The organism is Leuconostoc carnosum, from assembly GCF_007954525.1.
Taxonomy (GTDB): Bacteria; Bacillota; Bacilli; order Lactobacillales; family Lactobacillaceae; genus Leuconostoc; species Leuconostoc carnosum.
In genome coordinates this window covers 57,672-115,342 of sequence record NZ_CP042374.1, presented here as the reverse complement: position 1 = coordinate 115,342, position 57,671 = coordinate 57,672, and the positions used below count along the sequence as shown (strand labels likewise).

At 37.7% G+C, this 57,671-nt stretch carries 55 protein-coding genes and 1 riboswitch (2 of these 56 cut by a window edge); of the genes, 9 read left to right on the top strand and 46 right to left on the bottom strand.

Going from position 1 to position 57,671, the window contains the following annotated elements:
* A protein-coding gene (locus tag FGL89_RS00500; RefSeq protein ID WP_014974407.1) for an ABC-F family ATP-binding cassette domain-containing protein crosses the window boundary here: on the bottom strand, nucleotides 1–1,857 show its 5' portion. The gene continues 30 nt to the left of window position 1, outside the view; 1,857 of the gene's 1,887 nt are visible here — the first part of the coding sequence; it begins with the start codon at nucleotides 1,855–1,857; its stop codon lies off the left edge, out of view.
* A gap of 123 nt (nucleotides 1,858–1,980) precedes the next feature.
* On the opposite strand from FGL89_RS00500, the gene FGL89_RS00495 reads away from it, so the two are divergent.
* A complete protein-coding gene (locus FGL89_RS00495; RefSeq protein WP_014974408.1) occupies nucleotides 1,981–2,916 on the top strand; it encodes a dihydroorotate oxidase in 936 nt (311 codons plus the stop codon).
* Nucleotides 2,917–3,010: 94 nt separating this feature from the next.
* Here the strand turns inward: FGL89_RS00495 and lepB are convergent, their stop codons facing one another.
* Together lepB and FGL89_RS00485 are read right to left on the bottom strand one after the other, a co-directional pair.
* Complete coding sequence (gene lepB, locus FGL89_RS00490) at nucleotides 3,011–3,628, bottom strand: signal peptidase I (RefSeq protein ID WP_014974409.1); 618 nt, start codon at nucleotides 3,626–3,628, stop codon at nucleotides 3,011–3,013.
* A 102-nt stretch (nucleotides 3,629–3,730) separates the two neighbouring features.
* Nucleotides 3,731–4,978: an acetate/propionate family kinase gene (locus FGL89_RS00485; protein WP_014974410.1), complete on the bottom strand. Its 1,248-nt coding sequence runs from the start codon at nucleotides 4,976–4,978 to the stop codon at nucleotides 3,731–3,733.
* Nucleotides 4,979–5,126: 148 nt separating this feature from the next.
* Between FGL89_RS00485 and FGL89_RS00480 the strand changes: the two genes are divergently transcribed.
* Complete coding sequence (locus tag FGL89_RS00480) at nucleotides 5,127–6,029, top strand: N-acetylmuramoyl-L-alanine amidase family protein (protein WP_014974411.1); 903 nt, start codon at nucleotides 5,127–5,129, stop codon at nucleotides 6,027–6,029.
* Nucleotides 6,029–6,328: a hypothetical protein gene (locus FGL89_RS00475; protein WP_014974412.1), complete on the top strand. Its 300-nt coding sequence runs from the start codon at nucleotides 6,029–6,031 to the stop codon at nucleotides 6,326–6,328. The genes FGL89_RS00480 and FGL89_RS00475 overlap by 1 nt, the downstream gene beginning before the upstream one ends.
* 69 nt (nucleotides 6,329–6,397) lie before the next feature.
* Here the strand turns inward: FGL89_RS00475 and FGL89_RS00470 are convergent, their stop codons facing one another.
* The 3 genes from FGL89_RS00470 to thrC form a co-directional block, all read right to left on the bottom strand.
* A complete protein-coding gene (locus tag FGL89_RS00470; RefSeq protein ID WP_014974413.1) occupies nucleotides 6,398–7,384 on the bottom strand; it encodes a 5-formyltetrahydrofolate cyclo-ligase in 987 nt (328 codons plus the stop codon).
* 33 nt (nucleotides 7,385–7,417) lie between these two features.
* Complete coding sequence (gene glyA / locus FGL89_RS00465; protein ID WP_014974414.1) at nucleotides 7,418–8,650, bottom strand: serine hydroxymethyltransferase; 1,233 nt, start codon at nucleotides 8,648–8,650, stop codon at nucleotides 7,418–7,420.
* Between the two features lie 113 nt (nucleotides 8,651–8,763).
* The gene (thrC, locus tag FGL89_RS00460) at nucleotides 8,764–10,224 is read right to left on the bottom strand and encodes a threonine synthase (protein ID WP_014974415.1); all 1,461 of its coding nucleotides are present in this window, start codon (nucleotides 10,222–10,224) and stop codon (nucleotides 8,764–8,766) included.
* Between the two features lie 107 nt (nucleotides 10,225–10,331).
* Between thrC and FGL89_RS00455 the strand changes: the two genes are divergently transcribed.
* From FGL89_RS00455 to FGL89_RS00445, 3 genes are read left to right on the top strand one after another with little or no spacing between them, the layout of a single operon-like run.
* The gene (locus FGL89_RS00455) at nucleotides 10,332–11,618 is read left to right on the top strand and encodes a homoserine dehydrogenase (RefSeq protein WP_014974416.1); all 1,287 of its coding nucleotides are present in this window, start codon (nucleotides 10,332–10,334) and stop codon (nucleotides 11,616–11,618) included.
* Complete coding sequence (gene thrB / locus FGL89_RS00450) at nucleotides 11,615–12,499, top strand: homoserine kinase (RefSeq protein WP_014974417.1); 885 nt, start codon at nucleotides 11,615–11,617, stop codon at nucleotides 12,497–12,499. The genes FGL89_RS00455 and thrB overlap by 4 nt, the downstream gene beginning before the upstream one ends.
* Nucleotides 12,500–12,501: 2 nt before the next feature.
* Nucleotides 12,502–13,863, top strand: a complete 1,362-nt coding sequence (locus tag FGL89_RS00445) for an aspartate kinase (RefSeq protein WP_014974418.1) — start codon at nucleotides 12,502–12,504, stop codon at nucleotides 13,861–13,863.
* Nucleotides 13,864–13,917: 54 nt separating this feature from the next.
* Here FGL89_RS00445 and FGL89_RS00440 read toward each other — a convergent pair whose 3' ends face one another.
* The 9 genes from FGL89_RS00440 to FGL89_RS00400 all read right to left on the bottom strand — a co-directional run bounded on the left by FGL89_RS00440 (nucleotide 13,918) and on the right by FGL89_RS00400 (nucleotide 25,180).
* On the bottom strand, nucleotides 13,918–14,886 hold the full coding sequence (locus tag FGL89_RS00440; RefSeq protein WP_014974419.1) for an asparaginase: 969 nt from the start codon (nucleotides 14,884–14,886) through the stop codon (nucleotides 13,918–13,920).
* On the bottom strand, nucleotides 14,876–15,673 hold the full coding sequence (gene recO / locus FGL89_RS00435; protein ID WP_014974420.1) for a DNA repair protein RecO: 798 nt from the start codon (nucleotides 15,671–15,673) through the stop codon (nucleotides 14,876–14,878). The genes FGL89_RS00440 and recO overlap by 11 nt, the downstream gene beginning before the upstream one ends.
* Before the next feature lie 327 nt (nucleotides 15,674–16,000).
* On the bottom strand, nucleotides 16,001–16,912 hold the full coding sequence (gene era, locus FGL89_RS00430) for a GTPase Era (RefSeq protein ID WP_014974422.1): 912 nt from the start codon (nucleotides 16,910–16,912) through the stop codon (nucleotides 16,001–16,003).
* Nucleotides 16,913–16,967: 55 nt separating this feature from the next.
* Nucleotides 16,968–17,444 (bottom strand): diacylglycerol kinase family protein, encoded by a 477-nt coding sequence (locus FGL89_RS00425; protein ID WP_041773218.1) that lies wholly within the window; start codon nucleotides 17,442–17,444, stop codon nucleotides 16,968–16,970.
* A complete protein-coding gene (gene ybeY / locus FGL89_RS00420) occupies nucleotides 17,428–17,910 on the bottom strand; it encodes an rRNA maturation RNase YbeY (RefSeq protein WP_014974424.1) in 483 nt (160 codons plus the stop codon). Before ybeY ends, FGL89_RS00425 begins: the two co-directional genes overlap by 17 nt.
* On the bottom strand, nucleotides 17,910–18,902 hold the full coding sequence (locus FGL89_RS00415) for a PhoH family protein (RefSeq protein WP_014974425.1): 993 nt from the start codon (nucleotides 18,900–18,902) through the stop codon (nucleotides 17,910–17,912). The genes ybeY and FGL89_RS00415 overlap by 1 nt, the downstream gene beginning before the upstream one ends.
* A 62-nt stretch (nucleotides 18,903–18,964) precedes the next feature.
* Nucleotides 18,965–20,161, bottom strand: a complete 1,197-nt coding sequence (locus tag FGL89_RS00410) for an ammonium transporter (protein WP_147000254.1) — start codon at nucleotides 20,159–20,161, stop codon at nucleotides 18,965–18,967.
* 154 nt (nucleotides 20,162–20,315) lie between these two features.
* A complete protein-coding gene (gene pyk, locus FGL89_RS00405; RefSeq protein ID WP_014974427.1) occupies nucleotides 20,316–21,737 on the bottom strand; it encodes a pyruvate kinase in 1,422 nt (473 codons plus the stop codon).
* 95 nt (nucleotides 21,738–21,832) lie between these two features.
* Nucleotides 21,833–25,180 (bottom strand): DNA polymerase III subunit alpha, encoded by a 3,348-nt coding sequence (locus FGL89_RS00400; protein WP_014974428.1) that lies wholly within the window; start codon nucleotides 25,178–25,180, stop codon nucleotides 21,833–21,835.
* A 124-nt stretch (nucleotides 25,181–25,304) separates the two neighbouring features.
* On the opposite strand from FGL89_RS00400, the gene FGL89_RS00395 reads away from it, so the two are divergent.
* The gene (locus FGL89_RS00395) at nucleotides 25,305–25,505 is read left to right on the top strand and encodes a YjzD family protein (RefSeq protein ID WP_014974429.1); all 201 of its coding nucleotides are present in this window, start codon (nucleotides 25,305–25,307) and stop codon (nucleotides 25,503–25,505) included.
* A gap of 30 nt (nucleotides 25,506–25,535) precedes the next feature.
* Here the strand turns inward: FGL89_RS00395 and aroD are convergent, their stop codons facing one another.
* From aroD to FGL89_RS00240, 31 genes are all read right to left on the bottom strand, one after another.
* A complete protein-coding gene (aroD, locus tag FGL89_RS00390) occupies nucleotides 25,536–26,420 on the bottom strand; it encodes a type I 3-dehydroquinate dehydratase (RefSeq protein WP_014974430.1) in 885 nt (294 codons plus the stop codon).
* Complete coding sequence (locus FGL89_RS00385; protein WP_014974431.1) at nucleotides 26,417–26,971, bottom strand: hypothetical protein; 555 nt, start codon at nucleotides 26,969–26,971, stop codon at nucleotides 26,417–26,419. Before FGL89_RS00385 ends, aroD begins: the two co-directional genes overlap by 4 nt.
* Nucleotides 26,968–27,768 carry a shikimate kinase gene (locus FGL89_RS00380; RefSeq protein WP_014974432.1) on the bottom strand — a complete coding sequence of 267 codons (801 nt, stop codon included), beginning with the start codon at nucleotides 27,766–27,768 and terminating at the stop codon, nucleotides 26,968–26,970. Before FGL89_RS00380 ends, FGL89_RS00385 begins: the two co-directional genes overlap by 4 nt.
* Entirely contained in the window at nucleotides 27,761–28,621 is an 861-nt protein-coding gene (locus tag FGL89_RS00375; protein ID WP_014974433.1) for a prephenate dehydrogenase, read from the bottom strand. The genes FGL89_RS00380 and FGL89_RS00375 overlap by 8 nt, the downstream gene beginning before the upstream one ends.
* Nucleotides 28,618–29,913, bottom strand: coding sequence for a 3-phosphoshikimate 1-carboxyvinyltransferase (aroA, locus tag FGL89_RS00370; RefSeq protein WP_014974434.1), 1,296 nt, complete (start codon nucleotides 29,911–29,913; stop codon nucleotides 28,618–28,620). Before aroA ends, FGL89_RS00375 begins: the two co-directional genes overlap by 4 nt.
* Before the next feature lie 17 nt (nucleotides 29,914–29,930).
* Entirely contained in the window at nucleotides 29,931–31,109 is a 1,179-nt protein-coding gene (gene aroC / locus FGL89_RS00365) for a chorismate synthase (RefSeq protein WP_014974435.1), read from the bottom strand.
* A 51-nt stretch (nucleotides 31,110–31,160) separates the two neighbouring features.
* Nucleotides 31,161–32,228, bottom strand: coding sequence for a 3-dehydroquinate synthase (gene aroB / locus FGL89_RS00360; protein WP_014974436.1), 1,068 nt, complete (start codon nucleotides 32,226–32,228; stop codon nucleotides 31,161–31,163).
* A 47-nt stretch (nucleotides 32,229–32,275) separates the two neighbouring features.
* On the bottom strand, nucleotides 32,276–33,268 hold the full coding sequence (gene aroF / locus FGL89_RS00355) for a 3-deoxy-7-phosphoheptulonate synthase (RefSeq protein ID WP_014974437.1): 993 nt from the start codon (nucleotides 33,266–33,268) through the stop codon (nucleotides 32,276–32,278).
* Between the two features lie 3 nt (nucleotides 33,269–33,271).
* Nucleotides 33,272–34,099, bottom strand: a complete 828-nt coding sequence (aroE, locus tag FGL89_RS00350; RefSeq protein ID WP_014974438.1) for a shikimate dehydrogenase — start codon at nucleotides 34,097–34,099, stop codon at nucleotides 33,272–33,274.
* Nucleotide 34,100: 1 nt separating this feature from the next.
* Entirely contained in the window at nucleotides 34,101–36,038 is a 1,938-nt protein-coding gene (locus FGL89_RS00345; RefSeq protein WP_014974439.1) for a transketolase family protein, read from the bottom strand.
* A gap of 481 nt (nucleotides 36,039–36,519) precedes the next feature.
* Nucleotides 36,520–37,371, bottom strand: coding sequence for a DegV family protein (locus FGL89_RS00340; RefSeq protein WP_014974440.1), 852 nt, complete (start codon nucleotides 37,369–37,371; stop codon nucleotides 36,520–36,522).
* A 6-nt stretch (nucleotides 37,372–37,377) separates the two neighbouring features.
* A complete protein-coding gene (locus FGL89_RS00335; protein WP_014974441.1) occupies nucleotides 37,378–37,878 on the bottom strand; it encodes a dihydrofolate reductase in 501 nt (166 codons plus the stop codon).
* Nucleotides 37,865–39,076 (bottom strand): CCA tRNA nucleotidyltransferase, encoded by a 1,212-nt coding sequence (locus FGL89_RS00330; protein WP_014974442.1) that lies wholly within the window; start codon nucleotides 39,074–39,076, stop codon nucleotides 37,865–37,867. Before FGL89_RS00330 ends, FGL89_RS00335 begins: the two co-directional genes overlap by 14 nt.
* Nucleotides 39,077–39,147: 71 nt before the next feature.
* A complete protein-coding gene (locus FGL89_RS00325) occupies nucleotides 39,148–40,413 on the bottom strand; it encodes a tetratricopeptide repeat protein (protein WP_014974443.1) in 1,266 nt (421 codons plus the stop codon).
* A gap of 207 nt (nucleotides 40,414–40,620) precedes the next feature.
* Nucleotides 40,621–40,896 (bottom strand): non-specific DNA-binding protein Hbs, encoded by a 276-nt coding sequence (locus FGL89_RS00320; protein ID WP_014974444.1) that lies wholly within the window; start codon nucleotides 40,894–40,896, stop codon nucleotides 40,621–40,623.
* Nucleotides 40,897–41,101: 205 nt separating this feature from the next.
* Nucleotides 41,102–42,415 carry a ribosome biogenesis GTPase Der gene (gene der / locus FGL89_RS00315; protein WP_014974445.1) on the bottom strand — a complete coding sequence of 438 codons (1,314 nt, stop codon included), beginning with the start codon at nucleotides 42,413–42,415 and terminating at the stop codon, nucleotides 41,102–41,104.
* Nucleotides 42,416–42,511: 96 nt separating this feature from the next.
* Complete coding sequence (rpsA, locus tag FGL89_RS00310; RefSeq protein ID WP_014974446.1) at nucleotides 42,512–43,702, bottom strand: 30S ribosomal protein S1; 1,191 nt, start codon at nucleotides 43,700–43,702, stop codon at nucleotides 42,512–42,514.
* Between the two features lie 95 nt (nucleotides 43,703–43,797).
* Entirely contained in the window at nucleotides 43,798–44,475 is a 678-nt protein-coding gene (cmk, locus tag FGL89_RS00305) for a (d)CMP kinase (protein ID WP_014974447.1), read from the bottom strand.
* A 13-nt stretch (nucleotides 44,476–44,488) separates the two neighbouring features.
* Nucleotides 44,489–45,052 carry a hypothetical protein gene (locus FGL89_RS00300; RefSeq protein WP_014974448.1) on the bottom strand — a complete coding sequence of 188 codons (564 nt, stop codon included), beginning with the start codon at nucleotides 45,050–45,052 and terminating at the stop codon, nucleotides 44,489–44,491.
* A 77-nt stretch (nucleotides 45,053–45,129) separates the two neighbouring features.
* Entirely contained in the window at nucleotides 45,130–45,717 is a 588-nt protein-coding gene (locus tag FGL89_RS00295; RefSeq protein WP_014974449.1) for an ECF transporter S component, read from the bottom strand.
* Between the two features lie 64 nt (nucleotides 45,718–45,781).
* Nucleotides 45,782–45,917: riboswitch (FMN riboswitch) on the bottom strand.
* 47 nt (nucleotides 45,918–45,964) lie between these two features.
* Nucleotides 45,965–46,714 (bottom strand): pseudouridine synthase, encoded by a 750-nt coding sequence (locus FGL89_RS00290; protein WP_014974450.1) that lies wholly within the window; start codon nucleotides 46,712–46,714, stop codon nucleotides 45,965–45,967.
* Complete coding sequence (gene scpB, locus FGL89_RS00285) at nucleotides 46,707–47,309, bottom strand: SMC-Scp complex subunit ScpB (protein ID WP_135197500.1); 603 nt, start codon at nucleotides 47,307–47,309, stop codon at nucleotides 46,707–46,709. The genes FGL89_RS00290 and scpB overlap by 8 nt, the downstream gene beginning before the upstream one ends.
* Nucleotides 47,302–48,078 carry a segregation/condensation protein A gene (locus FGL89_RS00280; RefSeq protein WP_135197501.1) on the bottom strand — a complete coding sequence of 259 codons (777 nt, stop codon included), beginning with the start codon at nucleotides 48,076–48,078 and terminating at the stop codon, nucleotides 47,302–47,304. Before FGL89_RS00280 ends, scpB begins: the two co-directional genes overlap by 8 nt.
* On the bottom strand, nucleotides 48,054–48,413 hold the full coding sequence (locus FGL89_RS00275) for a hypothetical protein (protein WP_014974453.1): 360 nt from the start codon (nucleotides 48,411–48,413) through the stop codon (nucleotides 48,054–48,056). The genes FGL89_RS00280 and FGL89_RS00275 overlap by 25 nt, the downstream gene beginning before the upstream one ends.
* A 55-nt stretch (nucleotides 48,414–48,468) precedes the next feature.
* Nucleotides 48,469–49,365 carry a site-specific tyrosine recombinase XerD gene (gene xerD / locus FGL89_RS00270; RefSeq protein WP_041773154.1) on the bottom strand — a complete coding sequence of 299 codons (897 nt, stop codon included), beginning with the start codon at nucleotides 49,363–49,365 and terminating at the stop codon, nucleotides 48,469–48,471.
* Nucleotides 49,365–50,231 carry a CvfB family protein gene (locus tag FGL89_RS00265; RefSeq protein WP_014974455.1) on the bottom strand — a complete coding sequence of 289 codons (867 nt, stop codon included), beginning with the start codon at nucleotides 50,229–50,231 and terminating at the stop codon, nucleotides 49,365–49,367. Before FGL89_RS00265 ends, xerD begins: the two co-directional genes overlap by 1 nt.
* 104 nt (nucleotides 50,232–50,335) lie before the next feature.
* Nucleotides 50,336–50,779: a GatB/YqeY domain-containing protein gene (locus tag FGL89_RS00260; protein WP_014974456.1), complete on the bottom strand. Its 444-nt coding sequence runs from the start codon at nucleotides 50,777–50,779 to the stop codon at nucleotides 50,336–50,338.
* A gap of 86 nt (nucleotides 50,780–50,865) precedes the next feature.
* Entirely contained in the window at nucleotides 50,866–51,051 is a 186-nt protein-coding gene (gene rpsU / locus FGL89_RS00255) for a 30S ribosomal protein S21 (protein ID WP_004899901.1), read from the bottom strand.
* Between the two features lie 216 nt (nucleotides 51,052–51,267).
* Nucleotides 51,268–51,900, bottom strand: a complete 633-nt coding sequence (locus tag FGL89_RS00250; protein ID WP_014974457.1) for an SAP domain-containing protein — start codon at nucleotides 51,898–51,900, stop codon at nucleotides 51,268–51,270.
* Nucleotides 51,901–51,921: 21 nt separating this feature from the next.
* Nucleotides 51,922–53,418: a carboxypeptidase M32 gene (locus tag FGL89_RS00245; protein ID WP_014974458.1), complete on the bottom strand. Its 1,497-nt coding sequence runs from the start codon at nucleotides 53,416–53,418 to the stop codon at nucleotides 51,922–51,924.
* A 44-nt stretch (nucleotides 53,419–53,462) separates the two neighbouring features.
* Nucleotides 53,463–54,728 (bottom strand): MFS transporter, encoded by a 1,266-nt coding sequence (locus FGL89_RS00240; RefSeq protein ID WP_041773219.1) that lies wholly within the window; start codon nucleotides 54,726–54,728, stop codon nucleotides 53,463–53,465.
* Between the two features lie 154 nt (nucleotides 54,729–54,882).
* Here FGL89_RS00240 and FGL89_RS00235 point away from each other — a divergent pair, with 154 nt between their 5' ends.
* Together FGL89_RS00235 and FGL89_RS00230 are read left to right on the top strand one after the other, a co-directional pair.
* Nucleotides 54,883–56,430: a PucR family transcriptional regulator gene (locus tag FGL89_RS00235; RefSeq protein WP_014974460.1), complete on the top strand. Its 1,548-nt coding sequence runs from the start codon at nucleotides 54,883–54,885 to the stop codon at nucleotides 56,428–56,430.
* Between the two features lie 101 nt (nucleotides 56,431–56,531).
* Nucleotides 56,532–57,671 carry the 5' portion of an amino acid permease gene (locus tag FGL89_RS00230; protein ID WP_014974461.1) on the top strand. The gene runs 273 nt beyond the window's last position, so the window shows 1,140 of its 1,413 coding nt (coding positions 1–1,140); it begins with the start codon at nucleotides 56,532–56,534; its stop codon lies beyond the right edge, outside the window.

Here is a 57,671-nt window from a genome sequence, read left to right as displayed (position 1 = left end):
TTCCCATCGGTTCATTTTTTCATCCAGCTTAGCTTCAATATCATCTTTTTCTTTTTGTAAGTCACCTAATTTAATATAATCCGTGCCATATTTGGTCATCTCATCAGGAATTTCATCCAATCGATTTTCAAGTTTGGCAATGTCGTCTTCAATCGTTTCCCATTCCTTCTTTTCGTTATAACTCAATTTCTTTTTTTCGGTTACAATAGGCTTTTTCTTTGCTACAAGTTCTTTATTGTCTATTATATTCTCTTTAACGTCAGTATGTGTCGCGAGGTACTGACTGAACAAACCGTCATAACGTTCAATCACACCGTTACCTTGGAACATATAAAGTTGATTAGCAACTTTATCCAAGAAATAACGGTCATGCGAAACAGTAATAACTGCGCCTGCAAACCCCGATAAGAAATCTTCTAACACAGTCAGTGTTCCAATATCAAGATCGTTTGTTGGCTCATCTAGCAATAACACATTTGGCTGTTGCAAAAGCAGTTTCAACAAATATAAGCGCTTTTTTTCGCCCCCTGATAATTGGCGAATTAACGTGCCATGCATGAATGGCGGAAACAAAAATTGTTCTAGCAATTCCGACACACTCACTAAATTGCCATTTTTATCAGTGACAGAACTTGCCACATCAGATAGATAAGCAATGACACGTTTATCATCTGGAATTTCTTCAGTAACTTGCGTGTAATAAGCTAATTTAACGGTTTCACCAATTTCAATCACACCACTGGTTAATGGCATTTTACCGGCAATAGCATTTAAAAATGTTGACTTTCCTGCGCCATTTTCACCAGTTATCCCAATCCGGTCTCCAGCTGATACGCGTAAGTCGAAGTGGTCTAAAATAGTTTTGTTATCAAATTTAATCGTAGCATTTTCAATAACAATGACTTTTTTCCCTAAACGTTGCTGACCAAGATTGACAGTCACATTATCATCTAATTGCAATGTTCCCATTTGTGATTCTAATTCGGCAAATGCATTTTCTCGTGCAGTTTGTTTTGTACTACGAGCACGTGCAGATTTACGCATCCAAGCTAGTTCCTGTTTATAAAGTTGCTGTTGCTTGTGTTCGGTTACCTTACCCTGTTCGACACGTTCAGCTTTACCTACCATATAGGCTTGATAATTACCTTTGTACTCGAATAAATCACCAAACGATAGTTCAAATATTCTCGTTGTAACAGCATCCAAGAAATAGCGATCGTGTGTTACGGTCAAAACAGCGCCCTTATAACTAGATAGATACTTTTCCAGCCAAGCAATTGAATCAAAATCCAAATGGTTCGTTGGTTCATCTAAAATCAACAAATCAGGTGCTTCAATTAATACTTGTGCCAGACCAACACGTTTGCGTTGCCCACCAGAGAGCTCACCAACTTTACGATACAAATCTGGCATATGCAACTGTGTTAAAATAGCTTTAACTTGCGCCTCTGTCGTCCAAGCTTCATCGCGATCCATGGCGTTTTGTGCATCCTCGAATTGCTGTGCAATTTTTTCATCAGTCGGATCGTCACTAAAACGCTTTAACGCATATGAATATTGTCGAATGGTTTGAAAAACTGGTTGGTTCCCTGAAAAGATGGCATCCATCACTAAAGCATCATCATCCAAAATAGGATTTTGCATTAAATAGCCGATAGTATAGTCATTAGGCTTCGTAATCGTACCAGAGTCAGCTGGATTTATGCCAGAAATCGCATTAAGTAATGATGTTTTACCAGAGCCATTAACACCAATTAATCCAATACGATCCCCTTCTGTAATCAAAAATGAGATGTTATTAAATAACACCTTCTCGCCATATGTACTTTTTAAGTTTTCTATTCTAAATTGTTTCATATTCTTATTATACTCAACATTCGTCCTTTTTATCCGGTTATTTTTTTGATATACTAAGATAAATCTTTTAGTAATATGATCTGAACCAATCGCACACCAATTAGTCATCATAGGAGACAAATTATGCAACTCACGGCTAACATACAAAATCACCACTTTGACCACATTCTACTAAACGCTGCTGGTGTCATGTGTCAGACAAATGAAGAGCTTAACACAGTGTTATCATCCTCATACACTGGTGCCGTAGTCACAAAATCAGCTACTGCTGATCATCGTCCAGGAAATCCAGCACCACGCTATTATGAACTGCCTAATCATCTTGGCACAATTAATTCCATGGGATTACCCAATGAAGGCTTTAACTACTATCTAGACTATGTGTCAACTAATCCTAGTCAAAAACCTATTTTTTTCTCAATAGCCGGTTTATCTAAACAAGAAAATTTAGATATGTTACATCAATTGCAAAATTCTGATTTTGATGGCTTAATTGAGTTGAATCTTTCTTGTCCTAATGTGCCAGGTAAACCACAAACTGCTTATGATTTTGAAGCGACTCAACAAATTTTAAGTGAAGCCTTTGCATTCTTTAAAAAACCGCTCGGCGTTAAGTTACCGCCATACTTCGATATTGTGCATTTCGATATGATCGCAGACATTCTAAATCAATTCCCTCTAGCATTTGTCAACACCATTAATTCTATTGGCAATGGCTTGGTAATTGATGAGGACTCAGATACGGTTGTCATCAAGCCCAAAGGCGGATTCGGTGGCATCGGTGGTACACTTGTTAAAGCAACTGCTCTCGCTAACGTACGGGCATTGAGACAACGTTTAAATGCTGATATTAAAATTATTGGTACAGGTGGTGTCACCACAGGTCGTGATGTTTATGATCATATTCTTTGCGGTGCTGATTTGGTAGAAGTTGGTTCGCAACTCGCTATTGAAGGTATTACTGTTTTTGATCGTTTAGAGCGTGAATTGACAGCTATTCTTGAAGAAAAAGGTTACCAATCACTTGAAGAAGTACGTGGTCAATTAAAGGTACTATAACAAAAAGGCTGAGTATATCAAACTCAGTCTTTTTGTTGTACATTTTTCCTAATGATTCTTAAGTACGCTTGAATTTAATTGTCATCTCAAAATACTAATTAACAAAAAATGATTTAGCTTGGTGATTAATATTTTTCTTAGCTTGTTTATTTTGTCGCCAAAATGGCACAATTGCTTTCCCTAAAATATGAGATTTATCTATAAAGCCATACGATCGGCTATCATTGGATAGCATACGATTGTCTCCAAGCACAAAATATGTCCCTTTTGGAACACGTGTTTGATTTTGATCTTTCTCTTGCCAAGCATGTCTTTTTGATAAATTAGATAACTGCCAGTTCAGTCCGGTTCCTTCTGACTGCTGGTAAAAATCAATGTAAGATTGGTTGACTTCTTTACCATTAACAAATAACTTTGAATTCCGTTGTTCAACAGTATCCCCACCGATGCCGATCACTCTTTTGACATAATATTTTTTCCCAGCTGAAATAGCTGGATCTTCATCGCGCGCATCAAAAACAACCACATCCCCGCGCTTGATAGTGGATAATTTACTCTCAATAACTTTTTCGTTATTAGACAAATTAGGCATCATTGAAAGACCGTCAACAGTTGCTCCAATAACTATAAATTTTTGTATTAATACCGCTATGGTTATACCAATAGCGATTGGCATAATCCAATTTTTAAAACATAATTTAAGAAACTTCATTTGCCCTCCCCCCCAAGGATAGACTGTCATTAGCTAATAAAAAAAGTGTAGCACCACTGCTACACTTTATGTAATATGAATTCATGACGATCAGAATAATTTTTATTTCAATGCTTCAACATCTCTTGCAATCATCAATTCTTCATTTGTTGGAATTAGCAAACCTGCAACTGATGAGTCTACAGTTGTTATCACGGTTTCTTTACCACGTACATTATTTGCAGCTGAATCCACTTTAACCCCGGCAAAAGCTAAAGCCTCTAATACTTTAGCGCGTGTCACTGCATCATTTTCACCAATACCCGCAGTAAAGATAAGCGCATCGACTCGCCCCAACTCAGCAAAATATTGTCCTGCATAACGAATAACACGATCATAGAACATATTTAAAGCTAAGTCTGCATGGAAATTAGTTTCTTGTACGCCTTCTAAATCACGCATATCACTAGAAATTGTTGATATACCTAATAAACCTGATTTCGTATTCAAGACTTGTAACATTTCAGCATTTGTCAAGCCTTCACGTTCTTGAATATAATAAATCAAAGATGGATCAACATCACCAGAGCGAGTAGCCATTGTCAAGCCAGCCAACGGCGTGAATCCCATTGATGTATCATAAGATTTACCATTTTTAATCGCAGTCACAGAAGCACCTGCACCCAAGTGGAAAGAAATCGCATTAAACTTTTCGAGTGGAATATCCAATATTTTGGCAGCTCGTTCCGTCACATAACGATGCGACGTACCGTGTGCACCATATTTACGTGCACCATAGCGCGTATAATATTCATAGGGAATACTATAAAGATAGTTCTTTTCTGGCATTGTTTGATGATATGAAGTATCAAAAACTGCTACGGATAAGGCATCAGGTAACAGTTTCTGAAAAGCACGAATACCCATGGCATTTGCTGGGTTATGCAGTGGCGCATAGTCGGCCAAGCGATCAATTTTACTCAACACATCATCATCGACGACAACCGATTGATTAAACCACTCACCACCAGCCACAACACGATGCCCAACACCTGAAATTTCACTAAAATCTTCAACAATTCCTAAATCTGTTAACTTTTGAAGTAAGAAATCAATCGCTTGATGATGATCCTTAATCATTGTTTCGTGCTCATACTTTTGGCCCCCATTCTTTGTGAGTGAAACATGACCATCTTCAGTACCTATCAAACGCTTTGGTTCAATATCTGCACCATACTTGATTGTAATCTCAGCGCTTTCTTGTCCAATACGTTCGATGATTCCTTGCATAAGTACTTTTTCTTCAGGCATTTCTAAAAGTTGAAATTTAAGTGAAGAACTACCGGCGTTTACTGCCATTGTTTTTGACATCGCGTCTACCTTTTAACCTTTAATTGTTTTCATAAATTATATTATACCCATATTGTAACATCTTTTGAAACTAAGAGAAATGCTTGTTTAAATTGAAATATGATACAATATTATCACACGGCAAAATTTGCTGAAGTAGGTAAAATTGATGATAAAGAAATGGCTTTTAAGCAATTTAATTGGTATTATAATAACAACCTTCGTTTTAATCATGACCTTTGGCTTAGTTTATTCTCTGGCCACTAAAAATAAAATAACAACACGCCCTGAAGGCGTTCAGTTCCGCAGTGGACCAGGTAGAAATTATCACGCACTTTCTGCTTTAAAGCGTGGATCTAGTTTAATTATTATGAAAAGAGCGCATGGCTGGTATCAAGTGCGCCGCACTGATAATGAAAAAGTTGGTTGGGTTGCTAGTTGGGTTGCCGAGTCTCGTACCCTAAATAAAGCGACCCCATTAAGTGAGGCTACGATTGTTTTGGATCCAGGGCATGGTGGTGATCCTAATAAAAAATACCAAGGCTTTCCTGGCGATACTGGCTCAATATCAACCGATGGTAAACATTTTGAAAAGACTTATACATTACGTACCGCTCGGCATATGAGAAAAGCGTTGGAACATACAGGTGCGCGTGTGCTCATGACACGTGATTCTGATACATTGATTCCTTTACTACATATCCCACGACTAGCCGAAAAGTACAAAGCAGATGCCCAAATTTCTATTCATTTTGATCATTCTAATAATGAAAACTCATCAACAACTGCTACTGGCATATCACAGTATTATTATCATAAAAATGGTCAGGCATTGACCAAATCGCTACACGATTCTTTAAACAGCTTACCTCTGAAAAATCGTGGTATGGATACTGCTCAATATGTTGTTTTAAACAACGTTACCAGACCAGCCACTTTACTTGAATTAGGCTATATCAATAATCATTCTGACTTCAAACATATTCGCACAGCACGTTATCAAAAAGAAATTGCCACCGCTATCGTTCGTGGTCTAACCACTTACACAAAAAATACGACAGAGATGAAATAATGACACTATTTAAAAAAACAAAAGCAGCCATAGAAAATAATATCGCTAATCAAACAAGCGAACGTGTTGATGAACATTTAGAGGGCATGATTGTCCAACCTTTTGCCTACAAAAAGTTACTCATCATTTATCGTGTTGAACAATATCCTAGTACGACTAATCGTATTGACAATCGTATTTTAGAATTTGACACAAAAGAAGCGCTATCCGAACGCCGGTATCATGAGATAATTGAACGACTCAAGCATGATGATAGCGACCGTATTTCAATTGTCAATATTTTGCCATTGGTTGACTAAAAAAGCCATTCACTTTCAAAGGTGAATGGCTTTTTTATTAAAATTAATTCAAAACCTGATTTTCTATTACTATTGATACACAACTTTAAATCGTTCCAATACCACTTTTATTTTCTCATTAAATGTCACATCATACATCGCTAACTCTGATTCCCAAAAATTTTGATGTACTGTGCGCCAATAATTTAATGAACGATCACCCTCACCTTCTAGATAAGCGTGTTCCGAGTTGACCTCATCAAAACTAGCAATCGTTACGTCTGTATTTTGGATGATAGCAACTGGTAATTTTTTGCTGTTTAGCACAATAAAGTAACTATTTTTAACTGGGACTGGTTCATTATCAATTAAATAACCATCATACCAGCTAGCAGTAGCCGTTTTTGTACCATCAGCAATTAACGTGGCTAATTCATCAGCCAATCCTTCATTTCCAAACATGTCAAAAACAGGTAACGGTGTGTCTAGTGATAATGATTCTTGTTTTAGATAGCCGCGCCAAAAATCCATTATGACTGCCATATTTGAATTTAAAATATATTCAACTTGCTCATCATGTGGTTCAATTGGCAAATAGTCGACCAACTGAGGTTTCATAGCTAAAGCAATTGTTTTGCCATGAAAATCACTCAAAAATCGATCAAAGTATCCTGCACCATAACCTAAACGATACCCAGTACGTGTAAATGCAAGACCTGGAATAATAGCTAAATCAATGGCTTGTTTATCAAATGGTACATCATTAACTGGTTCTAGAATTGACATCATACCTGACTTATAAGTTGAGTCTGGTGTAATAAGAACAAAAAACATCTGATTTGCCACAATTTTAGGAACAACTACTTGCTTTTTGTCCTGCCAAGCACGTTGAATAATGGGCGCAGTATTGAATTCAACTGGCAAGCTAAGCGTTAATGCGACAACTTTAGCCAGCTGCCACTGATTTGATTGAAATAGTAACTCGTGTAAATTTTTTTCTTCTTCCAGACGTTCTAGCCCTCTATAGTCAGCTAAACGCTGTTTTTGTTGCTGCCGTAATTTTACTTTATCGTCCATATTTTATGTTTTCGAATAAATTCATTGTACTAATTACTCAAACAAATGTGCCATTGCCAATTTTTCTGCAGCTTGTTTAACCTCATGCAAAACTTTGGCATCATTAACATTATGAATAGCTGTCACAATTAATTCGGCTACCTGTCGAGATTCAGTTTCGTTGAAGCCGCGTGTTGTTATTGCCGCTGTACCAATACGGATACCAGAAGTTACAAATGGACTCAACTTTTCATTTGGCAAAGCTTCTTTATTGGTTGTAATGGATACACTATCTAACAACTCTTGTGTTTGTTTACCGTTCAAGCTTGTTTGCGTCAAATCCAAATTAAATAGATGATTATCAGTACCGCCAGCAACAACACGAATATCCGAAGTTTCATTGAAAACATCAGTCATTGCTTGCGCATTTTTAATAATTTGAGCTGCATATGTTTTAAATTCTGGTTGGAGTGCTTCACCAAAAGAAATTGCCTTACCTGCAATCACATGTTCTAAAGGTCCGCCTTGTGAACCAGGGAAAATAGCTGAATTGATTTTTTTTGCGTATTTTTCTTGCGACAAAATAATACCACCACGTGGTCCACGCAGTGTTTTGTGCGTAGTCGACGTCACCACATCAGCTACGCCAACTGGATTGGGATGTAACCCTGCCGCAACTAAGCCAGCAATATGAGCCATATCAACCATTAAATATGCGCCTACTTCATCTGCAATCGCGCGGAATTTAGTAAAATCAATCGTGCGTGAGTAGGCTGATGCGCCCGCCACAATCATTTGTGGTTTAACTTCACGTGCTATTTGAGCAATTGCTTCATAATCTAATAGTTCAGTTTCTGGATCCAAACCATACGTATGTGATTCATAAACTTGACCAGAAAATGACACTTTGGCCCCATGTGTTAAATGACCACCAGCAGCTAAATCCATACCTAATATGCGATCGCCAGGTTTCAAAAATGCCATATATGCTGCAGCATTAGCTTGCGAACCTGAATGTGGTTGAACATTGGCATATTCAGCTCCAAATAACATCTTCAAACGGTCAATTGCCAATTGTTCAACAACGTCAACGTATTCCGTACCCCCATAATAACGTTTGTTAGGATACCCTTCTGCATACTTATTTGTTAAAACAGAGCCTTGAGCTGCACGAACACTTCGGGAAGCGAAGTTTTCAGATGCAATTAACTCAATAGTACGATTTTGACGAGCACTTTCCTGCTGAATTGCGCTCCAAACTTGCGGATCAAGTGTTTTAAATGACATATTTTTCTCCTAATAGATGATAACTTAATTATAACGTATTTCAAGAGTTAATGGCGTCCAATAATTAAGATAAATACTAAATATCGAGAGAAATATCTTAATATCGTTCGTCTTTATAGGATTTCTTGACGCAATGTTCGAGATATTTGTTCTGGATCAATAGTACTCTTATGCAAAATTGGTCGAGCAAATAAATCCGCAACTTGAGCTGGTATGTCAGTCTGTGTGACATCAGACAATTGTTTCAACCCTGCTTTTCCAGTATCTGGAACTTGGTTAAGTGCCTCCAACACAGTTTGTGGAAATTTATAAGGACTTGCTGTTGCTGCCAATAAAGTTGTACCAGTTGGCTTTAGTTGATCATAAACATAACGCCCAACTGCTGTATGTGGATCAATAATGTAGTTTTCTTCCTGCGCCACACGTCTAATTGTCTCTAGCACTTGAGTCTGTGTCGCAAACCCAACGGTAAACTTATCTAAATTCGATCTGGTTGCGGACGTCAAAGTATATTTACCATCATTTGCTAACGATGTCATATATTGGTTCACTTCTTCACTATTACGCCCACTAACAAAATACAACAAGCGCTCCAAATTACTTGAAACTAAAATATCCATTGCTGGTGCATTGGTTACTTTAAACGCACGGTCACGATCGTAAGTACCAGTTTCAAAAAAATCAGTTAGCACATTATTTTCATTGGAAGCCACAATAAATTCTTTGACTGGCAATCCAATTTGGCTAGCATAGTATGCAGCCAGTACATTTCCAAAATTCCCTGTTGGTACAGTAATATTAATCGCATCACCGGATTGAATGGTGCCTTTTTTGATTAATTGCGCGTAAGCATACAAATAATAAACAATTTGTGGCACTAATCGCCCAATATTGATTGAATTAGCTGATGAAAAACGCTGATGATGTTGTTGTAATTCTTTTATCAATTTCTCATCTGATAATAATGATTTAACAGCTTTTTGAGCATCATCAAAATTACCAGTTATAGCAATCACATGCGCATTAGTAGCAGCTTCTGTTTGCATTTGCTGACGTTGTACATCACTGACACCAACTTCAGGATAGAAGACCACAATTTCCGTTTGGTCGACATTGCCAAAGCCACTCATAGCAGCAGTTCCCGTATCACCAGAGGTAGCCGTTAAAATAACAATTTTTTCGTTTTGGGATTGCTTTTTAGCTGCTGTCGTCATTAAATGTGGCAATATCTGCAAAGCAACATCTTTAAAAGCCAACGTTGGTCCATGAAATAATTCAATATAGGTTAAATTATTTTCACCATGCAATGATACGACATTCTCATTCGCCCATTGTTTACCATATGCTTTCTGAATAACATAATCAATTTCAGAAACACTAAAATCATCAAAAAAGGCATCAAAAACTTGCGTTGCAATATCGCTATATGTTTGGTTTTGTAAAGCTGACCAATCTAAATCCAGTGTTGGCCATGATTCTGGTACATATAACCCACCATCTGGCGCGATACCTGCCAAAATTGCCTGGCTTGCTGTAACTCTTGGCGCTTGGCCACGTGTTGACACATAATTCATTGTATGCCACATCCTTTTATATTATTGAGTTAAATTATAACAAAAAACTTTAATTTTATGAAGTAAAATGATAGAATTGTAAGAATAACTGTTTAAAGGAAGAAAATATGGACATTGGAATTGGGCTTTTCGGCTTAGGTACGGTCGGCAGTGGTGTCGTCAAAATTTTACAAGAAAATATGGACCAAATAACCAAAAGGACAGGTTCCCGCTTAACTGTTAAGCACGCAGTGGTGCACAATCTTAATAAACCCCGTCATGGATTTACACAAGACTTTCCAATCACAGATAATGCATCAGATATTTTAGACAATGATGATATTCAGATTGTGGTTGAAGTGATGGGGACATTAGATCAGGCGTACGACATTATTAAACGCGCACTAAATGCTAAAAAACATGTTGTTACTGCCAATAAAGACTTAATTGCTAGTCACGGACAAGAGTTAGTTGCTATTGCAGAAGCAAACGGTGTCGATTTGTTCTTTGAAGCCGCAGTTGCTGGTGGTATTCCTATTTTACGCACATTAGCTTCAAGTTTTACAGCTGATGAAATATCACGTGTGGCTGGTATCATTAATGGTACGAGTAACTTTATTTTGACACAAATGGCAATCAATAACTTATCCTATGCTGAAGCTTTGAAATTGGCTCAAGATAAAGGATTTGCCGAATCTGATCCAACTAACGATGTTGAAGGCTTCGATGCTGCCTTTAAATTAATTATTCTATCGAACTTTGCCTTTGGTATTCAGCCAGTCTTAGGTGACCTGACGATAAATGGTATTGCCAATCTAACGGACACAGACATTGCTGACGCTAATAGTTTCGGTTACGCTGTCAAGCTCCTGGGTGTTGCACAACGTGTTGGCGATACCAAAGAAGCCATCAGTATTGAAGTTGCACCTCATCTAGTCCCCTTTACACATCCATTGGCAACTGTGAATAATGAAAATAACGCTGTATTGGTTAATGGCGAGTCTGTCGGTGAGGTCATGTTGTACGGTCCTGGAGCTGGTGAAATGCCAACAGCTAATTCCGTCCTTAGCGACTTAACTAATGTGGCAACTGACCTTGCATTAAACACACCTGGACGACCATTTAATTCCTTTAACCAAGACCTGAATTTGGCAAAACCTTCACAACGGGTTGCGCGACGTTTTATTGTTGTTGAAGTTGACGATACACCTGGCGCAATGTATTCAGTAACCGGTATGTTCGCTGCAGCAAAAATCAGTTTCACTGACTTAAAACAGACACCTGCTGCAAACGGAACAGCTCGTCTTGTTGCATTAACTCACCCAGCAAGTGATGCACAATTAAATGTGATTCGTACAACGATTCGAAATGCTGATGGTATAAATTTAGCCGCGGAGTATAAAATATTTTCATGATTAAAATAACTGTTCCAGCTACTACAGCAAATATTGGCCCTGGATTTGACTCACTAGGCATCGCCTTAAATCTCTATTTAACTTTAAATATATATGAAGCAACAGAGCAATGGTTGGTTGAACATGACTATCAAGAAGATATGCCACATGATGAGACGAATTTTATTGTCAAAACTGCTTTATCATTGGTCCCCGATTTAATGCCTCATCGTATTCGTGTCAGCTCAGATATTCCTCTCGCACGCGGGCTTGGTTCATCTTCATCAGCACTATTAGCTGGTTTAGCGATGGCTAAAGCATTGGCACATTTAAATATAGACAACGAGGAGCTATTGGATCATGCTACTGCATTAGAAGGTCATCCTGATAATGTTGCACCGGCATTATTTGGTAGCGGTGTATCAGCTTATTATGATGGCTCTCGTGTCTATCATGCACCCTTACATTTACCCCGAAATATTAATTTTGTCACATTTATTCCAAATTATAAGCTCATGACATCCAATGCACGCAAAGCTTTACCAGCAAACTTACCATTCAAAACGAGTACTGCAGCTAGTGCAATTAGTAATACATTAATCGCAGCACTCAATGTCGATGATTTTAATACAGCTCGTGAACTGATAGAAAAAGATCTATTCCATGAGACAGCTCGCCAACATTTAGTTCCTGAATTATCTACTATTCGTGATATTGCACATCACCTAGATATAATTGGTACCTATCTATCGGGCGCTGGTCCTACAATTATCACTATTGTACCTAAAAAAGATACCCAGCAATTGATTGACGCACTATCAGCAGCAAATTTACCCGGTAAAATTTTGCAACTTGAACCTGATTTTCAAGGATTAAGTATTACTACAGAAAGAAGATCATAAACATGAAAGTATCAAAATTTGGTGGATCCTCACTCGCCGATGGCCATCAATTACAATGTGTATTTGACATTATTAAAGCAGATGATACAAGAAAAGTTATCGTTGTTTCTGCACCAGGAAAACGTTTTAAAGATGATACTAAAGTCACGGATTTACTGTTGACATATGCTAAAGCCACTATTGAAGACACCGATGCAACAGACATCATTGAAACGATTAAAGACCGTTATCATGCTATTGGTAATCATTTTGACTTACCTGCCTATGAATTAGCTGATATTGATGAACAAATTGATCATCTTGCGCGTAAACATTACCGTTCGTTTGACTATCTTTTTGCAGCGTTTGCAGCCCATGGTGAGTATCTTAATGCACAATTAATCGCTAAAGTTTTCACTCATTTAGGTGTACCTGCACGTTTTGTTGACCCCAAGGAAATTGGCTTACGTGTTGATGATAATGCCCGTTCCGCCACTTTTGATACAAAATCTTATAACACCATTGCTGAATTAGATTTAAGTACCAGCGAAAGATTAATTGTTCCGGGTTTCTTTGGCTACACTGAAAATGGCGACATAGCAACTTTTTCGCGTGGTGGATCAGATATTACTGGTGCAATTATGGCACGTGGACTAAGTGCCGATTTGTATGAAAACTTTACAGACGTTAGTGCGATATATGCTGTTAACCCAAGCATTATTGAAAATCCCGCGGCTATTAAACAAATGACTTATGATGAAATGCGTGAATTATCATATGCTGGGTTTGCTGTATTTCATGATGAAGCAATCATACCTGCCATTCAAGGTGGTATTCGGATTAATATTAAAAATACAAATGACCCCGAAGCACCTGGTACTTTCATTGTGCCACCCACCGAAGTACAACAAACACGCCCAGTCACTGGTATTGCAAATTCAAATCGATTTTCGGCTTTGTATTTGCACCGCTACCTATTAAATAAAGAAGTAGGCTTCACATTACGTATTCTAGAAATTTTAAAGAAGCACAATATTTCTTATGAACATATGCCATCTGGAATTGATGATTTGACAATTATTTTTGACAAAACTTTGTTAACGCAAGAACAAGTTGATGGTATGTTAGAAGATATTGCAGCAACGATTAAACCTGATACTTTAAAATGGCTACCTAGTTATGGTATCATCATGGTCGTCGGTGAAGGTATGCGTAATCGAATTGGTGCATTAACAGATATTGTCACACCCCTAAAAGAACACGGTATTAGCCTACAGATGGTTAACCAAGGTGCTAGTGAAATTTCTATTATGTTAGGGATCCAACCCGATTTAGCTGAACGTGCAGTTAAAGCAATTTATGATAATATTTTTAAAATGGTATAACATTGAAAAAGCTGAGATTGTCTAGGACAATCTCAGCTTTTTTATGATGAGTAATCATGAATTGCGTAAATATGTTTGCAAGTCAACATGATTTAAATGATTTGATAAACCAATCATCAATTTCAAACGTGCTTTTGGTCCATTAATACTTGTCACAAAGATAGCACCAGCTTTTTCCAACTGAACCCCGCCGCCAAGATAATCATAAACCGGCTCAGCAACGCCATTAAAACTACGAGAAACAATTATAACTGGAATGTGTTGTGATAGGAGTAACGAGACACCATTTGCAGCCTCTTTAGATAAATTACCCGCCCCAAAAGCCTTGATAATGACACCATCAACATTTGCCGCGGCTAATAATTCTAAGAGCTGCCCATCCATTCCAGCATATGCTTCCAATACTGGAATATTTTGATCAACAGATGTTATTGGGAAAACTTGTCGTGGCGCTAACTGATAAAAAAAGATTATACGGCGTTTTGTCAGTAACCCCATCGTCCCACTGATTGGTGATCCAAAAGTAGCAACGTTTGTGGTATGCGTTTTAGTAACAAATCGTGCAGCATGAATTTCATCGTTCATGACAACCATCACACCACGGTGTCGCGAATTCTTATCCGCTGCAACACGTAAAGCTGATTGATAATTATAAAGTCCGTCAGATCCCAATTCATTAGATGATCGCATAGCGCCTGTAATCACAATAGGAAAGTCAACTGATAAGGTACTATCCAAAAAGAATGCCGTCTCTTCTAATGTATCCGTACCATGTGTAATCACAACACCATCAAAACTGTTTTTTGTTTTCAAAATACGTTGCTGTAATTGCAACATATGCCGTGGTCCAATATGTTCACTCGGCAAATTAAAAATACTTTCAACAGTTAATTCTGCATCAGGTAGTTGAACAGTAGCACCATTTAATGGATTTTCAGTGCCTGTTTCCACATCACCATCTTCATCTTCATGCATTGAAATTGTGCCACCAGTATGCAAAACCAATATTTTTTTAATTGTCATTCTTTGCGTTCCCCTTTTGTCTAAAATTAATGAGTGTATTTTGCCATAAATGCATCTGCTCAATAAAGGTTTTAGCACGTGGTTTTAATCCAACTTGATTATCATAAATATAATCAATCACACGTTGTAATCCTCGTTTTGTGGCTGCTGACACCTTTATTTCATGTACTTGTCTAAAATCAATCACACTAAATTGGCGTAAATAGAATATTGTTTTTTGGTCTAACATTAAACGATGATCATCCAAACTGTAATGATTCTCTGAAAGAATACCATTATACTTTTCGGAATAATCAAAGCTACCGTCTACTTGACCGCTTAATGGATCTGCTTTCCAATTAGGCGCAACGCCTAAAGGTACTAATAATTGAATTTCAAATATGTTAGCAATAATTTGTGGATCCAAGCCGTCATCTAATTTTTGAAGTGCTAACAAAAGCTGATTATACCAACGCGTAATTTGGTCACCTTCCTCAAAGGTGGCGTTAATCAGGCTGGCAATGAGAGCCGCATAGGCATTGGCTTCAATATCTTCAACTAAACGAGGATATATTGTTGCTCTTTGAACATTATTTATATATCCTAAGCCGCTTTCACGAGCTGGAAATGCCCCTTCGAACGTAATAAAATTATAAGGTTGCACACCTGCTGCAAGATGCGATTTTGGCTTTTTTGCACCACGCGCCAAAAAAGTCCACAACCCACGTGTTTCAGTAAGTATGCGAACCAACAAATCATTATCTTTATATTGTCGTGTATATAGTACAATTCCTGTAATTACTGTCATTAGTCACTCTAATAAATAATGCATAAACTGATACGAATTGTCTAAAAATCGGCGTCATAATTGCACAATATCATTATCATCATAATTCGTTTTAAAAACCTGAATTAATTCAATATCAAGAATCGCCATTAATACCGTTGAATGGTTTGCAATTATAAACCGATTACCACAAGCAGCTATCTCATAAATCAAACGCACCAAGATGAACTGATTTCAGCGAAAACTCCTACTATCATTTGAATCACTCAAAAATTGCAAATCAGAATAATACATAAGAACTTTTAATAATATTGATTTACAAACACCCTGGTGTTAACAACTGCAGTATTAATAGTCTTCTGAACGATAACCTAATGTTTGTAGTGCTTGTGGTCGATCACGCCAACGTGGTTCTACTTTAACCCATGTTTCGAGAAATACCTTATCACCCATTAAGCTTTCAATGTCTTTACGTGCACGTGTTCCAATTTCTTTTATCATTGTACCTTGTTTACCAATGATAATGTTTTTTTGTGTCGGACGTTCTACAATTATTGAAGCCTGTATATGAATTTTTTCTTCGTTTTCACGCGCAATTTTGTCAATTACCACAGCAACAGAATGCGGCACCTCTTGTCGTGTCAATTGTAATACTTTTTCACGAATTAATTCACCAATCACAAAACGCTCTGGATGATCTGTTAATTGATCAGCATCAAAATATTGTGGGCCTTCATCTAAGCTATCGACAATATTACCTAATAGCTCAGGCACATTATCACCTTCACGTGCAGATATAGGAAAGACTTCCGTCCAATCAATCGCATCTTCTTGATAACTAGCAATAATTGTTAATAAATCTTGTGGTGACACTAAATCAACTTTATTGATTAACAAATAAATTGGTGTATTTTTAACATCTTTTAGTCGATCAATAATAAAATCATCGCCACGCCCACGTGGCATAGAAGCATCAGCGATAAACCAAATCGCATCTGCTTCATGTAAAGCAGAAAAAGCTGACTTCACCATAAAATCACCTAATGAATTCTGTGGCTTATGAACACCTGGCGTATCAATGAAAACAACCTGTGCATTATCAGTTGTATAAATACCTTGAATTTTATTTCGTGTTGTCTGAGCTTTGTCCGACATGATGGCGATTTTTTCACCAACAATTCGGTTCAATAGCGTGGATTTGCCAACATTGGGACGACCAATAATGGCAACGAATCCTGATTTAAATGGGGTTTCTGTCATAATATTTGCGGCGCCTAGGCCGACTTTCTCCTAATTCTAAAAATAATTTTCCACACTATCTCTGAAACTGATGTAATAAGTCCGAAAAATTAGTTACAATACCAAATTGTCGCCAAACATAGGGTTGAAAAATCAATAACAAAATCACAATTTCAACACCAACAGCCACTAATACTGCCCCAGCCGCAACATCTTTTGCCAATTTAGCTAGTGGATGATACTTTTTTTCGACAACTAAATCCACTACAGCTTCAATGATTGTATTCAAAAATTCACTGAAAATAACAATAAATACAGCCATCGTAACCCACAACCAATCTGCACGGTATATACCGTAATGCAAACCAGCAACCAGAATCAGAAATGCTAGTACAATGTGGATACGCATATTACGTTCGCGTACTAAAATCATCCAAATACCATTTAGCGAGTTACGCATGGCTTTTAAAAAATTGCTGTTACGAGTTGTTTGATGTTTTTCACTCGCTGGAACACCTTCTAATTTTGTTTTTTCATTATCTCGTGAGGCCATAATCATTTAAAATCTTCCGTTGTAAATCAAACATTTCTTTCTCTTCTTGGTCACCTAACATATGATCATAGCCATTTAGATGCAAAAAACCGTGTACAACTAAAAAACCAAGCTCACGTTCATAACTATGTTCAAGATACTCTGCTTGAGAGCTAATGACATCGACTGAAACGATAATATCACCAATGTTTTTAGCAATTTCATCAGCCCAACTATTATCAGGAAGGTTAGCAAAATCATCCTCTCCTTCCTCAATAGCAAAACTAATCACATCTGTTACTTTATCTACACCACGATATTCTTGATTATAACGTTGGATTTCATCATTATTAACAAACGTCACGGACATTTCTGTATTTTCAGGTAAATCTAAGGCCGTTCCAGCAAAATTCAACACTGACTGAACTAAATCACGATGATATGGTGTTACACCTTTTTTTGTTTGATCAATGATTGCTAAATCCATTAACTATTTTGCTCCTTTTTTAGGGCTGCTAGTTTTTGTTCAGCAGCCTCGTAAGCATTGACGATGAGGCCAACAACCGGGTGCCGTACGACATCATCACTGCTAAAGTTAACAAACGAAATACGATTAACCTCTTTTAAAATACGCTGTGCAGCGATTAAGCCTGACTTAGCACCACGAGGCAAATCAATCTGTGATATATCACCGTTAACAATCATTTTTGAACTAAAACCTAAACGCGTTAAAAACATTTTCATCTGTTGATTTGTGGTATTTTGTGCTTCATCTAAAATAATGAAAGCGTCATCAAGTGTTCGACCACGCATATACGCTAATGGTGCAATTTCAATGACCCCACGATCCATTAATCGTTGTGTTTGTTCAGATCCAATAATAGCATTCATTGCGTCATAAATTGGCCGTAAATAAGGATCAACTTTTTCTTTTAAATCACCTGGTAAAAACCCTAAAGACTCTCCCGCTTCAACAGCTGGACGTGTAATGATGATACGTTCGACTTCCCCGCGTTTGAGTGATGAAATGGCCATAACAACAGCCAAATAAGTTTTACCTGTTCCAGCAGGACCGATACCGAAAGTAACATCACTTTTACGAATTGATTGCACATATTGCCGTTGACCAAAATTTTTGACACGAACTGCCCGGCCCTTGTTATCACGAATTAAAGTTTCAGAATATAAATCACTAAAATATTCTAATGTCCCACGTTGTGCCATCGTTACAGCACTGACAACATCTGTGGATGAAATATTAATTTGATGCTTAATTAACCCTGTTAGTTCACGTAAAACGGCGTTAGCAAGTTGAACATTGTTCTCATCACCAGCGATTGTCATTTGGTCACCACGTGCATGTAACTGTACGTTTAAACCTTCTTCAATTAAATTCAAAAAGCTGTCATTGGCACCAATCAGGTTTGTTTGCTGTTCTGAATTTTCAAATGTAAAAATTTGCTGTATTTGTGCTGACAAATTGCAAATCCCCTTTATTATTATTTCTTCTAATTTTAACACAAAAAAAGGGCATATGCCCGTCATTCAACTATTAAATCATGCATAATAGCATCATATCCCTTTTCCTCTTCTTCTTCAGTTAAACGTAAGGGTGCTGCAATCACTGCCGTAATCTTGGCTAATATTAGTGTCCCAATTGTTACGAATACAACTGTAAATAAAATGGCGACTAGTTGCTTGCCGAGTAATGATACATCACCGTTAACCAAACCCGCAACACCACCAACACTTTTATCAGCGAAAATACCTGTCAAAATTGCACCTACTGCACCACCGATACCATGGATACCAAAAGCATCTAGGGTATCATCATAACCAAAACTATTCTTGACAAAAGTAATACCAGCAAAACCAACTAATCCACCAATTAATCCCATTACTACAGCTGCCCAAGGCGCTACAAATCCGGCAGCAGGTGTGATAACGACTAACCCAGCGACACCCGCACTAGTGATACCACTTAGCGTCGCACGTCCACGCATTTTATACTCTACCACGCCCCATGTTAGGACGCTTGCTGATGATGCTAACCATGTATTCACTAAAGCCAATACGGCTGTACCATTGGCCGCTAATGCAGACCCTGAGTTAAATCCAAACCAGCCAACCCACAATAATGCACCACCAATCAACACATATGAGGGACGAACTGGTATATGTTTGTCGTTATGTCTGTGTCCAATAAGCAAAGCTAGTACAAGACCAGTCACACCACTTGAAATGTGAACAACAGTACCACCAGCAAAATCAATTGCACCAAATTGTGCTAAGAAACCACCACCCCAAACCATATGTGCTAGCGGCGTATAAATAACGATCAACCATAAAATCATGAAAACAATCATAGCTTTAATACGAACACGTCCAATAATTGATCCCGTAATAATTGCTGCTGTAATGATCGGAAACATACCTTGGAACAATGCAAAAGCACCATCTGGAATCGTTAACCCTTTTGTTGATTTTGTAAAGGATACATCCGTCAAAAATACATGGTTTAAATTACCAATAACAGTTCCTTCACCACCAAATGCCAAAGAATAACCCACAGCAAACCAAACTATTGAGGCAATACCAATAATCACAACTGGTACAAACATTGTATGCAACAGATTACGTTTCTCACCTAATCCACCATAGAAAAGTGCCAATCCTGGCGTCATTAACCATACCAGTGCTGCTGAAATCAATACCCACGCTAAATCTCCTGTATTCATAAACATCGCTCCTCTTTATTTCGTTGAGATAATCATATCAGGTATACCAATTTAAACAGCTGAATTATGATAGGTTTTATGACATCACTATTTAACCAACAAAAAAGGCGTTGATGTTGTCATCAGCGCCTTTTATTACTAAATTATTTAAAAATTATACTGTTTGTACAGTGATCATGTTTGTTGTACCAGATTGTGACATTGGTACACCAGCAGCGATTACGATTGCATCACCAGAGTTAACAAGACCTTGTTCTTTAACAGCTGACTTAGCCAAAGCAATCATTTCATCAATTGTTTCAGGTGCATCATAAACAACTGGCAAAACACCATAATTCAACGTCAAGCCACGTTGTACACGTTCTGAATAAGTAACTGCCAAAACGTTAACATCAGGACGGTGCTTAGAAACCATACGTGCTGTGTAACCAGAATTTGTTGATACTACAACTGCCTTAGCGTTCACACTATTTGCAATACGCACAACAGCTGCAGCAACAGCTTCTGTTGAATCACTTTCATCAAATATGATATCTTGATGGCGACCATTTTCACGCAATGATGTTTCAGCTTTTTCATTAATAGCAGCCATTGTTGCAACGGCTTCGACTGGATAGTCACCATTAGCTGATTCACCTGACAACATTGTTGCATCAGTACCATCAAATACGGCATTGGCAACATCGGAAGCTTCGGCACGTGTAGGACGTGGGTTCTCTTCCATTGAGTCAAGCATTTGTGTTGCTGTAATAACTGGCAAACCAAATTTGTTCATCTTGCGAATCATGTCTTTTTGAACCAAAGGCACATTTTCAGCAGGAATTTCAACACCCATGTCACCACGTGGTACCATCAATGCATCTGAAACTTCAAGAATAGCATCAAGATTATCAATACCTTCTTGTGATTCAATCTTAGGAATGATTTGCACGTGTTCCATGTTCTTTTCCTTCAACAATGCACGAATTTCGAGCACATCTTCAGGCTTACGAACGAATGAAGCAGCAATATAATTGATTTCGTGGTCCAAACCGAAACGAATGTCATCAGCATCCTTTTCAGTGATACCAGGTAGGTTAATTGCCACACCAGGTGCGTTAACACCCTTACGTGAACCCAAGATACCGTCATTGTCAACATGAACAACAAGTTCGCGGTTAGCTGAATCTTTTTCAACAACAGTTGTACCAAGCAAACCATCATCGAACAAGACTTGTCCGCCTTCGTTAACATCATCGAACAAACCGGCATATGTTACAGCAATTTTGTCCTTTGTGCCTTCAAGATTTTCATCCATTGAGATGCGCAATGTATCGCCAGTATGGAACTCAATCTTACCGTCAGCTTGCTTTGTGGTACGGATTTCAGCACCTTTGGTATCTAGCAAGATACCAACTGTTTTACCAGTGATCTTTTCGGCTTCATGAACTGCGTTCATACGACCCAAATGTTCTTCGTGATCACCGTGTGAGAAATTGAAGCGGAAAACATTGGCTCCAGCTTGAATCAATTTTACAATTGTTTCGACATCAGATGATGACGGACCAAGTGTTGAGACGATTTTCGTCTTTTTCATGGTTAAATAACTCCTTAGTTGTCTTGGTTGTTGCTTGTGCAACTTTACCCAAAGTCTATTTTATACATTCTTCGCCATTTATACAAGGCAAATTATCAATGACTTCTTCTAAAAATAACATTATCATAACCTAATAATGGCGCCAATTCAAGTATGATAGCGGTTTCATCGCCCAACCAAAATGTTTCATCAAGTTGCTGAGTTTTTTCGGTATTTTGCCAATGAATCACCACTGGATTAGTTCCATGATATTTTTTTAAAATATCAATTACTTTTTGGCGGTTTTGGGGTGTATCGTGAGTTTGATCAAATTGTAAAAACCAAGTCCCAGGTGATACTTGTGCTGGTTGTTGCACTGGATTAATTTGATTGGCAACTACTGATAAACGGTCGTTATAACTATCGACCTTACCATTAACTTGAACGATTGTTCCAATTTTTAAAATATCACTGACTTTTGTCAGTAAACGACTAAAAACTGTCACGTTGATGGTATCAGTCACATCTGAGAATGAAACGAAAGCCATTAAATCACCTTTTTTTGTGCGTGTTTGCCGAATATTATCAATGATGCCAACAAAAGTCGCTTTTTGATCTTTTTTTGTCAAATCAGCAATATGCTGCAGATGCTCACTGGCAATCATTGATTCATAAACATCTAATGGATGTCCTGATAAATTAACGCCAATAGCTTCTTTTTCAAAGGTTAATTTTTCAGTACTAGGCATATCTTCGACTTTTTTAATCTTCGTCTCATTAAGAATTAAATCACCAAAGCTTGCTGCTTCAATTAAGTCGTCAAGGGCAGTCAATAACTCTTGACGGTTATAGCCAAACTGATCCAATGCGCCAGCATAAACTAATTGCGACAATACTTCCCTTTTTCGGAACTTTTCCGGCAAACGATAAATAAACGACTGAATTGATTTAAATGGCCCATTATTGCGACGTTCTTCTAATAAAGCTGTAACAAAATCACTTCGGACACCTTTAATATTATTCAATCCCATACACAAAGCCTGCATATTTTCAGACCAAAACCGGTGAGATTGGTTAATATGAGGTGCTTTTATTTCAATTTGTCGTGTTCTAGCTTCAGTAACATATAATCTGATTTTTTCAGATGAACCAATATTAGCATTTAGTAACGCATTGTAGAATGCCAAAGGATAATGGGCTTTCATGTATGCCAATTCAAAAGATAACTTTGTATAAGCAACAGCATGAGAACGATTAAATCCATAATTTGCAAATTCATCAATATAGTTAAATATCTGCTCAGCTTGTTGCGCATCATGGCCTAATTGGACGGCACCAGTTACAAACTGTTCATGCATTGCTGCCATCTTATCTAGCTTTTTTTTAGACATTGCCACCCGTAAATTGTCCGCTTCACCAAGGCTAAATCCGGCATAAGCTTCAGCCACTAGCATAACCTGCTCTTGATAGATAATAATGCCAAATGTTGGTGCTAGAATTGTCTTCAAATTTGGATCTGGAATAGTCGCCGTTTCACGGCCATGACGCCGTTTCACAAATGTTTCAATATTTTGACTGGGACCTGGTCGATATAAGGCATTAACCGCAACAATATGTTCAAACGTCGATGGTTTTAATTGTCGCAATACATTTTTAATACCAGCAGACTCGAATTGGAAAATACCGTTGGTATCTCCTTTAGCATATAATTGCAACGTTTCTGAATCGTTGACTGAGATTTTACTAATATTAAAATGTTCTGGCAACATATCTCTAGCATAATACAGTGTTTGTGCCAAAATAGTTAAATTAGACAAACCCAAAACATCAATTTTCAACAACCCCAATGCTTCAACTGGATCTTTTTCAAACTGTGTTAGTAAACGCTCATCCGTACCTGTTTGCACCGGTAACGTTTTAACTAGTGCATCTTGGCTTAATACGACCCCAGCAGCATGTGTCGAATAATTACGGGGTAATCCTTCGATTTGTTGCGCAACTTTCAATAACAGCTCACCATTGTCAATTTCAGCTAGTATATCTTGTAAGCGTGTTGATTGTTTTAAGGCATCTGCAATAAAAACTCGACGTCCTTGCTTCCCTTGTGGCACCGTATTACTAATGCGACTCATCATTTGTTGTGATAAACCAAATACACGCGCTGTATCACGTAATGCCTGTTTTGCAGCTAGCGTACCAAATGTAATAATTTGTGCAAAATTTCGTTGACCATATCTATCATGTAAATATACAAGTATATCTTCACGTTTATTATCTGGCCAATCAATATCAATATCTGGCATTTGCCCACGTTCTGGATTTAAAAAACGTTCAAACAACAAACCAAATTCTAATGGATCCACATCCGTTATTTTCAAAACATAGGCAACTAATGAACCAGCTGCAGACCCTCGACCTGCCCCCATTTGAATGTTATGCTGATGAGCAAAATTTACAATATCCCATACTATCAAAAAATAATCGTTAAAACCTAAATCATCAATGACTTCTAACTCATACTGTAAGCGATCGTCATAAATTTGATGATTCTTCGCCGTGCTTTGATCATTTAAACGTTCTTGAAGACCTTTTTTTGCAAGTTCATATAAATATTCTCGTGATGAATGCGCATCATCGGGCAACTTGAAAGTTGGTAAGGCCGCAGTTTGCTGAAATGACATCGTGACTTCACTCTTACTAACTAATAACTCATTATTCAAGTAAGCTGCTTTTAACACATCAGATGCTGAATAAGCAGTTTTTACGGTGTCAAAATCATTTAAAACATGTGTGCCTAATTTTTGAGAAAGTGTTCTAATATCTTCTAATTTAACGTTAACATCAATTGCTTTTAAAACTTGTGTCGTAAAAGCATCTTCTGGGTTAAGATAGTTAATATTATCTAAGGCAATTAATTTTGCCTGATTATCTTCGCCAAATGATGCCAAACGTGCTTTAATTTGAGGTGCTAAGGCAGGATTAATGCCTATATATAATGATTTTGAATTAATTTGTGACACTAATTCTTGCCAATAGGTTGATGTATCGTCATAAGCTGAGGCAATAAGTTGTGTTAATTCACTATCCTCAGGTAAAATGACGTTAATACCTGCTAAATGGTCGACAATCATAGCAAATGTCATATCTTCTGCTTTGGCCGTCATTTTAGCAGAAGATAACCACATCAAATTCTGATAACCTACTTGATTCTCTGCAATGAGCACAACTGGAAATAACGTTGCGGTGTTGACTAGTCCATAAATTTGTAATGTCAAACCAAATAAAGGCTTGATATCATACTTTTTGGCGATGCGGTAAAACTCAACAGCACCATACATCACATTGATATCTGCCAAAGTAACAGCATGATAGCCTCGTGCTTTTACAGTTTGAATGATTTGTTCAATTGTGTTTGGATTTTTAAGTAAACTATAACTACTGAAAATTTGTAACGGTGCGTACATATTATCTCCACTGTTTTCACAATATAACGCGAAAATTTGTTCCCTTTTATTATACATGAAAAGCGTTAAAAGGGTTGCGATTTTTTTTGAAAAGCGTATGATAGTTTTGTAAAGAGGTGCAATTATGAAATATATTACTGTTGCTGTTTGGTCAGCAATCTTTGGTGAAATTTTGGGTTACATTGTATCACAGCTCACAAATGGTGGTTATTCTTATATCACAGTAGCTATTATCGCGATTGTTGTTGGTGAAATTGCTGTTTATGCAATTCCAGCACTTTCCGGTTCAGCATCACCTAAAGAAGTAACTGCCACAGAATCATAATAAAAAGGCGCGAAATATTCTGCGCCTTTTTTATTTTGTCCAAGTAGCTAGTAACTCACTAATTGTTACCTGACCTGGTGCGCTAACCGGCAACCCATCTAAAGTAGCAAATGTCAGTTCTGAGCCAAATTTGTACCCTTCAACGCGTGAACGTTGTCCAATAGCACCCATACTCATTGTAATAAGTGGTTGCTGAATAGTGGCTGCCCGTGTAGCCTGAAGCAAGTCTGTTACATCTTGTTCCTTGTTTGGCATCACAGCTATTTTAACCACATCAGCAGGCATTTTTGATATATCTGCAATTAACGCGCTAACATCAGGTGTTTGATTAAAATCATGATACGATATGATGACTGGTACACCTAACTCGTGTGCGACATCAATCACTTTGTCACGTAACTCAGAGTCCAAGGTATATTCAACATCTACTGCTGTAAAATGAAACCCTGATCGTAATGCTGCTACAATAAAAGTCGCATATTCCACTGACGTCATTTCCCCTTGACCACCTTGTGCTTGCGTACGATAAGTTAAAATAATTGGAAAACTACCAATTGTGTTAAAAACCGATGCCGTTAATTCTTTAATAATTTGCATATTCATGACTGGCCAAGTCGCATCAAATTCTTGACGTGCGTTATCCATCTCGGATAGCATTTTAGCCTCTGTCATGGCTGAAACATCTTTTTGCGCCAATTCTGCTTGTGCCCCAGCCTTGACTTGTTGCCACATCACTGCTTGACTAAAGTCATCAGCAATATAATCAGCCCGCCACTCGACAATGTCTGGGTTTTGCTCTTGTAATTTTTTGGCAAAGGGGGTCAATTTGTCATTTGGTCCCAAAGTAAGCGGCACTGCAATTAGTGGCTTCTCATTAATACTTTTTGGTAATTTAAATAATTCACGTAATGTCATTTTATTTGATAAACGACCCATATCATTTGTGGCTTCAATTGTTGTTGTACCTGATATTTTGGATCTTTGCTTTCTGTAGTTTTTAAAAATTGATCTTCGGATATAATAGTAAACCGATTTTGATCATGAATAAAGTCAGCCATGGCAACAGGCTTACTAGGCGCAAAAATAACGGATGGTCCCCAAGCATTATCCAAGTCATTAGCGCGCAGGTAACGCTTCATTAGACCTTCTGTGGCTGCGTGTATCACTGCAATATTACGCTGATATGTCTCATTTTCTATCAAGATCAATGGCATCAATGGTAAGACAAAAGTTGTCACAATATCTAATTTAGCCCACTCTAAATAATTAATATCTGCCCAATTTAATTCAGGCGAAATATTAGATCTAAAAGCAACGGGCATCAAAACTTGGTCCCCGCGATAATCGTCTAAATGCGTCAATATTTCTTCAAAACTTTGATGTAAAATCAATTTTTGAGTTGACATGTAATGCTGAGCTGCTCGTTCTGAATCTGTGCCGACAGGCCCTAATGTATGTAATTTCATCGTTTTAACTGTTTGTTCTCTTTATTAATTGCCGCATCTGTAAGTATTGCCATAATTTTATCAATCATGTCATCAGTAACATCTTCAGAATTCTCAAAATCATATTTTAGCAATTTTCGCATTTTAGTCATGCGACCCTGTTGCACAGTTGGCATGCCAAACTTCTCTTTATATTTTGCCACTGCTTCAACTGTTTGCATCCGCTTTTCAATGACACCAAAAATCTGACGATCAAAAGCATCAATTTCTGAACGTAATTGCAATAATGCTAACTCATCCTCGTTTGAACTAAACAATGCCACAATCTCAGCAGCAATACGTTCCGGTGTTTTACCAATCGTTTCAACCATAAAATTGGCCACCGATTGATACTTTGGATCGCGCTGTGCCCATAATCTAAAAAATTCCGCCGCGGATTTTTCTTCCAGCAAAGGCCGTTGGCCTTCAATAAGTAAACGACCAATCGTACTTTCTAAATTACCATGTAAATAAATAACAGTTGCGGGAGATTCGTGCAAAATAGCCATATTATCTTCACGTTCAACTACACCGCCACCAGTAGCCACAATACCATCAAAAGTTTGGACATTAGCTAACACTTTTGTTTCAAGATCACGAAAACCCGACTCACCATATTCTTGGAATATCGCTCGAATCGACATCCCTGCTTCACGCTCAATTTCCGAGTCTATGTCAATGAATTTTGAATGATGTTGCCGTGCAATTTCTTTACCTACTGTTGTTTTGCCAGCTCCCATGAAGCCAACTAACATTAATGTATCAGGTTCTTTACTCATGCTGTTTCCTACTTAATAAATTTTGTCGTGCATCGTGTGCTGTTTGAATCATCTCTTGCAGTTTATTGGCATCATTATCAGCAATAGTCTGATTAATTTCTTGTAGCTCATCAATTAGAGCTTGATTATTTTCTAACACACTCTCACGATTGCTCAACAAAATATCAGTCCACAATTTAGCATCACTAGCCGCTATTCTCGTCGTATCTGTAAAACCTCCCGCAACATAACGGCCAAAATTATCAAAAGATCCTAATTGTTTAACTGCTGTATTCATTAAAGCAAACGCAGCGATATGTGGTACATCACTAATCATAGCCATTAAATGATCATGCGCTTCAACGTCAATTGTTGTAAAATCCGCGGCAAGCGGCTTGAAAATATTTTTCAACCGCTCAACATAGGCTTTGCCCACTTGATTTGGTATTAAAAAATATGGTACTTGTTGGTATAAATCCTTATTGGCTTCCGCAACACCACTTTTATGCGTTCCAGCCATTGCATGCCCACCAATAAAAGCTGTGTCAACTAAGACTTTATTCGCAACCTGTAAAATTTCATTTTTGGTTGACCCAGCATCTGTAACAATCACCTGTGGCTTAAGCGTTATTCCGGCTAGTTGCTTTAGGCTTTCTTTGATACCATTAATTGGTGTCGCCAAAATAATAACGTCTGCACGGTCAGCGACCATTATTAAATCGCTCCCGCTTTCAGAAATAATCTGATGTTTTATAGCATAATCCAACGTATTTTGGTTGATATCAATACCAATAACATGATTATCTGCTACTTGATTCAAAATCAACGCTAACGAAGCACCCATCTCGCCTAATCCTTGAATAACGATGTTCATTGCATCACCTTTGCTAAATCTGATAAAAATTTAGGGTAAGAGACACGCATCGCCTCTTCACCCACTAACGTCACATCTCCTTTGGTAATTAAAGCTGCGACTGCATTCATCATGGCTATACGGTGGTCACCAAAAGATTCTAATACTGTTGAATCTTGGCTTGTAGCCAACGGTGTCTGACCGTGAATAATCATGCCATCGGGGCGAGCTTCAATACTAGCGCCAAGTTTTGACAATTCAGACACAACAGTTGCTATACGGTCAGTTTCTTTAACACGCAACTCTTCCGCACCAGTAATTATTGTATCACCTACAGCTTGTGTAGCAGCTAAAGCAATAATTGGTAATTCATCAACTGCACTAGGAATATCTGCTGCCGTGATATGAATACCATGCAGCGCTTGCGTACGAACTGTAATATCAGCAAGTGGCTCCCCACTAGTTGGTATCTTAGCAATCGCTATTTCGGCTCCCATACGTTTTAAGAGCTTTAACACACCGTCTCTCGTCGGATTAATACCAACTTTTTCAATCGTAATTTCTGAGTTGGGTGTGATTAATCCCGCAACGATGAAGAAAGCTGCACTTGAAATATCAGACGGCACCAAAACATGCTGCCCTTTTAGAACACCTTGTTTCGAAATAGTAATCATACCATTTTTAGTTGAAATTTTGCCACCAAATTGTTGTAACATACGTTCTGTATGATCACGAGAAGGTAATTTTTCAATAATCGTTGTTTCACCTTCAGCTTGCATCCCCGCTAATAATATCGCGCTTTTCACTTGCGCTGATGCCACGGGCATTTCATATACCATACCGTTTAACTGATTATTTGCTTGAATAATCCCTGGCAAGGTCCCCTCAGTGGATAAATTAATTTTTGCGCCCATCTGTTCTAATGGTGTCAAAACGCGGCGCATTGGTCGCTTACTTAATGAACTATCACCAATAATAGACATATCAAATGGCTGACGACTTAGCAGACCCATAAGTAGACGCGTTGATGTTCCTGAGTTTCCCATATCAAGTGCTGTTTTAGGCGCTGTAAAGTTTGTAATGCCTTTACCAACCACACGCACATGTGTACCTGTTTGCTCGATAGATACACCAAGAGCTTGAAAAATAGCCATGGTGTGCAACACATCATCAGATGTTAAAAAATTCTCAATCTCTGTCACACCAGTCGCTATAGCACCAAACATCAACGCACGATGAGAAATAGATTTGTCTCCAGGTACACTAATTTTTCCATGCAAACCTTTTTTTGGTGCATGAGCTAATTTAATCATTTATGACTTCCTCATTTTTAAAAGGCTTTAACTTCAGCACGGTAAACAGCTACTTGTTCTTTCATACGTTCAATACTATCTGCATCAAACTTGTCTAAAACAGCTTTTGCTAATTCGATAGCAACCATGGCCTCTGCAATAACTGCTGCAGCAGTCACAGCGGTTGTGTCCGATCGTTCAATTGACGCTTTGTGATCTTCATGTGTGTCAATGTCTACAGATTGCATAGGTCGGTATAATGTCGGAATTGGCTTCACAACACCACGAACAACAATTGCTTCACCGGTTGTCATTCCACCTTCAAAGCCACCTAAATTATCTGATCCGCGATAAAATCCCTTATCTTTGTCCCAAAAAATTTCGTCCATGACTTGATCACCATATTTTTCAGCATTATCAAAGCCACCGCCGAACTGCACACCTTTAAACGCGTTAATGCCTACAATTGCTCGAGCAATTTTACCATCTAATTTATCATCTGCAGAAACATAAGAACCTATTCCCACTGGCATTCCGGTTGCAATGACTTGTACTTGACCACCAACAGTATTAGCATCACGCTTCGTCTTATCAATTACTTCGCGAATTGCATCGTCAGCTTCTTGGTTCAAAGCACGTGTCTCAAATCCTTCAGTAACATTTCGTAATTCTTGTAAGGACTTATACTTCGTCAATTCATTTAAATTAGATTTTGCCGGGCCAACATTGACGACAAAACCATGCACATCAACGCCTATTTCTGCTAATAATTTTTTAGCTACCGCACCAACTGCTACACGCATGGTCGTTTCACGTGCAGATGATCTTTCCAACACATTACGTAGATCATCATGATGTCGGTATTTGATACCACCCACCAAATCAGCATGCCCAGGACGTGGACGTAACACTTTACGTAATGTATTTTCTGACGTTGCTGGTGCATTTGGTGCCATAATTTTAGACCAATTATTATGATCATCATTATGCACATTTAGCGTAATCGGTGAACCCAATGTTTCTTGATGACGAACGCCAGTTAAAAATGTTACCGTATCCGTTTCAATTTTTTGGCGCTCACCTCGACCATAACCACGTTGACGACGCGCTAATTCAAAATCCACATCTTCTTGTGTAATATGTAATCCGGCAGGTATGCCTTCAATTACCGCAATTTCTTCTGGACCATGGCTCTCGCCTGCTGTTGTGTATTTCATTATTTATCATAAATCTGTCTATATGTATTAATTTTAGGCAGATTTTCCCTTTCAATTTTGTTCAATAAATGCTGGCATATCAGTAACATTTTTCTTAAAAATAATTGGCTTCCCCACTGCTGATAAAGCAACCAAATTCAATGTGCCACCGTGATTCTTCTTATCATTAATCAAGTGATTGAAAAACTCTGGTTGACCAATAAACTCAGAAGTAGTAGGTAATCCAACTGCTACTAATCGCGTTCTGATTGCCTCCGTTAAGCCTTTTGGTGACACACCATCACGTTCGAATTTTTCAGTGATAGCTATCATACCGATTGCTACTGCTTCACCATGCCGTAATCCACCGTGCGCGAGCAATTCAATGGCATGCCCTAATGTATGCCCAAAATTCAAGAATTGGCGTTGCCCTGATTCTTTCTCATCAGCCATTACAATTTTTGCTTTATAAGCAATTGAACGCTGTGATAATTCTTGAGCATGTTGATAAATATCTGATACTGATTTAATTTGGCCAGTATAGGCAAAAAAATCTAGGCTATCTAAGGCTGATGTCTTGACTACTTCACCGTAACCTTCAACAAGATCACGCTTGCTTAATGTATCCAAATAAGTGCTATCGACTAGCACTAAATCTGGCTGATAGAAAGAACCTGCAATATTTTTAGTTTGACCTAAATTTACTGCTGTTTTACCGCCAACTGATGAATCAACTTGCGCAGTCAGTGAGGTGGCTATTTGGATGAATGCAATGCCTCGCATATATAAAGAAGCGACAACACCGCCTAAATCACCAACAACACCACCACCTAAAGCAATTAAACCATCACCTCGTGTAAACCCATGCGCAGCTAATTGGCCAATTAAATCACCGGCAACAACTAATGATTTGGACTGTTCACCGGCTGGGACAACTAATGGTAAAACTTCAAAACCAGCGTTTTCTAATTGTACCTGCGTGTCAGCAAGATATAACGGGCCAACGTTACTATCTGTTAATATGGCAATTTTTCTTGGTGTCCAAACAGAGGCCACTTCTGACCCAATTTGTGTATGCAGATTATTATCAATTTTAACGTCATATGACTTGTCATTAAAAGCAACATGGACAACCGACATGATTGACTTCCTTTCTTAACTGAGCTAAGTGGTTTTAAAATTACCTATTATTGAATAGCTTCACGAACTTTACGTGCCTTATCTGCCAATTGTGAAAACTGAGCTGGGGTAAGTGCCTGTGCCCCATCAACAAAAGCATGGGCTGGATCATCATGAATTTCGGTCATCAAACCTTGTGCACCAGCAGCAATGGCAGCTAATGCAAGTGGTTCAACAAATTTAGACACACCAGCGGCGTGTGAAGCATCAGCGATTACTGGATAATGTGTCAAACTTCTTAATACTGGAATAGCTGATACATCTAACGTATTACGTGTATATTTATTATCATAAGTTCGAATACCACGTTCCATCAGAATAATTTGATCATTACCACCTGCGGCAATATATTCTGCGGCATTTAATAAATCATCAATTGTTGCTGACATACCACGTTTCAAGACAACTGGCTTACGCTTTTGACCCAATGCTTTTAATAACGCAAAATTTTGCATATTACGTGTTCCAACTTGGAAAATGTCAGTATAACGATCGACCAAATCAACATCACGTGTATCTAATATTTCAGTTACCATATCCATGCCAAGTGCAGCAGCAGCAGCACGGTGAGCTTTCAATCCTACTTCACCATTACCCTGGAAAGAATATGGGGATGTTCTTGGTTTGAAAGCCCCACCACGTAAAATAGTTGCACCAGCTAACTGCACATCGCGTCCCATCTCTAACACATGCTCAGGGCTTTCGATTGAATCAGGACCAGCCATAAATGTAAAATCATCTCCGCCAATGCTACTATGTTGTGTCTTAATAATTGTATCTTCTGGATGAAAATCACGTGAAGACTTAATAGCCGCATGATGTTTTTCAATAATTTGCACATCAGCAGCTTTTAAAGTACGCAGCTGTTCATCAGAAAGTTTTTTAACACCAGCTAGTGCAACTCGGTTTCCATGAACAAAAACTGGTTTAATTGGATTATCTGTGTCCATCTCTTGGGCAATCTTGCGTGCTGTTTCATTATCCTTGGTTACTAAAATCATAATTTATTTCCCTTCTACTACTTGTTGCATTAATTGTCGATCAGCGGATTGATTAAACCAATATTCAAAGCTTAATGCACCCTGAGCGACTAACATTGGTAACCCATTTTGTGTTAACAGTTGATGCTTAGCACCAGATTTTAAAAGCGCAGTTTGTTTATTACGATAAATCATATCTACCACTAGCGTATGTTGTGGCAATAAGCCAACCTGATAGTCCGTTAATAATGTACGTGCATCATTCATGCCTACAGTTGTGGCATTAATCAATAAATCTGCCTGTTGCAAAGCATTAGATATAGCTTGATTATCTGCCAAGTCGGCTAATTGCCCAATGCCTTGGCTTAAGTAAGCAATGGCTGTTTCACGCTGCGACCAATCCGCATGTGTCCGATTGAAAACCGTGATATCTTGAACACCGTACTGTTTTGCCGTTGCTATAACAGCTCTAGCAGCGCCACCACTACCTAAAATGACGACATGCTCGTGTGGCTGATTTGGATTAATACTTTGCCAAAAACCATCACCATCCGTACTCGTGCCGATGAGCCGACCATTCACATTTTTTACGGTATTAACAGACTGTAACCGTTGAGCGAGTGGCGTTAATTCATCAAGATAAGTGATAACATCTGTTTTATAGGGCGTTGATACATTGAAACCACCAACATTTAATGCACGAAATCCCTGAATCGCTGCACCTAAATTATCAGGTTTTACATCAAATGCATGATAATGTGCATCAATTTGGCGAGCAGTAATCATGGCATTTTGCATAAAAGGCGATCTTGAGTGACCTGCAGGGTGTGCAATTAAACCATATAATGTCATATCAACTCTCCAATTGTTCTAAAATTTTTTCAGCAATGACGTCAGCTTGTAGACCGTAAAGCTCTAATACACGCTGTGGTGATGCACTGATTCCAAAGTCATCAGTTCCAAAAATCAGGCCATCTAATCCCGAAACTGCCTGCCATCCAAGCGTTGTTCCTGCTTCTATTATCACATTTTTTGCACCATTTTTGGGAATAATTTTTTCTCTTTCTTGCGTTGGCAAAGCTAAAAATCGTTGTAAATTAGGCATTGAAATGACATTGGCTGATTGAGATAGTTTTTCTTTCACTGCCAATGCAATTTGTACTTCTGATCCAGTCGCAATCAAATTAACTTTGGCATCTATCTCTCCAATCAACTGGGTAGCACCAAATTGCATGGCTGTTTGCGCCTGTTGACTTGTCCCTTGTGTACCAATACCACCACGACTTAATATAATTACTGTTGGACGATTAGTACTTTCCAATGCAACACGCCAAGCTTGGCTTATTTCATCAGCTGTTCCTGGTCGTAAAACATCAATACCTGGAATCATCCGTAATCCCATTAATTGTTCAATTGGCTGGTGCGTTGGCCCATCTTCTCCCACAGTGATACTGTCATGTGTGAAAACGTAAATTACCGGTTGCTTTTGTAAAGCACTGAGACGAATGGCAGCTTTCATGTAATCGGAAAAAGCTAAGAAAGTTGAGCCAAATATCTTTAACCCACCGTGAAGCGCAATGCCATTCATGACCGCCCCCATACCAAACTCTCTAACACCAAAAGCAATATTACGACCACTTCTATTAGCTTGATCAAAAACCGAAGAACCAACAATTTCTGTATTGGTTGAAGCCACTAAATCAGCTGATCCACCCCAAAGTTGAGGTATTTGTTGACTAAAATCCTGTAAAACATGCTTCGAAATTTTACGTCCAGCTTGGGCTTTAGTGTCATTATCTAAAACCGGTAAACTTGACACACTATGATGCGTAAATTTTTTAAATGCTGCTAACTCAGTTGGATTAGGTACTTCTTTTTCTGCTAAGCGAGACTGAATACGTGTTTTTATGTGATCACGTACATCTTCATCTAATTCAAAATTATCAATGTTAACATCTAATGCTTTGGCTAAATCAATTATTTGTTCATCATTTAGTGGTGTGCCATGCGCTTTGTTGGTTCCCGCAAATGGACCATAGGCGCCAATGGTTGTTTTTACTGAAATGAATGTTGGCTGTTTTGATTGTTTAGCCTGTTGAATCGCCTCGTGAATAGCTAATGGCTCATTTCCATTACTTACTTGCAATACTTGCCAGCCATAACTAGCGAATCGTGCCATATTATCAGAAATATCAGAGCGATCTTTATTCCCATCAAGGCTAATGTTGTTATCATCATGTAACACAATTAATTGAGATAATACTTGTTGCCCGGCTAATGACGCCGCTTCATGACTGACCCCTTCCATTAAATCGCCATCACCAACCAATGCATAAGTATAATGATCAATCACTGTCGGGAAATCCGAATGTAACTTTGCCTCTGCCATCGCCATACCAACCGCCATACCTAGTCCTTGCCCAAGTGGGCCAGTGGTGGCTTCAACACCTGGTGTTACACCAACTTCTGGATGGCCTGGTGTTTTAGAATGCGGTGCTCTGAACTGAGCTAAGTCATTGGCTGTCAAATCAAATCCTGAAGCGTGTAAAGTAGCATATAATAGTGCTGCACCATGTCCTGCTGATAAAATAAACCGATCACGATTGACTAATTCTGGTTGTGTTGGATCTACTACCAATTGATTAGCATACAATTCGTACAATATCGGTGCCGCACCTAATGCAATTCCTGGGTGCCCTGACCCGGCTTTTGTAATCATTTTATTAGCTAACAAACGTAAACTATTAATAGTTTTTGTTTCAATGGTCGTTGATACTAGTTTTTCACTCATGGCTTTCTCCTAAAAAATTGTGCTAGTGATCAACACCTAGCACAATTTTTCAGAAAGTATATTACTATACAGACAAAAAGTCACTAAGTGTTGAGTTTCCACTTAGTGACTTCACCTCGAAAAGCTTCTGGTCGCTAAGTGCATCGGAGGAACCGACGCACTTAATATGCGACGGTTCTACATAAACCAGAAGTAATAATAATTGTTATTTTTCAAGATTGCGTTATTCATAATTTTCTCTTATTTCTATTTAATATGTTTTACTATACACAAGAAAATGATAAATGTCAATATTTTATGATAAATAAATGTGATTTATAATATTTTAATTTCATATATATCTTTTTTTGAAGTATTTTCTCGATACATCGCATTTTTTAATCAGCAACAGAAAATAAAAAATCAGAAGTTGACTAGAGAAAATCGCTAACTTCTGATTTTTATCATAAAACATATTATTTTTCACACATAGACTGCTATATTAGCGCGCATGATAAAGAATGGCTAATGCACCAACGCCTGTATGGGTTGATATAATTGGTCCAGTACTCATCACCACAATGTTAATATTCGGCCAAATATTGTTCAAACGTGTCGCCATTTTTTCAGCAACTTCTGGAATACCTGCATGCGAAATACCGATAGCCATCATCTCTGAATATTCTTGCATTTTAGCAATTACTTCATCATTAAATTTAGCAATAGCTTTCATGCCACGCCCTTTACTCACAACTTCAACTGAACCTTTTTCGTCGACAATAGCACCAACTTTTATATTAAGTAAATTACCAATCATACCAGACGTTTTGCTTAATCGACCACCAGCAACCATGTTATCAAGAGATGTGAAACTCAGAAAAGTGCGTGACTCAGAACGAACTTTTTCGATTGCAGCCATAATAGTAGCCATTGACTCACCAGCCTGTGCCATTCTAGCAGCAACCAATACAGGAAATGCTTGAGAACGATCAGCATTTAACGTATCAAATGTCGTAATTTTTGCAGATGTTAAAGCAGCAGCTTGTTCTGCTGCGTGGACAGTCCCTGATAAACCAGATGAAATATGTAAACTCAAAATTTCTGAATCTGGATTTTTTTTATGAATCTCGTCATAAACGACTTGAAACTTACCAATTGATGGTTGGGAAGTTTTTGGCAAACTATGACTGACCTTCATTTTTTCCAAAAATTCGTCACGTTGAATCGTCACGCCATCTTCGTAAACAGTTTCATCAATTTGAACTGTTAAGGGTACTACTGTGATATCATATTGTTCAATTTCTTCAGGTGTTAATGCTACGGCTGAATCCGTAACAATTTTAATATTAGTCATTTTGCCTCAATTCTTACGCTTATATCGTTCAACAACAAATCCGTAATCATTTTTTTCATCTTTTTCATGTAACTGCTTGCTAACTAATTCGAATTCTGACAAATCAATTGGATCAACAAATGTATCGCCATTGATAATACCATCAATTCGCGTAACAACTAGTTCTGTCGCATAAGGCATAAAAGCTTGATAAATACTGGCACCACCAGCAATCGATATGTCTCTTTTTTCTGCTTGAATCAGTTTAAGCACCTCTTCTACAGAGTGAGCTATTAAAACATCATCGAATGCAGTTGACCAGTCTCTTTGTGTCGTCAATACCAAACTTGTGCGATTAGGCAACGGACGCCCAATGCTCAGCCAAGTTGTACGTCCCATAATCATTAGTGTATTTGTTGTTTCTTCACGAAATAACTTTAAATCGTCCGGCATATGCCATGGTGTTGAACCATCTTTACCAATAGCATGCTTTTGATCTTCAGCCCAAACCATTTTAATTTTTGTCATGTGAGAATTGCTCCTTTGCAAAAGATGTTAATGCCTCTGGCGTATTACTTACCTCACTCAATACTACGGCTTTCTCCATAGCTTTGAGTGCATGTCCCATTCTAGGTCCAGGTTGCACGATGCCTAATTTAATTAAATCACTACCATTAATCGCTAACTCTGAACTCTGTGTAATCGGTAACATCTTAAGTATACTGCGTACATGCTGAATTGTCTTGTCTGCTACGTCGGTAATTTTTAAAATCTCGAGAAGTACATCGGCATATGAATAAACAGTGTATAGATCCAAAATGGTCACATTTTCAATCTGTCGAACGATAGGGACAACCGCGATAACCGTTTTCATGATGTCGCGACTTAATTTCCACTGACGCATAAAATGAGTCATTTCTTGAATTTTCAATGGTGATCGTGTTAATAAATGACACCAAACAACGACTATGTGATTTGCTTGATATATTTCCAAATCTGAAATAATTAATGATAATTCCCACTGACCAATATGCCCTGGCAAATACAACATCACTTTATCTTGAACTGCTATTTTTAAACTATTGGCAGCAGAAGCGCCCATCAACATTTTTTCAAACTCTACACGAATACGTTCAACAGCAATTTTTTCAAGATTAGGTACCAATTCTATCAATCCTTTCTGTGTATCTGCTTCAATGATAAAACCTAACTGTGCACTAAAACGCAAGGCACGCATCATCCGCAGCGCGTCTTCTGTAAAACGCGTCTCAGCATCACCAACAGCACGAATTATGCCATTTTTAATATCGTCTAAACCGCCAAATAAATCAACAATTTCACCATCCAGAGTCATTGCTAAAGCGTTAATTGTGAAATCACGGCGTTTCAAATCCTCAGACAAACTCCGTACAAATGTCACTGAGTCTGGTCGTCGAAAATCGGTATAAGTTGATTCTGTTCTAAATGTTGTAATTTCATAACCTTCACCATGATCTAGAACCATTACTGTGCCATGCTGAATACCAGTATCAACTGTTTTTTCAAAGAGAAATTTAACTTCTTCAGGGAATGCAGAGCTAGCAATGTCAACGTCATGAATAACTTGACTTAAAAGCATATCTCTTACTGAACCACCCACAAAATAAGCTTCAAAACCAGCACGTGTTAATATTTTTAAAATTGGTTGCGCCCCAATAAATTCTTGAGGCAACGTATTAATTTTCATATATTAGTCCTTCAATCAATTATACCAAAAATTGCTATGTTAAATAATTGCAAATTATGATTGATATCTATTTAAAATAACAGATCTTCCAACTTCATTTGCATATCAGCATCATCTGGTTCTAAAAACAAATACTGTTGCATCGTTTTAATTTCTAATTCTTGATTACCCTGTTCATGATACCAAGCAATAATATCAGATAAAAATTGTATATTCTCTTGGAAATAAGGTTCAGCAGTTAACCAATTTTTTTCTGTTTCCTCTTCATTACCAATTGCTCCGTTAGCACGGGCCAAATCCCAGTAGAATTGTGGATCAATCACGTCGTTGGCTATATACTGAGTTAACAAATTGATGTCTTCTTCAAACTGACGCTCAGATAATAATAAGCTAGATAGCAAAATAATCGTCGTTACGTCTTCATCATCAAGCACCAATGCTTGCTGATAATAAGCTTTAGCGGCATCGATATCTCCTATTTGTTCAGCTGCCGAACCAGCTAAACGATATAGACGTGTATTGGTTTCATCTTCAGATAAGCCAACTTGATATGTCCGATAAGCTGATTCAATATCTTGTTGACTTTCATAAGCTTGCCCAAGTAAAGGATAAATTGACGTATATTTGGGATCAATTTCTAATATATCATTAAATACCTTAATGGCATCCTCTTGGCGAGCATTTTCTTGATATAAAACGCCGAGTTGGAAACGTGTGTCTACCGACATTGTTTCTGGCTTAATTTGTTCCAAATAACCCACAGCATTTTCATAATTGCCAACCTGTGCATAAGCCACGCCGATTCGTGCCACAATATCGACACGACTAATTTCTCGTTGCCCACGTAGCAGCAATTCACGATACCTTGGAATTGCGTTTTGGTACGCTTGATTGGCAAAATAGAATTCTGCCAGTGCAAACTGAATAATGTCTTCATGCCCTGCTATTTTCTCGGCTTGTAATAAACTATGTTCAGCTGATTCATTAAGACCTTCAGATTGGTAAATATCTGCTTTTACTAGCAAAGATTGTAAGTATGATGTTGAATCTGGCATGATTTGCGCTAAGTAATCTTGCGCCTCGTCAATATTACCATCTTCGATAGCAATATCTGCTAATGCTGTACGGATTTCATCTTCATCAGGATATTTGTTCAGTAGCTTTTTGTAAGCGCGCCTTGATTGATTCAAAAATCCAAGTGCATATAGTTCTTCAGCTAAGCTATATACTAAATCATCACTATCTTGCCGTAACGATTTAACAAACAATTGCTGCGCCTTTTCTAATTGCCCAGCGGATAATGCATCCAACATTTGTTGTGCATAAGTTGTTGACATTAGTTACTCCCCTTATTTAATACTTTATTATTTTATCAAGAATTAAAATTTTCATCAAAGTCAATCATATATTTTTTAATAACAATTTATTCTAACATAAAAAGCAAGCCCAATATGGGCTTGCTTTTAAATCTTTAACAATAGAAGATCACAAAAATAATTTATTCATCAAAAGTATTTTTGAATCACTATATATCAGAGATTCTATTACTTAACAGCTTCTTTCAAAGCTTTACCAGGCTTAAATGCTGGTACCTTTGATGCAGGAATTTCGATTTCTGCACCAGTTTGTGGGTTACGTCCCTTGCGGGCTGCACGGTCACGAACTTCAAAGTTACCAAATCCGATTAGTTGAACTTTTTCACCATTCTTCAAAGATTCTTCGATTGACGCAAATACTGCATCAACTGATGCAGTTGCATCCTTTTTTGTCAAGCCTGTTGCCTTTGCAACTGAATCTACTAATTCTTGCTTATTAGCCATGTTTGTTCTCCCAAGAGTATTTATTAACCGCTGAGCGGTTTGTGAAATGTAGTAAACCCAATCACTACTTCATGTAAATAGAATAACACAAGAAAGGCTGAATGTGTAGTGTTTATGCGGGTTTCAGCCTTTCGTAATATTTATGTTACATAAATATTACATTTTTGCAAAGAAACTTGAATTTTGTCAAATTATTGCGCCAACTCTATTTACGTGCGCGAACAATTAACTTGACTGGTGTCCCAGTAAAATCAAAAGCTTCACGGATTTTATTTTCCAAAAAGCGTTCATATGAGAAATGCATTAATTCAACATCATTTACAAAAATAACAAATGTTGGTGGTTGCGTTGCCACCTGGGTTGCATAATAGACTCTCAGACGTCGGCCATTATCTGACGGCGTTGGATTAACAGCAATTGCATCCATAATCACATCATTTAATACAGATGATGAAATTCGTTTACGATGATTACTGTCAACATCTTTAACTAATTGTGGTAAACGTTCTAAGCGTTGCCCAGTTTTAGCTGAAACAAAAACAACAGGTGCATAATCCAAAAACTTAAATTCTACACGAATCATTTCTTCAAATTCTTTCATCGTGTGATCATCTTTTTCTATTGCATCCCACTTGTTCACAACAATAATCATTGCACGACCAGCATCATGAGCAAAACCAGCCACGTGTTTATCTTGTTCGCGAATACCAGCTTCAGCATCAATAACCATTAAAATAACACTACTATTATCAATTGCTTTTAAAGCACGCATGACTGAATACTTTTCAGTATTTTCATAAACTTTACCACGTTTACGCATACCAGCAGTATCTACCATGATAAACTCATCACCTTCAGGTGTCACAAAGCGTGTATCAATAGCATCACGTGTTGTTCCTTCAATATCTGAAACAATCACACGCTCCTCACCAAGCATAGCATTAACAATAGATGATTTTCCAACATTTGGTCGTCCAATAATACTAAACCGTGTTACACCATCATCTTCTTGTTCAGCTGCTTCATCTGGGAAATGCTTGACTACTTCATCTAATAGATCCCCTAGGCCCAAACCGTGTGAACCAGACACTGGAAACGGATCGCCCAAACCAAGAGCATAAAAATCATAAACATCCTGTCGCATTTCTGGATTATCAACTTTATTGATAGCTAATACGACTGGCTTCTTAGTCCTATACAGCATTTTAGCAACTACTTCATCAGCTGATGTCAGTCCTTCACGACCAGATGCAACCATAACGATAACATCGGCCTCATCAATCGCTAATTCCACTTGCGCACGTATTTCTGACAAAAATGGTTCATCTCCAAGTTCAATACCTCCGGTATCAATCATTCGAAATTCATAATTCAACCATTCTGCTGGTGCATATAACCGATCACGTGTCACACCTGGTTGGTCTTCAACAATCGCAATACGTTCACCTGCCATACGATTAAATATTGTTGACTTACCAACATTAGGTCGACCAACAATCGCAACTATTGGTGCTGCCATAAAGGCACCTCCTTTTATATCTGTGAGCAGTATTTCTCTCACTTTTCTTTTCAAAATAAAAGAACTGGCGAGCCAGCTCTTCTGTCTTAACTAATCTTACAACTTATCACCAAAGATGTCACCCAATGTAGCACCTGAATCGTCATCTTGCTTATAAGCAGCAATATCTGCACGTGAAGCTGATCCATCTTTGCCACGACGTTCTTGATGTTCTGGCTTTTCTTCCAAAGCCTTCATTGACAATGAGATACGTTCTTCAGCTGGCTTGATGTCTAAGACTTTAACTTGAATCTTATCACCTGACTTCAAAACTTCTGAAGGATTTTCAATACGCTTATTTGAAATTTGTGAGACGTGAACAAGGCCTTCAATACCAGGCAAAACTTCTACGAATGCACCAAAATCCTTAACGCGCTTAACTGTTCCTTCAAGGACTGCACCAGCAGCAATTTCTTCAGCTGCCTTATCCCAAGGTCCAGGTTGTGTTGCTTTAATTGACAATGAAATGCGACCCTTTTCAGTATCTAATGCCAAAATCTTAACATTAACCTTTTCACCCTTTGACAAAACATCTGCAGGGTTCTTTACGCGATCATGTGAGATTTCTGATACGTGGACCAAACCATCAACACCACCTAAGTCAACGAATGCACCGAAGTCAGTCAAACGAGCAACTGTACCTTCAACAACATCACCAACAGTCAACTTGCTGAATACTTCAGCCAAATGTGCGCTGCGCTCTTGTGCTGCAACTGCTTTACGTGACAAAATCAAACGCGCATTAGCAGGATCGATTTCGATAACTTGTGCTTTAATGTCCTTATTCTTGAATTGATTCAAGTCAGATACAAAGCGTTCTGCAACCATTGATGCAGGAACAAAGCCACGTACACCATTAACATCAACAATCAAACCACCACGAACGGCATTAATAACTTTAGCATCAACAGTGTCGCCTTCACCAAAGTTCAAGTTTTCCCATGCCTTGCGAGCATCTAAGCGCTTCTTTGACAACAAGTATGAAACACCTTCCTTGTCGCTTGTTACATTAGAAATCACAACAGCCTCAATGCTGTCACCAATTTTCAATTCGTCTGCCAGGTTGATGTTACGATCGTCTGAGTACTCACGTGCTGGCACAACTCCTTCTTCACCGGTAGGCAGACCAATTACTGCTTGGTTATCATTATCAATGGCCAAAAGCTCACCTGTAATAACATCCCCCACCTTGATTTGATCTGCTGCGCTTTCAAGAGCTGCTAAGAACTCGTTGTTTGTTTCACTCATGACGTCTAACGTCCTCCTACAATTTACACTATGGATATAGTTTACCAGAATAATTATCTTTTGTATAGTAAAAACAGCGTTTTCACGCTGTTAAATTAGTTATTTTGATTCTTTTTAATAATATTTGTGATTTTCGACACAACTTCTTCAATTGATAAACCCGTTGTATCTACCAATATTGCATCACTAGCTTGAGTTAACGGACTAATTTCGCGATGTGAATCTTTATAGTCACGATCTTCAATATCTTTTTTTAAGGTTTCAAAATCAGGCGTCATGCCCTTGGCTGTATTCTCTTTATAACGTCGTTCTGCACGCTCTTCAACACTTGCTACCAAAAAAATTTTGACTTGTGCATCTGGTAATACCGTTGTGCCAATATCACGTCCATCCATGATAACGTGATTATCAGTAGCAATTTGACGTTGATATTTTAATAAGTTCTCTCTTACTGAGGCATACGAAGCGACTAATGATACATTGTTGGTGACATCTGTCGACCGAATAGCCTCAGTTATCTCTTCATCATTTAAAAAAACACGTTGGACTGGTACCCCTGGTTCAAAACGAATCGAGATATTTGGTAGTAATTCGGCAATTTGCTCTTCATTTTCATATGAGATACCTGCTTTTTTAGCAGCTAATGTAATTGATCGATACATCGCACCGGTATCAACATACACATATTTCAAATTTTTAGCTATTATCTTGGCAATGGTTGATTTACCCGCTGATGCCGGTCCATCAATGGCTACTTGAAAATATTTTGTCATGTTTTCCTCTGAATTATTGAATATTTAAATTCTGACCACTATATTGTGTATAGTTACTAACCGATAATCCTGGATTTAACGCAACTACCTGATCCGTTGTCATGCCATGCGTCATAGCAAAATTATACAATGTTTGATCAGACCCTAGTACAGCCGTATTCGTCGCAGCACTGCTAGATGAACTTGATTCAGTAGCTGAGCTACTAGTCTCAGCACTATCGGTTTCACTTGATTGTACTTCGGAGCTAGAAGATACCGACTCCTCGCTTGATTCTGAAGTCGTACTTGATGATTCAGATGAACTTTGCTCAGATGACGACGGCTTTTGTTGACTAGAATCTGTTGTTGTTTTACTGCTTGTTGTTGGTGTTGCTTGCTTTTCGGGGGTCTTGCGATTAGCCCATGCCCCATAAATAGGCACGCTTGATAGAATTGCGAAAGCTGCAACAATCAAAAAAATACGCAAGCCACTACCACCTTGTTTTTTGTGATCTGATTCACGAGAAAATTTAGGCTCGAATTTTTGTTTTTTTGAACGTGCTGAACGGCTCATTTTATTTGGGTCAAAATCGTTCATAATAGAAACGACCTCCATCATCATCTGTTTACTTAAAAGTTTACCACATGGTGATTGTTTGTGTTTATAATCTTTTATTAAGAATTAAAACGCCTATGCAGTGGCTTAATCATCGTTAATACCATCATACTTACAGCACCCCAGATAACTCCTTGAATGAGGTTAAACGGCAAAACCATTGCAACCAAATAACGCCATAGCCCTATATACTTAGGAATATCAAAGTTTGCAAATTGCGCATAAAGTGGTACGGCAATAAACAGATTCATCATAATCCCAACAAATGCCAAAATGATTGTACTGACAACAATAGCAATAGCTTGTCGAACCATACTGGTTTCCTGAAAACGTGGCATCATTATAAATATGACAATAATGAACGATAACATCGCTACAATATTAACAGGCAAACCTAGATAAGTATTTACACCTTCATTGGCCAATACCAGCTTCAGTATTGTACGTATCACAATTGTTGATATAGCAGCTGATAACCCAAGCCAATATAATGCAATCATAACTGGTACAATTGAAAAATCCACTTTTAGAAAATCAGCTCCGGGTACAATTGGAAACTGCGGAAAAATCATTAAACTAAACGAAATTGCACTTAAAATAGCAATTAACGTTAGTCGCTGTGTTCGTGTTGCTGTTGAAATAGACATATTTTTGCCTCAAAAAAAGCGTCTAATTGTCAGGGCACAACAAAAAGACAGCTTTAACTTTCTTTTTTAACTTCTTTATACCCGACTTTACGGTCGGCTCTGGATTCAAACCAGATCAGCTGCTATCGCAGGTCGCGGGCTTACCATATCAAGTATGTTTCACCGCCGGTTAGGATTTTCACCTGACCCTGAAGTATATTCAATTTTCATTATCTTAGCATATAAATTATCAAATTGCAATACTTAACTATTTTCTGCGATACCCTTTGTAATCACCTGATTTTAAGCGTCTCACTTCTGCGCCAGTTAATTTACGATAATCACCAGACTGTAACCCAGTTAGATCTAAGAAAGCGTATTGCTCGCGTGTTAATTTAGAAACCGGTAATCCGACTTTTTGAAGCATATTTTTAACTTGGTGATTACGGCCTTCATGAATAACGAGACGAATCATGCTCGTTTTCTTTGCCTTATCAATACGTTCAATTGCAACACGCGCAGGCGCAGTCTTTCGGCCTTTAATGACAACCCCACGCTTCAATGGTGCCAATTTATCATCTGATGCAACACCTTCAACTTTAGCCACGTAAACTTTATCGACGCGCGATTTTGGATGCATAAGTTGGTTAGCCATTTCCCCGTCATTGGTTAAAAGCAACACACCAGTTGTATCATAATCTAACCGACCAACCGGATAGACACGTTGGTCCACTTCATCTAAAAGATCTAAAACCGTTTTGCGCCCCTTATCATCATCATTAGTTGTAACAACACCACGTGGTTTATTTAGTACATAATAAACTAACTTTTCGCGGCCTTCAATCGGCGCACCATCAACAGCAACTGTATCATTTTGTTCAACTTTAGTACCTAATGCCGTTACTGTCACACCATTAACTTGAACACGACCACTGCTGATTAGTTCTTCAGCGCCACGACGCGAGGCAAGACCAGCTTGTGCAATAACTTTCTGTAATCGTTGTGCTTCTTCAAACATCTGTATTCTCTTCTTCCGTTTCTGCCACACGCGCTTCAAATGCGCTAGTAAACAATTCACTACCTTCATCATCAATATCTAAGGTATCAACTTCTGGTAAAGGTGGTAATTCTGATATTGTTTTTAAACCAAAGTAATCTAAAAACTCAGTAGTTGTTCCATACATAATCGGCCGACCAGGCTCATCTTTCCGACCTGTTGCCATAATTAATTGTCGTACCATTAATTTTTGCAATGTCCCTGACGATTGCACGCCACGTATCTGATCAATTTCAACACGTGTAATTGGTTGTTTATAAGCAACAATCACCAATGTTTCGAGTTGTGCTTGTGATAAAGTAGCATTCACTGGTGAATCAAAATAATCTTTTACCGTAGCACCTAATGCCGGTTTAGTTACTAAACGATATGCGTTATCTGCTTCACGAATTTCTAATGCACTCACCAAATCATTTTCATATCTTGCCGCCAATTCATCAATCAATGTGATGACTGCTGGTTTATCAAACTTTGTAATCGTACAAATGTCTTTGATACTAATACCTTCATCCCCAGCCACGAATAATAAGGCTTCCACTTGACTTAAATTATTCATTATTTCCTATTTTCTCAATCTCTAAAAATATTTCGGAATCTGTATCATCTTGATGTAATAAAATCTGATCAGATTTTGCCATTTCAAGTAATGCCAAAAAAGTCATTACCAGTGGCTCACGTTCATAAACACCATCAAATAATAACTCAAAATTGACCACATCACCAACTTGAAGCGCTGCAAAATGCTTTTTGATGTTATTCATTGCATCCGCCATTGTGTATTTTTCACTAACAACACGTCGACTTATTGGTTGTTGTCGCCTTCTTTTACTTAATAGGTGTGAAAAAGCCACTTGTAAATCAACCAAACCAAGTCCTGGCGATAAAAATGTTTCAGGACCCGCATCGCTTGGTATAGTCATTGGTAAACGACCAAAAGATTGTTGTTCAGGATGCTGACGCGTTTTCAGTGCCTCACTCGCAACTTGAAATTGCTTATAGGTTAGCAGCTGTAACATCAGCTCTTCACGTGGATCTACAAAGTCTTCGACAATCAGTTCATCTTCAAATTCTTCTTCTGGTAGTAAGTCTGTTGACTTAATTTGTACTAAAGTAGCTGCCATAACTAAATATTCACTTGCCACATCAAGCTGCATATCTTGCTGATGATGAATAAAAGCTAGATATTGTTCTGTAATCGTTGCGATTGGCAGATCAAAGATATCCATTTCGGATTTTTTAATGAGGTGTAGCAATAAATCTAACGGACCTTCAAATTCGCTTAATTTAATTGTTAAACTACTTACTGCGATGTTGCTTTTCTCCATTTATTAATTAACTTTTGATTATCTAGCGTCCCCATGATAAAAGCACTTAGATTTTGACTTTGAAATTCAGATAATATTGCAAAATAGTTTGGTACGGTTCGTGATTCAGGCGTTAAAGCAATATGCCGAATTAATACAATATCGTCTGACATGAATTCCACGCCCAAAACACCCTGTACGCGTTTATCACTTTGCCACAGATACAAACATCTTGTGCTAGTAATATCATACCAAGCCATCTCTGCATTCAAATAAGGTAATTCACGCATACCAGGCAATAATGATAGAATGCCCATCACAGTTTTTTGATTGTCATTTCTGGCTTGTGTTAACATTTCTAAACCTCAATTCATGTTTCATTATTACATCATCTGTCAAGTTTTTACCCTATTAAGCTCTTGGATGAAAATTATCATAAACTTCACTTAATCGCTTTTTAGAAATATGGGTATATATTTGTGTTGTGGAAATATCAGCATGTCCTAATAATTCCTGTACGATACGTAAATCAGCGCCGTTCTCTAATATATGAGTAGCAAATGAATGTCGCAAGGTATGCGGTGAAACATTTTTGGTGATACCGGCTTCCAAAACTAATTTTTTAATAATTTTCCAGACACCTTGCCGCGTTAATTGATTCCCACGATCATTTAAGAATACAAAATCCGACTCACGCTCTTTTAGCAAAGCCAAACGGCTACCAGAAAAATACTTTTCTAACCACTCTGAAGCCACATCCCCAATCGGAATAATACGCTCTTTATCACCTTTACCTATGGTTTGAATTAACCCCAGCTGCAAATGTAAGTCACTCATTTTTAAATTGACAAGTTCACTCACACGAAGCCCCGTAGCATACATGACTTCTAGGAGTGTACGATTACGTATACCTAGGGCCGTTTGCTCAATCGACACTTGTAATAGCGCATCAATCTCTGCCACTGTTAATACTGCAGGTAGATGAGATGATTTTTTTGGCGGTTTGACATCAATCATTGGATTGTGTAAGATGAGTTGCTCTTGCGATAAATAGCCGAAAAACTTTCGTAAAGCAGTTACCATACGTATAACAGAATTATTTGATTTACCAAGAATTTGTAACTGATTTAACCACGCCAAAATCAAGAAGTGGTCAATATCATTTAATGACCATTTCTCTTGTGTCGCATAAGCATTAAATTGTTGCAAATCTTGCCGATAACTCTTGATCGTATTTTCTGACAAACCACGTTCAATCCGAATATAGTGCAAATAATCGACAATCGCATTATCCATCTCTTGTGTCATTATTTCTCAACTAACTTGATACCATCATCAACTTGTTCAATCAAGCGTTCTTTATAAAGATGGCCTAATGCACGTTTGAACTGGCTTTTACTAAATCCAAATTGACGCTTAATCGATTCTGGGTTACTTTTGTCATTAAATGGCATAAAGTGATCTGCACGACGCTGTAATTGCAACAATAAGAACTGAGCATCTTCACTCATTGTTTTGTAAGCCAATGGCTTAATTGACAAATTAAGTGCCCCATCATCGCGTACGCCAATAACACGTGCGTCAACAACTTGCCCCAATCTAGGTTCATCATCACGTTGTGATGGATGTATAAAGCCTAAATAGTATTCGTCAGTAATCACTAGTGTCCCAGCAATTTTATTACGATACACAGTCGCTTTGACTGTTTTAGATTTCAATTCAGGCGTGGCACGGCGTGAAACAGCAGCAACGATATTTTGTTGTGCAATTTCTCCCCACAGACGACCTTTCTTATCTTCTTTAATAGAAAGTAGTAGTTTATCACCTTTTTGTGGCCATAGCGCTTGAATTGTAGGTAAATCATCGATCGACACCACTAGATCTTTGTTTGGCAAACCAATTGAAACAAACACACCTAAATCATGCCGGTTCGCTACGACAGTTCCCCAACCGTATATATCTTTTTGAACTGTGGGCATCTGCTTAGTAATTTGCAAGCGATGATTCTCATTTTCATAAGCAAAGCCTGTCACAAAACCACCTAATTTAAGTGGCTTTTCAAGTTCAGTTTTATCAATTTCATAAGTAAAACCGTCCACTTGGGCAAAGAAGTACTTATCATTTTCGTCAGTAACGTTAGCTTTTATTACTGTACCAACTGTTGGATTCGTCATTATTTTTTCCTCTGACACGCAACTTCACGTGTTTTTCTTTAATATCTTAGTTTAACACGGATAAGTTAACATAAGCCACAAAAAAACGGCCGAAGCCGATGAGATTAAGCTAATGCTGATTTGACAAGAGTTGCTACTAACTTACCGTCTGCTTTTCCTTTGACTTGCGGTGTCACAATTCCCATCACTTTACCCATATCTTTAGGTGTCGAAGCGTTAGTTTTTGCAATAGCTGCGTCCACAATTGCTTGAACTTCAGCTTCTGAAAGTTGCTTAGGAAGATACTTTGACAAAATTTCAAGTTCTGACCGAATGCCTGCAGCTAGGTCTTCACGACCACCTTTTTCAAATTCTGACAAAGAATCGTGACGTTGCTTCACTTCGCGAGATAGCACTGTCAGTTCTTCTTCCTGAGTCAAATCATGTCCCAAACTAATTTGTTCATTCATGACAGTTGACTTAACCATGCGAATGACAGACAATGTTCCCTTATCTCTGTCCTTCATAGCTTGCTTGATATCTGCGTTGAGTGTTTCTAAAAGGCTCATTGTCATTCTTCTTTCTAGTTTTGTATATTTTTATTTTAACATAAAATGCAAAAGAAAAACGTCACCGAAGTGACGTTTAGAACCAATTAACGGCCCTTCTTCTTGTTACGCTTTTGTGCTGCTTCAGACTTCAATTTACGAGCAACTGAAGGCTTAACATAGAATTCGCGCTTACGGTATTCTTGGAGAGTACCGTCCTTTGAAACACCGCGCTTAAAGCGACGCAATGCATCATCCAAAGATTCGTTCTTACGTACGATGACCTTTGCCATATGATAACCCTCCTTTCTCGCATTTTATTTCGTTTTAACGACATGCTGTAAATACTTATTAATTTTACCAAAAATAAGCATTAATGTCAATTACCGTCTTTACAATAAGTCGATTTTTAATTGAGTCATATCAGTTAGTATTTAGGTTATTAAAAAACATGTTTGAGAACAAATCCAATGACAAAAAACATGTTTGAGAACAAATCCAATGACATTTTAATTATGAAATTGTCTAATATCTGAAACATACAAATTAATCAAATCAGGTGTATATTTTTTAACGCGTTTTGATTGTTTAACATGATGCCACAGAATTGAAGCAACTTTTAATTTCTGACTAAACTGTTGACTTTCTGGGCTTTGACAAAATGCCTTCACAAAATTATTCCATTGATAAGTCTGTTCCTCAGGTGTCCTCTGTATGATTTGATTATACTGTTTTAACTGAGCTAGCTTCTGACATTCTGATATCAGGTCGCCTACGGACATATTAGTATCTTGTGTTGCTTCTGCTTGGCGCTTAAGTGCTGCCATTTCTTTTGTAAAGGAAAATTGAGCAACATCAAAATAATGAGCAAAAAATTTTCTTGCTTCATCATTGAATGAAAAACCAGAACCAACCAGTTTTGTATTTAATGTTATCTCTTCTAACTTCAATTGATTTTTTGACCGGGGTACCCTAACTGGACGAATTGTATTAACTGGTTGCCCTCTTAAATATAACCGAATATAATTATTCAATTCGGCCTTTGTTCCGTACGTAGGCAATCTATATCGTTGACATAATTGTACAAGTTCAGTTTTGTAAAAGTAAGTTTCATTGAATTGTTTTAAAGTTAATGGTTGCATTACGCAATACACCTCAATTTTTTATAATTGATAAGCATCGGTATACAAGTCAGTCATGAAGTCTAACCAATATTGTGGATTAAGTATCTCACCTGTCACTTCTTCTAAAATCTTATTGGGATCAACTGCCCCACCATGACGCCAAATATTTTCTTTACGCCAATTAAAGATTGGCGAATAGTCACCTGACTCAAAGATTGCTTTGAAATCCAAAGTTTTAATCATAGTTGCTCTAAATTGAGCCGCATATAGATGACCTAGCGCATAGCTTGGGAAATACCCAAATGACCCACCAGCCCAATGAATATCTTGCAAGATACCTGTTAAATCGTCAGGGACGTCCAACCCGAGATATTCTTTGTATTTAGCTTGCCAAAGTGCTGGTAGTTCAGCCAAATCAATATTATCATTAAAAATTGCTTTTTCAATTTCATAACGAATAATAATATGCAATGGATATGTCAAAGGATCAGCTTCAGTACGAATTAATGTGGGTTCAGTTTTTAACCAACCGCTATAAAAAGTATCAAAAGCAATATCGTCTAAGACTGGTGAAACTTCTGCCTGTAACTTAGGATACTCAGCTATCCAGAATTCTTTTGAACGACCTATCATGACTTCATTGAATAATGACTGTGACTCATGAATACTCATGCTAATCGGTAACACAGCACGCGCATCATCATACTTGCTATCAACATTTTGTTCGAATAATCCGTGACCTGCTTCATGTAAAATACCAAGCACCGCCATTTGAAAATTATTTTCATCCCAGCGAGTAGTAATCCGTGCATCATCTCGATTTAGCGCTTCCATAAAAGGATGAATTGTATCATCTAGTCGCCCTTTATCCAAACTGTAACCTAGACGTTGAGCTGCGGCCATCGAAAAATTACGCTGCTGTTGCTTCGTTACACGACGATGCAAAAAAGTGTCATCTGGTACGCTACCAGATTCTGCCAATCGTTCGCGTAGAATAGTCACACCTTTTTTGACTTGTTCGAAAACTTGATCCAACTTAGCTACTGTCAACCCAGGTTCATATTGATTCAATAACACATCGTAGGGTGTTTTCTCATTTGTTTGCCAAAGTGGGATAAACTGTTTTAAATATCCAATAATTTTTTCCACATACGGTTTGAATATGTTATAGTCATTGGCTTCACGTGCTTGTGCCCAAAAATCCTGTGCTTGTGACAATATTTTTTGAAAAGCAACAAAATCCTCTTCTGGAATTTTACCTGTTAAATCAAAATCTTTGCGCGCTTTTTCAAGGACGAGCTGACCTAAGGCATCAAGCGATGATCCGTCTGCTTCTAAGTTCGTTAATAACTTTTCCCTTCCAGCACCTGTAGATAGCTGAAAGGTCTTTTCAGCTAGATAGGCATCTACCTCTGCCCGAAAATGGCCTGCATCTTTTGGCATACCTGTTAAGGCATCCCACCCTGATAGTGCTGACAGTTCAGATAACATTGTCTGTTCTTTAACTGAATCAAGTAAATCTTGTTGCGTTATCATATTCCAACCTCGTTTTTAAATTAAATTATATAAAATCTTATCACTTATTCATCTAATTTAGAAGTTTTCTTAGTATCACTCATCCGCCAATAAACTAATAAACTAATAAAAATAACGACCGTTACATAGACAAAGAATAGGCTTTCATGATGGATTTTTCTTAGATATAATGCAAGATATTCAACAGTACCACCAAAAATTGCAACCGTTAAACCATAAGGTAATCCAACACCCAACGCTCTGATTTCTGTGGGAAACATTTCGGCTTTTACAATGGCATTAATTGACGTATAACCGGTAACAATGACTAGTCCAGCTAACATCAGTAAAAACGCTTCCCAGCTTGTCTTAACGTGTGACAAAGCCACAAAAATAGGAATAGTAAAAATTGTTCCTAAACCACCAAACCAAAACAATAAAGGTCGACGGCCAATTTTGTCAGAAATTGCACCAGCGATGGGTTGCAAAATCATAAAAATTAATAATGCTAAAAAGTTAATGGTTGTCACTTCTTGAGTTGGTAAACCAGCTGTGTTAATCATAAACTTTTGTAGATAGGTCGTATAAGTATAAAAAGCAATTGTACCACCGAGTGTTAAGCCAACAACTGTCAAAACAGCTTTTGGATAACGCATCAGTTCTCGTAAATGACCTTTTGGTTTGCCTGTTTGCGCTTTAAATTGATCTGATTCTTCCATACCTAATCGCAAAAATAAGACAGCTATTGCACCTAATGCACCAATAAAAAATGGTATACGCCATCCCCACTGCATCAATTGCGCTTCAGATAGCGTTAATTGTAGGATAATTTGAACACCTAGAGCAATTAATTGTCCACTAATCAAAGTCACATATTGAAACGATGCATAGAAACCACGATGATCACGACTAGCCATTTCAGATAAATATGTGGCGGAAGTGCCATACTCACCACCTAATGATAAACCTTGAAACAGACGTGCTAACACCAAAACAATTGGTGCAAAAATACCAATTGTTGCGTAACTAGGAATGATCGCAATAACAAATGACCCAGCAGCCATAATTAATACTGATAGCGTTAAAGCAGCACGACGACCATGTTGGTCAGCATACTTTCCCAACACTAAACTACCTAATGGTCGCATTAAAAAGCCAATCGCAAAGACACCTGCTGTACTTAATAATTCAGCTGTTTTATCATGGCTAGGGAAAAATGACGGCGCAAAATAGATTGCAAAAGAAGCATAGACATACCAATCAAACCACTCAATTAGATTTCCCAACGAACCTTTGAGAATATTACTAATGATTTTTCTTTCCGATCGCATTTGTGTTTGCATAATACAGCTCCTTATCTATCCTTTTTTCTTACTCTAACACAATCAGCTACAATTTCCACAATTCATGTATAGCAAAAGTGACATAATATTTGTGGATAGTTGTGCAGTATGCCATAATAATAACCATACATTGGAGGTTGCTATGCAATTGAATAGTTTTTTAAAAGATCCTTTAGCGCCTAGTTTTGAGCTAATTGCTGGTCAAAATGGCCTTAATCGTGAAATAAATCATGTGGGCATCGTAGATACACCTAATTTCGAAGAATATCTTGTTCCTGATCAATTTATAGTGACGACTGGCTATTTATTTCAAAATCATAATGATCGCTTGCGACAGCTAATTATCTCATTAGATAAACATCATAGCTCTGGCATTGGTATTAAAGCTAATCGTCACATGAATACAATTGATCATGATATTCAAGAACTGGCCAATCAACATCATATATTAATGATTTGGTTACTAGATGATGAACCGATGTCTACAACATTTACCAAAATAAATCAAATCATCAACGCAACACATAATAACGAGTTACATGAAATTGTTACCATTAATCAACAACTATCTTTTATTAACCACCACAATACTTATCAACATCTTCTTGATTTGAGTGCTCAAATTCTCGATGCCCCATTAATGTTACTTGATTCCCATTTTTCAGCTTTATATGCTAGTAATGCTTTGTTGAAGGAACGTGAATTTTTCACTTCTTTTTTACGCACACAATCAAATATTGACTATCTTAATTTACAAGAAAAGGTGATTGTAACATTTAAAGGTAAACAGTTTGACATTCTACCTATATTCTCTGCACTTAATGAAAATAAAGCATTCGTAGCAATTCAGACACCTTCTCAACCTTTATCCGATTTTCAATTACTTAAACGTAGGCAGGTCATCAACGCAGTTGGATTAGCTAATTCACGCACAGACCTCATTAACGAAACAGAATTCAGAAATCTTTCCGGTTTCTTTTTAAACATTATGCAAGGCGATTTAGGTACTGAAGCAATTAACCATTATTTACGCAACATTAACATTGATGTACAAACACAGTATGCGATAGCTGTATTAGATTTTACAACTAGTAAATCAATTATTGAAATACGACAATTTGAAATTTTACAGACACTCACACGATGGTTTATTAATGAATCTGATTGGCCGGTTTTAATTTTTTCATATAAGCAACAATTAGTTTTACTAATTGCTGATGTCATTAATCCACGTATTTTTTTACAGAATTTGTATAATTTTTTAAGAAAGCAATCTAAATTAGAGCACCGTTTCACTATTGGATTTTCACGTATAACCGAAACAATTCATAAGTTAAATGATTTATATGAACAGGCTAATAATGCTTTGAAACTGACATCTAAATCTCACCCAATCATGCGTTTTCGCCCAAAAAGTGCGCATGAGTTACTGAATTTATTGCCTCAACAAGAAAGTCGCGCTTTTGTCGAAAAAAATCTTGGCCCCATTTTAGACAATCCAGAACTTTTGCAAACTTTAGAAACTTACATGTTTTTGCATCAAAATGTGACTGCTGTTGCTAGTGCAATGTTTGTCCACCGTAATACAATTAATTATCGTCTAAAACACATTTCTGAATTACTTGATGTCAATTTAGATATGCCAGATGTTTTAGTTGATATTCAGCTCGCCATATTATTACTTAATTAGTCACTTTGCACAATTTTTTATTTTATTGTTGTGCAACAAAAAATGAAGGTTTAATGATAATTATGATAAACTTGTCCTCAATCAAGGGAGGCAATGTTTATATGATGAAATATACAAATACAACTATAAATCACGACGGTACAATTCGAGGCTTGAAAAAGAAACATGTTCAAATGATTGCCATTGGTGGCACAATCGGTACAGGACTATTTTTAGGCGCTGGTAATTCAATTGCCAAAACTGGTCCTTCAATTTTAATTGTTTATGCAGCATTAGGTTTCTTTTTCTTTCTCATGATGCGTGGTATTGGTGAAATGCTTTATGCAGACCCTTCCCAACATACATTTGTTTCTTTCATTAGTAAATATGTTGGCGCTGGGTCCGGTTACTTTGCCGGGTGGTCTTATTGGATTGGACTACTATTCGTGGCTATGGCTGAATTAACGGCAGTATCCACATATGTTAAATTCTGGTTTCCTAACTTACAAACTTGGTTAATCCAAATTGTCTTTTTGGCTATTCTGACTATGATAAACTTAGTTGCCGTTAGATTATTTGGTGAAACAGAATATTGGTTTGCCATGATTAAAATTATTGCTATTGTGGCCATGATAATTACTGGACTCTTCCTAATTTTCACAGGCTTCAAGTCACCCGCTAGTGGTGGTCATACGGTAGCATCGTTTGGTAATGTTTTCTCTAATTTTTCACTATTCCCTAATGGCGCTAGCATGTTCTTTGCTGCTTTCCCTATGGTTTTCTTCGCGTTTCAAGGCATGGAATTCGTTGGCATTACAACTGCGGAAACACAAAATCCAAGAGAAGTACTACCAAAAGCAATTAATACGATTATTCTAAGAATTCTTATTTTTTATCTTGGTGCCATGGTAATTATTATGTCTATTATCAATTGGCACGTTATTGCCAAAACACCTAATCAAAGTCCCTTTGTCATGGTCTTTCAGTTGGCTGGCTTCAAAGCTGCAGCCGTTGTCATTAATTTCGTTGTCTTAACTTCAGCAGCTTCTGCCTTAAACTCAGCTATATACTCAGCCGGTCGCCATTTTTATCAACTGGCTGAAGAGTCTGACTCACATTTTATGAAGCAATTCCAAGAAATTTCGACTCATGGTGTACCTGCCAAAGCCATTATATTGACTGCTATTTTAGTACTCTTATCACCTATTATTAATTCAATTCCTCAAATAACAAGTGCTTTTGGTTTCATCACAGCAATTTCT

Bases quoted from the DNA above. Each gene is read 5' to 3' on its own strand.
- rpsA (WP_014974446.1), bottom strand. From the start codon at position 43,702: ATGAGTGAAACAAACAACGAGTTCTTAGCAGCTCTTGAAAGCGCAGCA.
- FGL89_RS00345 (WP_014974439.1), bottom strand. From the start codon at position 36,038: ATGAGTGAAAAACTAGTATCAACGACCATTGAAACAAAAACTATTAAT.
- recO (WP_014974420.1), bottom strand. From the start codon at position 15,673: ATGACAGTAATTACAGGAATTGTACTATATACACGACAATATAAAGAT.
- FGL89_RS00455 (WP_014974416.1), top strand. From the start codon at position 10,332: ATGGACATTGGAATTGGGCTTTTCGGCTTAGGTACGGTCGGCAGTGGT.
- cmk (WP_014974447.1), bottom strand. From the start codon at position 44,475: ATGACAAAATATTTTCAAGTAGCCATTGATGGACCGGCATCAGCGGGT.
- FGL89_RS00445 (WP_014974418.1), top strand. From the start codon at position 12,502: ATGAAAGTATCAAAATTTGGTGGATCCTCACTCGCCGATGGCCATCAA.
- aroF (WP_014974437.1), bottom strand. From the start codon at position 33,268: ATGATTTTAGTAACCAAGGATAATGAAACAGCACGCAAGATTGCCCAA.
- glyA (WP_014974414.1), bottom strand. From the start codon at position 8,650: ATGTCATTTAAAACACTTGATCCGCAAGTTTGGAGCGCAATTCAGCAG.
- FGL89_RS00440 (WP_014974419.1), bottom strand. From the start codon at position 14,886: ATGACAATTAAAAAAATATTGGTTTTGCATACTGGTGGCACAATTTCA.
- FGL89_RS00295 (WP_014974449.1), bottom strand. From the start codon at position 45,717: ATGTCTATTTCAACAGCAACACGAACACAGCGACTAACGTTAATTGCT.
- xerD (WP_041773154.1), bottom strand. From the start codon at position 49,365: ATGACACAAGAGATGGATAATGCGATTGTCGATTATTTGCACTATATT.
- aroB (WP_014974436.1), bottom strand. From the start codon at position 32,228: ATGTCGGTTGTCCATGTTGCTTTTAATGACAAGTCATATGACGTTAAA.
- aroA (WP_014974434.1), bottom strand. From the start codon at position 29,913: ATGATTAAATTAGCTCATGCACCAAAAAAAGGTTTGCATGGAAAAATT.
- FGL89_RS00380 (WP_014974432.1), bottom strand. From the start codon at position 27,768: ATGAGTAAAGAACCTGATACATTAATGTTAGTTGGCTTCATGGGAGCT.
- FGL89_RS00260 (WP_014974456.1), bottom strand. From the start codon at position 50,779: ATGAGCCTTTTAGAAACACTCAACGCAGATATCAAGCAAGCTATGAAG.
- der (WP_014974445.1), bottom strand. From the start codon at position 42,415: ATGGCAGCACCAATAGTTGCGATTGTTGGTCGACCTAATGTTGGTAAG.
- FGL89_RS00385 (WP_014974431.1), bottom strand. From the start codon at position 26,971: ATGAAATTACATACATTAGGGCCTGTCGGCACAGATTCAGAACGAGCA.
- FGL89_RS00275 (WP_014974453.1), bottom strand. From the start codon at position 48,413: ATGTTAACACAAGCCAGAAATGACAATCAAAAAACTGTGATGGGCATT.
- FGL89_RS00480 (WP_014974411.1), top strand. From the start codon at position 5,127: ATGATAAAGAAATGGCTTTTAAGCAATTTAATTGGTATTATAATAACA.
- aroC (WP_014974435.1), bottom strand. From the start codon at position 31,109: ATGAAATACACAACAGCAGGCGAGAGCCATGGTCCAGAAGAAATTGCG.
- rpsU (WP_004899901.1), bottom strand. From the start codon at position 51,051: ATGGCAAAGGTCATCGTACGTAAGAACGAATCTTTGGATGATGCATTG.
- FGL89_RS00425 (WP_041773218.1), bottom strand. From the start codon at position 17,444: ATGGCCTCACGAGATAATGAAAAAACAAAATTAGAAGGTGTTCCAGCG.
- pyk (WP_014974427.1), bottom strand. From the start codon at position 21,737: ATGAAAAAGACGAAAATCGTCTCAACACTTGGTCCGTCATCATCTGAT.
- aroE (WP_014974438.1), bottom strand. From the start codon at position 34,099: ATGACATTATATGGTTTAATTGCACACCCTGCAGGTCACTCAAGATCG.
- FGL89_RS00290 (WP_014974450.1), bottom strand. From the start codon at position 46,714: ATGTTTGAAGAAGCACAACGATTACAGAAAGTTATTGCACAAGCTGGT.
- lepB (WP_014974409.1), bottom strand. From the start codon at position 3,628: ATGAAGTTTCTTAAATTATGTTTTAAAAATTGGATTATGCCAATCGCT.
- aroD (WP_014974430.1), bottom strand. From the start codon at position 26,420: ATGACATTACGTGAATTATTTAAATTACCAAAAAGTATTAATGAGAAG.
- FGL89_RS00340 (WP_014974440.1), bottom strand. From the start codon at position 37,371: ATGACTAATATTAAAATTGTTACGGATTCAGCCGTAGCATTAACACCT.
- FGL89_RS00410 (WP_147000254.1), bottom strand. From the start codon at position 20,161: ATGAATACAGGAGATTTAGCGTGGGTATTGATTTCAGCAGCACTGGTA.
- FGL89_RS00300 (WP_014974448.1), bottom strand. From the start codon at position 45,052: ATGAACGATTTTGACCCAAATAAAATGAGCCGTTCAGCACGTTCAAAA.
- FGL89_RS00280 (WP_135197501.1), bottom strand. From the start codon at position 48,078: ATGGAGAAAAGCAACATCGCAGTAAGTAGTTTAACAATTAAATTAAGC.
- FGL89_RS00485 (WP_014974410.1), bottom strand. From the start codon at position 4,978: ATGTCAAAAACAATGGCAGTAAACGCCGGTAGTTCTTCACTTAAATTT.
- ybeY (WP_014974424.1), bottom strand. From the start codon at position 17,910: ATGGATTTAGCAATCATTGATCAAACAAAAAAAGGTGTAACACCATAT.
- FGL89_RS00375 (WP_014974433.1), bottom strand. From the start codon at position 28,621: ATGAACATCGTTATTCAAGGATTAGGCGAGATGGGTGCTTCGTTAGCG.
- FGL89_RS00325 (WP_014974443.1), bottom strand. From the start codon at position 40,413: ATGTCAACAACTTATGCACAACAAATGTTGGATGCATTATCCGCTGGG.
- era (WP_014974422.1), bottom strand. From the start codon at position 16,912: ATGACAGAAACCCCATTTAAATCAGGATTCGTTGCCATTATTGGTCGT.
- thrB (WP_014974417.1), top strand. From the start codon at position 11,615: ATGATTAAAATAACTGTTCCAGCTACTACAGCAAATATTGGCCCTGGA.
- FGL89_RS00320 (WP_014974444.1), bottom strand. From the start codon at position 40,896: ATGGCTAATAAGCAAGAATTAGTAGATTCAGTTGCAAAGGCAACAGGC.
- FGL89_RS00250 (WP_014974457.1), bottom strand. From the start codon at position 51,900: ATGCAACCATTAACTTTAAAACAATTCAATGAAACTTACTTTTACAAA.
- FGL89_RS00395 (WP_014974429.1), top strand. From the start codon at position 25,305: ATGAAATATATTACTGTTGCTGTTTGGTCAGCAATCTTTGGTGAAATT.
- FGL89_RS00330 (WP_014974442.1), bottom strand. From the start codon at position 39,076: ATGAAAATTAATACGTTGCCTCAAGAATTTATTGGGGCGCAACCAATT.
- FGL89_RS00400 (WP_014974428.1), bottom strand. From the start codon at position 25,180: ATGTACGCACCGTTACAAATTTTCAGTAGTTATAGTTTACTTAAAAAT.
- FGL89_RS00240 (WP_041773219.1), bottom strand. From the start codon at position 54,728: ATGCGATCGGAAAGAAAAATCATTAGTAATATTCTCAAAGGTTCGTTG.
- FGL89_RS00235 (WP_014974460.1), top strand. From the start codon at position 54,883: ATGCAATTGAATAGTTTTTTAAAAGATCCTTTAGCGCCTAGTTTTGAG.
- FGL89_RS00335 (WP_014974441.1), bottom strand. From the start codon at position 37,878: ATGACAAAAATTAAAATGGTTTGGGCTGAAGATCAAAAGCATGCTATT.
- FGL89_RS00245 (WP_014974458.1), bottom strand. From the start codon at position 53,418: ATGATAACGCAACAAGATTTACTTGATTCAGTTAAAGAACAGACAATG.
- scpB (WP_135197500.1), bottom strand. From the start codon at position 47,309: ATGAATAATTTAAGTCAAGTGGAAGCCTTATTATTCGTGGCTGGGGAT.
- FGL89_RS00495 (WP_014974408.1), top strand. From the start codon at position 1,981: ATGCAACTCACGGCTAACATACAAAATCACCACTTTGACCACATTCTA.
- thrC (WP_014974415.1), bottom strand. From the start codon at position 10,224: ATGAATTATGTGTCAACACGTGGCCAAGCGCCAAGAGTTACAGCAAGC.
- FGL89_RS00265 (WP_014974455.1), bottom strand. From the start codon at position 50,231: ATGACGAATCCAACAGTTGGTACAGTAATAAAAGCTAACGTTACTGAC.
- FGL89_RS00475 (WP_014974412.1), top strand. From the start codon at position 6,029: ATGACACTATTTAAAAAAACAAAAGCAGCCATAGAAAATAATATCGCT.
- FGL89_RS00470 (WP_014974413.1), bottom strand. From the start codon at position 7,384: ATGGACGATAAAGTAAAATTACGGCAGCAACAAAAACAGCGTTTAGCT.